Annotated in this window: 54 protein-coding genes and 1 riboswitch (2 of these 55 cut by a window edge); of the genes, 31 read left to right on the top strand and 23 right to left on the bottom strand. The window is 41.9% G+C overall.

Annotated features, from left to right (window positions below; translation table 11 throughout):
- From F8N35_RS11515 to F8N35_RS11500, 4 genes are all read right to left on the bottom strand, one after another.
- Positions 1-2,163 carry the 5' portion of a TonB-dependent receptor gene (locus F8N35_RS11515; RefSeq protein ID WP_293053014.1) on the bottom strand. The gene continues 252 nt to the left of window position 1, outside the view, so 2,163 of the gene's 2,415 nt are visible here — the first part of the coding sequence; it begins with the start codon at positions 2,161-2,163; its stop codon lies beyond the left edge, outside the window.
- A 382-nt stretch (positions 2,164-2,545) separates the two neighbouring features.
- On the bottom strand, positions 2,546-2,875 hold the full coding sequence (locus tag F8N35_RS11510) for a hypothetical protein (RefSeq protein WP_293053011.1): 330 nt from the start codon (positions 2,873-2,875) through the stop codon (positions 2,546-2,548).
- A 154-nt stretch (positions 2,876-3,029) separates the two neighbouring features.
- On the bottom strand, positions 3,030-3,722 hold the full coding sequence (locus F8N35_RS11505; protein ID WP_293053009.1) for a LuxR C-terminal-related transcriptional regulator: 693 nt from the start codon (positions 3,720-3,722) through the stop codon (positions 3,030-3,032).
- A 30-nt stretch (positions 3,723-3,752) separates the two neighbouring features.
- Complete coding sequence (locus F8N35_RS11500; RefSeq protein ID WP_293053007.1) at positions 3,753-4,499, bottom strand: LuxR C-terminal-related transcriptional regulator; 747 nt, start codon at positions 4,497-4,499, stop codon at positions 3,753-3,755.
- Positions 4,500-5,220: 721 nt separating this feature from the next.
- Between F8N35_RS11500 and F8N35_RS11495 the strand changes: the two genes are divergently transcribed.
- The 19 genes from F8N35_RS11495 to F8N35_RS11405 all read left to right on the top strand — a co-directional run bounded on the left by F8N35_RS11495 (position 5,221) and on the right by F8N35_RS11405 (position 23,083).
- Positions 5,221-6,753, top strand: a complete 1,533-nt coding sequence (locus F8N35_RS11495; RefSeq protein WP_293053005.1) for a carbon-nitrogen hydrolase family protein — start codon at positions 5,221-5,223, stop codon at positions 6,751-6,753.
- Positions 6,754-7,055: 302 nt separating this feature from the next.
- The gene (locus tag F8N35_RS11490; protein ID WP_293053002.1) at positions 7,056-7,832 is read left to right on the top strand and encodes a DUF4382 domain-containing protein; all 777 of its coding nucleotides are present in this window, start codon (positions 7,056-7,058) and stop codon (positions 7,830-7,832) included.
- Positions 7,833-8,396: 564 nt separating this feature from the next.
- Entirely contained in the window at positions 8,397-9,158 is a 762-nt protein-coding gene (locus F8N35_RS11485) for an ion transporter (protein ID WP_293053000.1), read from the top strand.
- Between the two features lie 271 nt (positions 9,159-9,429).
- Positions 9,430-9,696: a hypothetical protein gene (locus tag F8N35_RS11480; protein WP_293052998.1), complete on the top strand. Its 267-nt coding sequence runs from the start codon at positions 9,430-9,432 to the stop codon at positions 9,694-9,696.
- 47 nt (positions 9,697-9,743) lie between these two features.
- Positions 9,744-9,965, top strand: coding sequence for a DUF2905 domain-containing protein (locus tag F8N35_RS11475; protein WP_293052996.1), 222 nt, complete (start codon positions 9,744-9,746; stop codon positions 9,963-9,965).
- 135 nt (positions 9,966-10,100) lie between these two features.
- On the top strand, positions 10,101-10,511 hold the full coding sequence (locus F8N35_RS11470) for a hypothetical protein (RefSeq protein WP_293052994.1): 411 nt from the start codon (positions 10,101-10,103) through the stop codon (positions 10,509-10,511).
- A gap of 19 nt (positions 10,512-10,530) precedes the next feature.
- Complete coding sequence (locus F8N35_RS11465; RefSeq protein WP_293052992.1) at positions 10,531-11,715, top strand: hypothetical protein; 1,185 nt, start codon at positions 10,531-10,533, stop codon at positions 11,713-11,715.
- Positions 11,716-12,110: 395 nt separating this feature from the next.
- The gene (locus F8N35_RS11460; RefSeq protein WP_293052989.1) at positions 12,111-12,464 is read left to right on the top strand and encodes a hypothetical protein; all 354 of its coding nucleotides are present in this window, start codon (positions 12,111-12,113) and stop codon (positions 12,462-12,464) included.
- Positions 12,465-12,667: 203 nt separating this feature from the next.
- Positions 12,668-13,108 carry a GNAT family N-acetyltransferase gene (locus F8N35_RS11455; protein WP_293052986.1) on the top strand — a complete coding sequence of 147 codons (441 nt, stop codon included), beginning with the start codon at positions 12,668-12,670 and terminating at the stop codon, positions 13,106-13,108.
- 94 nt (positions 13,109-13,202) lie between these two features.
- A riboswitch (TPP riboswitch) is annotated at positions 13,203-13,298 on the top strand.
- A gap of 53 nt (positions 13,299-13,351) precedes the next feature.
- Complete coding sequence (gene thiC / locus F8N35_RS11450; RefSeq protein ID WP_293052983.1) at positions 13,352-15,049, top strand: phosphomethylpyrimidine synthase ThiC; 1,698 nt, start codon at positions 13,352-13,354, stop codon at positions 15,047-15,049.
- Between the two features lie 11 nt (positions 15,050-15,060).
- Positions 15,061-15,264, top strand: a complete 204-nt coding sequence (thiS, locus tag F8N35_RS11445) for a sulfur carrier protein ThiS (RefSeq protein ID WP_293052980.1) — start codon at positions 15,061-15,063, stop codon at positions 15,262-15,264.
- A 6-nt stretch (positions 15,265-15,270) separates the two neighbouring features.
- Positions 15,271-15,831: a thiamine phosphate synthase gene (locus F8N35_RS11440; protein WP_293052977.1), complete on the top strand. Its 561-nt coding sequence runs from the start codon at positions 15,271-15,273 to the stop codon at positions 15,829-15,831.
- 30 nt (positions 15,832-15,861) lie between these two features.
- Entirely contained in the window at positions 15,862-16,494 is a 633-nt protein-coding gene (locus tag F8N35_RS11435) for a thiamine phosphate synthase (protein ID WP_293052974.1), read from the top strand.
- Positions 16,495-16,538: 44 nt separating this feature from the next.
- Entirely contained in the window at positions 16,539-17,312 is a 774-nt protein-coding gene (locus tag F8N35_RS11430) for a thiazole synthase (RefSeq protein WP_293052971.1), read from the top strand.
- A gap of 11 nt (positions 17,313-17,323) precedes the next feature.
- Entirely contained in the window at positions 17,324-18,442 is a 1,119-nt protein-coding gene (gene thiH / locus F8N35_RS11425; RefSeq protein WP_293052968.1) for a 2-iminoacetate synthase ThiH, read from the top strand.
- A gap of 3 nt (positions 18,443-18,445) precedes the next feature.
- On the top strand, positions 18,446-19,150 hold the full coding sequence (locus F8N35_RS11420; protein ID WP_293052965.1) for a HesA/MoeB/ThiF family protein: 705 nt from the start codon (positions 18,446-18,448) through the stop codon (positions 19,148-19,150).
- A 129-nt stretch (positions 19,151-19,279) separates the two neighbouring features.
- Positions 19,280-20,281, top strand: coding sequence for a thiamine-phosphate kinase (gene thiL, locus F8N35_RS11415; RefSeq protein WP_293052962.1), 1,002 nt, complete (start codon positions 19,280-19,282; stop codon positions 20,279-20,281).
- A gap of 9 nt (positions 20,282-20,290) precedes the next feature.
- Positions 20,291-21,097 carry a bifunctional hydroxymethylpyrimidine kinase/phosphomethylpyrimidine kinase gene (gene thiD, locus F8N35_RS11410; protein WP_293052959.1) on the top strand — a complete coding sequence of 269 codons (807 nt, stop codon included), beginning with the start codon at positions 20,291-20,293 and terminating at the stop codon, positions 21,095-21,097.
- 123 nt (positions 21,098-21,220) lie between these two features.
- Positions 21,221-23,083, top strand: a complete 1,863-nt coding sequence (locus F8N35_RS11405; RefSeq protein ID WP_293052956.1) for a DNA topoisomerase IV subunit B — start codon at positions 21,221-21,223, stop codon at positions 23,081-23,083.
- A gap of 53 nt (positions 23,084-23,136) precedes the next feature.
- Here F8N35_RS11405 and F8N35_RS11400 read toward each other — a convergent pair whose 3' ends face one another.
- The 4 genes from F8N35_RS11400 to namA form a co-directional block, all read right to left on the bottom strand.
- Positions 23,137-24,195 (bottom strand): DUF3089 domain-containing protein, encoded by a 1,059-nt coding sequence (locus F8N35_RS11400; protein WP_293052953.1) that lies wholly within the window; start codon positions 24,193-24,195, stop codon positions 23,137-23,139.
- Between the two features lie 98 nt (positions 24,196-24,293).
- Positions 24,294-24,743, bottom strand: coding sequence for an Hsp20/alpha crystallin family protein (locus F8N35_RS11395; RefSeq protein WP_293052951.1), 450 nt, complete (start codon positions 24,741-24,743; stop codon positions 24,294-24,296).
- Positions 24,744-24,925: 182 nt separating this feature from the next.
- On the bottom strand, positions 24,926-25,411 hold the full coding sequence (locus F8N35_RS11390; protein ID WP_293052949.1) for a DUF5362 family protein: 486 nt from the start codon (positions 25,409-25,411) through the stop codon (positions 24,926-24,928).
- A 294-nt stretch (positions 25,412-25,705) separates the two neighbouring features.
- Positions 25,706-26,779: an NADPH dehydrogenase NamA gene (namA, locus tag F8N35_RS11385; protein ID WP_293052947.1), complete on the bottom strand. Its 1,074-nt coding sequence runs from the start codon at positions 26,777-26,779 to the stop codon at positions 25,706-25,708.
- Positions 26,780-27,235: 456 nt separating this feature from the next.
- On the opposite strand from namA, the gene F8N35_RS11380 reads away from it, so the two are divergent.
- The gene (locus F8N35_RS11380; RefSeq protein WP_293052943.1) at positions 27,236-28,366 is read left to right on the top strand and encodes a TlpA disulfide reductase family protein; all 1,131 of its coding nucleotides are present in this window, start codon (positions 27,236-27,238) and stop codon (positions 28,364-28,366) included.
- 85 nt (positions 28,367-28,451) lie between these two features.
- On the opposite strand, the gene F8N35_RS11375 is transcribed toward F8N35_RS11380, so the two are convergent.
- The 10 genes from F8N35_RS11375 to F8N35_RS11330 form a co-directional block, all read right to left on the bottom strand.
- On the bottom strand, positions 28,452-29,777 hold the full coding sequence (locus tag F8N35_RS11375; protein ID WP_293052940.1) for a DEAD/DEAH box helicase: 1,326 nt from the start codon (positions 29,775-29,777) through the stop codon (positions 28,452-28,454).
- Between the two features lie 296 nt (positions 29,778-30,073).
- Positions 30,074-30,274: a hypothetical protein gene (locus F8N35_RS11370; protein WP_293052937.1), complete on the bottom strand. Its 201-nt coding sequence runs from the start codon at positions 30,272-30,274 to the stop codon at positions 30,074-30,076.
- Positions 30,275-30,279: 5 nt separating this feature from the next.
- Positions 30,280-32,709 (bottom strand): heavy metal translocating P-type ATPase, encoded by a 2,430-nt coding sequence (locus tag F8N35_RS11365; RefSeq protein ID WP_293052934.1) that lies wholly within the window; start codon positions 32,707-32,709, stop codon positions 30,280-30,282.
- A 431-nt stretch (positions 32,710-33,140) separates the two neighbouring features.
- Positions 33,141-33,911, bottom strand: a complete 771-nt coding sequence (locus tag F8N35_RS11360; protein WP_293052931.1) for a hypothetical protein — start codon at positions 33,909-33,911, stop codon at positions 33,141-33,143.
- A 45-nt stretch (positions 33,912-33,956) separates the two neighbouring features.
- On the bottom strand, positions 33,957-36,017 hold the full coding sequence (locus F8N35_RS11355) for a M13 family metallopeptidase (protein WP_293052929.1): 2,061 nt from the start codon (positions 36,015-36,017) through the stop codon (positions 33,957-33,959).
- Positions 36,018-36,067: 50 nt separating this feature from the next.
- Complete coding sequence (locus F8N35_RS11350; protein ID WP_293052925.1) at positions 36,068-36,937, bottom strand: patatin family protein; 870 nt, start codon at positions 36,935-36,937, stop codon at positions 36,068-36,070.
- A 69-nt stretch (positions 36,938-37,006) separates the two neighbouring features.
- Positions 37,007-37,813 carry a PhzF family phenazine biosynthesis protein gene (locus F8N35_RS11345; protein WP_293052922.1) on the bottom strand — a complete coding sequence of 269 codons (807 nt, stop codon included), beginning with the start codon at positions 37,811-37,813 and terminating at the stop codon, positions 37,007-37,009.
- Between the two features lie 228 nt (positions 37,814-38,041).
- Complete coding sequence (locus F8N35_RS11340) at positions 38,042-38,530, bottom strand: GNAT family N-acetyltransferase (RefSeq protein WP_293052919.1); 489 nt, start codon at positions 38,528-38,530, stop codon at positions 38,042-38,044.
- Positions 38,531-38,776: 246 nt separating this feature from the next.
- The gene (locus tag F8N35_RS11335; RefSeq protein ID WP_293052916.1) at positions 38,777-39,232 is read right to left on the bottom strand and encodes a cupin domain-containing protein; all 456 of its coding nucleotides are present in this window, start codon (positions 39,230-39,232) and stop codon (positions 38,777-38,779) included.
- Between the two features lie 39 nt (positions 39,233-39,271).
- Positions 39,272-40,192, bottom strand: coding sequence for a ketopantoate reductase family protein (locus F8N35_RS11330; RefSeq protein ID WP_293052913.1), 921 nt, complete (start codon positions 40,190-40,192; stop codon positions 39,272-39,274).
- A 423-nt stretch (positions 40,193-40,615) separates the two neighbouring features.
- On the opposite strand from F8N35_RS11330, the gene F8N35_RS11325 reads away from it, so the two are divergent.
- The 11 genes from F8N35_RS11325 to F8N35_RS11275 all read left to right on the top strand — a co-directional run bounded on the left by F8N35_RS11325 (position 40,616) and on the right by F8N35_RS11275 (position 50,195).
- On the top strand, positions 40,616-41,632 hold the full coding sequence (locus tag F8N35_RS11325; RefSeq protein WP_293052911.1) for a CPBP family intramembrane glutamic endopeptidase: 1,017 nt from the start codon (positions 40,616-40,618) through the stop codon (positions 41,630-41,632).
- Between the two features lie 343 nt (positions 41,633-41,975).
- The gene (locus tag F8N35_RS11320) at positions 41,976-42,536 is read left to right on the top strand and encodes a hypothetical protein (RefSeq protein ID WP_293052908.1); all 561 of its coding nucleotides are present in this window, start codon (positions 41,976-41,978) and stop codon (positions 42,534-42,536) included.
- A gap of 156 nt (positions 42,537-42,692) precedes the next feature.
- Complete coding sequence (locus tag F8N35_RS11315) at positions 42,693-43,214, top strand: redoxin domain-containing protein (protein WP_293052905.1); 522 nt, start codon at positions 42,693-42,695, stop codon at positions 43,212-43,214.
- A 192-nt stretch (positions 43,215-43,406) separates the two neighbouring features.
- Positions 43,407-44,468 (top strand): hypothetical protein, encoded by a 1,062-nt coding sequence (locus tag F8N35_RS11310; protein WP_293052902.1) that lies wholly within the window; start codon positions 43,407-43,409, stop codon positions 44,466-44,468.
- A gap of 297 nt (positions 44,469-44,765) precedes the next feature.
- Positions 44,766-45,635 carry an MBL fold metallo-hydrolase gene (locus F8N35_RS11305; RefSeq protein WP_293052899.1) on the top strand — a complete coding sequence of 290 codons (870 nt, stop codon included), beginning with the start codon at positions 44,766-44,768 and terminating at the stop codon, positions 45,633-45,635.
- A 21-nt stretch (positions 45,636-45,656) separates the two neighbouring features.
- Positions 45,657-46,109 (top strand): hypothetical protein, encoded by a 453-nt coding sequence (locus F8N35_RS11300; RefSeq protein ID WP_293052896.1) that lies wholly within the window; start codon positions 45,657-45,659, stop codon positions 46,107-46,109.
- Between the two features lie 119 nt (positions 46,110-46,228).
- Positions 46,229-46,813, top strand: coding sequence for an HD domain-containing protein (locus tag F8N35_RS11295; protein WP_293052894.1), 585 nt, complete (start codon positions 46,229-46,231; stop codon positions 46,811-46,813).
- Between the two features lie 96 nt (positions 46,814-46,909).
- A complete protein-coding gene (locus F8N35_RS11290) occupies positions 46,910-47,866 on the top strand; it encodes a glycosyltransferase family 39 protein (protein ID WP_293052891.1) in 957 nt (318 codons plus the stop codon).
- 24 nt (positions 47,867-47,890) lie between these two features.
- On the top strand, positions 47,891-48,454 hold the full coding sequence (locus F8N35_RS11285) for a hypothetical protein (RefSeq protein WP_293052888.1): 564 nt from the start codon (positions 47,891-47,893) through the stop codon (positions 48,452-48,454).
- 92 nt (positions 48,455-48,546) lie between these two features.
- Positions 48,547-49,758: a PLP-dependent aspartate aminotransferase family protein gene (locus F8N35_RS11280; RefSeq protein ID WP_293052885.1), complete on the top strand. Its 1,212-nt coding sequence runs from the start codon at positions 48,547-48,549 to the stop codon at positions 49,756-49,758.
- A gap of 128 nt (positions 49,759-49,886) precedes the next feature.
- Entirely contained in the window at positions 49,887-50,195 is a 309-nt protein-coding gene (locus F8N35_RS11275) for a DUF3467 domain-containing protein (protein ID WP_068705146.1), read from the top strand.
- 169 nt (positions 50,196-50,364) lie between these two features.
- Here F8N35_RS11275 and F8N35_RS11270 read toward each other — a convergent pair whose 3' ends face one another.
- The 5 genes from F8N35_RS11270 to F8N35_RS11250 all read right to left on the bottom strand — a co-directional run.
- Positions 50,365-51,711, bottom strand: coding sequence for an alpha-amylase family glycosyl hydrolase (locus F8N35_RS11270; protein ID WP_293052877.1), 1,347 nt, complete (start codon positions 51,709-51,711; stop codon positions 50,365-50,367).
- A gap of 50 nt (positions 51,712-51,761) precedes the next feature.
- The gene (locus F8N35_RS11265; protein WP_293052874.1) at positions 51,762-52,826 is read right to left on the bottom strand and encodes a glycosyl hydrolase 53 family protein; all 1,065 of its coding nucleotides are present in this window, start codon (positions 52,824-52,826) and stop codon (positions 51,762-51,764) included.
- 11 nt (positions 52,827-52,837) lie between these two features.
- Positions 52,838-54,160 (bottom strand): MFS transporter, encoded by a 1,323-nt coding sequence (locus tag F8N35_RS11260; RefSeq protein WP_293052871.1) that lies wholly within the window; start codon positions 54,158-54,160, stop codon positions 52,838-52,840.
- 24 nt (positions 54,161-54,184) lie between these two features.
- Positions 54,185-56,842, bottom strand: coding sequence for a 4-alpha-glucanotransferase (locus tag F8N35_RS11255; protein ID WP_293052868.1), 2,658 nt, complete (start codon positions 56,840-56,842; stop codon positions 54,185-54,187).
- Between the two features lie 127 nt (positions 56,843-56,969).
- A protein-coding gene (locus tag F8N35_RS11250; RefSeq protein WP_293052865.1) for a LacI family DNA-binding transcriptional regulator crosses the window boundary here: on the bottom strand, positions 56,970-57,671 show its 3' portion. Its footprint extends 312 nt past the window's final position; the window shows 702 of its 1,014 coding nt (coding positions 313-1,014); the start codon falls outside the window, past its right edge; the stop codon is at positions 56,970-56,972.

The raw sequence follows: 57,671 nt of genomic DNA, 5'->3' as shown, positions 1-57,671 counted from the left end.
ATAAAAATGGTTTTGGGCAAAGTAACTCTCTACACCTACATTAATATATCCGTTACGTAACACATTACCATGTCTTAAAATATCAAGTCGCACATCGGTTTTCCATTTTGGAGCCGGAGTCATCGGCAAATAACGTGTGGAATCCGGTTGCTGTAGCTGAATTGAATTGACATACGAAAAACTATTTTCGATATGCAGGCAGTCAAATGGATGAACGTCGAGCATAAATTCACCACCCATAATACGGGCATCTCCCGAAACAAATTTATAAGTCTGGTAACTATTGGTAATTGAATCACCACCTGCCATACTGTTCAGCTTTCTGGAAAAGATATAATTGTTGATCCGGTTGACAAACAGGTCGACTTCCGCAGAAAGATAACGCGATGAATAGCCCAATTGAAAATCGGCTTGCAGACTGGTTTCGGGCTTCAGGCTACTATTGCCTATTTCGTAACGAACAGTTCCATCATGCACTCCATTGGAAGCTAATTCGCCAATATTTGGAGCTCTAAAACCTCTTGACAGATTGAATTTTGCATGAAAATCGTCTGTAATTCTCCAGGCGGCACCCAAACTACCGGTTATTCCTCCGAAATTGTTGGTAAAAGCGGTAAAACGGTGGTAGGCTGTTGGATCTGAAACAGTGGTTTTCTCATCATTTGAATTCAAATAAAGGTCGTCACCGTGTTCGTGACGATTATCAAACCGTATGCCGCCGCTAATATCGAATCGTCCTATAGTTTTACTGGCAATTCCAAAGATACCGGCATCAAACAGATTGTATTCCGGTACCAAAAACTCAGTCCCCTTATTCATGGAATGCTGATACATGCCATTCACTCCAAACGAAGCTGACCATCCGTTTTTTTGTGATAACATATAGTGTACGTCATAGTTTACGGTATTCAGCAAGAAGTAAAGTCCGTACTGATCAGGATTCAGAACATCGCCAAATTCCTGTCTGCGGTTTTGCTGAAATCCAAGTGTTGTTTTCAAACTACCGTCCCCTATAAAAATACTGTTGTTCCACACTGCTTTGTAGTGTTTTACCTGCTGATATGGCATTCCATGACTGTAACTCTTCCCATCAGCATCGTTAACAAGCTCACTACCTTCAACGCCGTTGACTACAACCGGTTTTATAAATTTTCCCGATATTGAATCACGTGCCCCTTCCACGATTCCGGGTGTGAGTTGATAAGTACTAAAGGTTAAGTGAGAATACCCCCACTCTTTGTTGAATCCTATCAAACCGGTCAGTGCTTGCTCTCTGAAACGCGAATTATAGACATAGCCATCGTACTTATTCGTGTAATCGTGAGCCATTTTATCACTGTAGCGCAAATCCCATATAAATCCTTTTTTATTGCCTGCCAAATCAAGAGAATAAGCCATGAGCCCATTATTCGTTTGATAGTTCGCATAGAAATTACCGGCTATTTTGCCTTCGGGAAGAGTTGGAGCTGAAAAGAGGTTAATCACCCCTGCCATGGCATCGGAACCAAACATCAGACTGGCTGGGCCTTTCAAAATTTCGGCTTTATTCACGGCTTGTTCGTCTATTTCTATCCCGTGCTCGTCGCCCCACTGCTGACCTTCCTGACGTATCCCGTCGTTGACCACTACCACCCGGTTGTAACCGAGTCCGCGGATAACAGGTTTTGAAATACCCCCTCCCGTTGTAATTTGTGAAATACCTGGCTGACTGGCCAACGCATCCATCAGGTTGGTAGATGCCTCACGCAAAAGATCGGTATGAGGTACAATGACAATCGGCGTGGGAGTTCTCACCAATTGTGTTGATCCGGCAGTGGCCGTTACCACCACTTCGTCAATTTTGGCCGACGATTCCACAAGCGAAAAATTTTGCGTCACACTGTTTCTCAAATCAACAGGCTCAATAACGGACTGATGTCCTACATAAGTAACTTGTACGGTAAGTGTTGTTTTCGGTAAATTATCAATACGATAAGAGCCTTTATCGTCAGTCACGGATCCTGTTTTCAACTCTGGAATGTATACCGCCACACCAATCAAGGGTTCTCCCGTTAATTTATCGGTCACAATGCCCTTCAGCGACGTTTTAGCTAAAGGTAATGGTTCGGCAAACAATAATGCCGGAATAATATATAAAATGATAAATATCAATCTTTTTTGCATAACGTTTATTTAGATTATAAAGTCGTCTTGACTTGTTTTTGGTTCTGTAATTTATAGTTTATTTTTACTCATCAACCCCTCCCAACCTCCCCTAAATGGGGAGGAACTCGTCCTTAAAACGAATGAATGTTGTGCATTTTGCAAATGTTACAACCCCCATTTTGGGGGTTGGGGGTCAAAAATAAAAAATCAAGACGCCTTCTATGAATAATCACCATTAAGAAATCAAGCATATTTTTCATGCTTTCTGATTCCTTAAGGCTAATGTAAATGCTAGATGTAATGTAATATTATGACTCATCAAAGTAGTCAAATACCATACACCTAAGCCCGTACTAAATCAATAATACGAGTCCTGATTTTAAAAAATAAGATGAGAGGTTTACGCAGTAGGTGGCGCGCGTAACAAAAAGAGATGGGTAGCCTGTTTGACAAGTGCATCAACAAGGCAGTAACTGCGTTCTGAATAAACAAAACGGGTTACGTCTGGCAATACTTTCAGCGAATGAAGTATTACAGGATAGAAATCGAAAGAACAGATAGGACAACTATCCGGTTGGTCGGGAGAAAAGGTTGCCTGACCGTTTACAGCCTCAGTAACCGCATCGTGAGAAATCAACACGCAGTGAACCGACTTCACCATCAGTGTGCCGGTTGTAAGCATCAAAAGGAGTGATGCTATAAAAGTGCGTATCGCATTTCTTCTGTGCATAAACAATTTTAATGATCCTTCAATTTGATGACAAAGATACTTTATCACACCATCGATTCGTACATTTGTGATATTAAAAGAAGTGAACGCATCTCTGCATTGGGTAGTAATTTCTGTATTATAGCATTTGTTTTTTATTACTCAGAATACTTTTTCAGATTAAATTATGTAATGTTGCAATATAAATGGCTTCCGACATATTGGATACGTAGAGCTTCTGGTAGATACATTTCTTGTAATAACGAATCAGATCAATCTTAACATGTAATTCTTTAGTAATTCTTGCTTCATTATAACCACTGGCAATTAGTTTCAGGATATCTTTTTCAATTGCACGAAACTCCAGATGTTCCTTACTGACATATTTCCCCGAAGCATTTGAAAAGTAAAGTCGCTTCTTTTTATCTGGAATACATAGCACAAACCGCTCAAAACCAAATTTTGTTTCGGGTTGGCATATCAATAATCCAAATCTTTTTGACTTAACAGAAATTGTTTCTATCGAGATTATTTTGAGTGACATTGAAAAGCTTTGGTAGTCACCCACAATATTTTTCAATCTTACATTGTAAGTAGCAATGGGCATACACTCATTCATCACTTTCTGTTTCTCGAAATATTTCATCGTGACATCATGTATCCTTGGCAAAATAATAAAATCCTTTGGATGAAGAAATTTTTCATAGAAGTTTATTCCACATAAATGGATATCACGGTTTTGTATTCCGGTCTCCTTTGTAAAAAGTTCCGACACAAAAATTGGCTCAAGGGTTTCTATATTAATGGCGCCTAAACCTTTCTGCCAAAACTGAGACAAGAATTCACAAAAATCTTTTACTGCTTCCATTTTATATTCCTCTATTCTGCCTGCACTATTTCAAATAAACCCCTGCTTGGTAAGTAATGCTATGAGTTGCGCTGTAGACTGAACATTGGCCTGCAACAATATTTTACTTTTCAAATATTTCAGAGTACCGAAACTAATCTTCAGTATTTCTGCTATTTCTGCCTCTACACACCCTTTAGCAACCAGCTGAAAAATGGAAAGTTCGGATTCTTCCAATACAACAAAACTCTCCTTATTGCCTTTCATCAACAACAAGTAATAATATTTTTTCTGATTAGTAAAATCGTGCAGAGTGAGGTTACCTGAACACAAACCATCCGACGGTTCCAGTAAAGAATATGTGAAACTGGGGACTTTATTAGGATAAACATCAATATAAAACAGTGGCATCGCCTTAAACTGTATCATTTGAATAGTTCCTGTATTTGTTTGTAACGCCACATTAAAAGTAAAATGATAAAGGTGGCCTGATAGTGCGCTGTTCTTTCTGTACTCCGACATAATAAGAAGAATTCTCCTATACAATGCGAATTCTTCTTTTGAAAGGTTCTTCCAAAGAAAGCCTTGCCCCATTGGCATGTCCATTTCCTCATCTTCGAATATAGATCTCAACGAGGGATTATGATTACGACAGATAAGACGCTGTGCTTGGTAATCAATAAGAATGACGGTTTGCTTTAAAATATATGACTGTGAGAGTATATTTTCTACAATAGCATCTCTGACAGACTTCTTTTTAGCAGGCTTCAATCCGGATGCTTTATCAACAATGTTCATTTCCTCTCCTCTTTAACCTTCAGATATCTTCTAGTGGCAAAGATAGGTTCATTCGGATAGCTTGCCAATATGCTTATTCAGGTAAATATGTAAAAAAACAAGTCAAAAATCAAAATCTCGAAAAGATAAATTGTTAGTGCAAACGTTTGAATTTAATATTTAATTACACTATAACATTAATATAGTTATTCTCATCAACTCTATTTTATGTCACATTAACAACAAAATGAAGAATAATTTAATTTCATCACATATTTAAATGTAGTATTTTTCTTGATCATTCTCTTTTCCCACAGCACAAACTACTCCTACAGCAGACAATTTTGTAACTTTGCATATGATTATTGAGCTGGATAAACAACTTTAAAATACAATAAGATCATTATAGGAACTATTTATCCCTTAACATGACAGAATGTGTCTGTCATGTTATTTTTCTCTTTAGATTATGGGTAGCAGGTCGATGTGAATCGATCTGCTATTATTTTTACCTTTTCGCAATAACCGTCCAATCCGATACAAATCCCTATCGGAACTGTGCCATAAACACAATATCTTTCATCAATCCCGCCTAGATACACTTGTTACACAACATGAGTATACATACCAGCTTTTCAGAACAAAAGCGACAATTCATTTTCCTAAAAAGCGTTTTTTGTATTTGACATGCAACATATTCCTTTTATATTTGTTTTTCTTAAATTCATAAAATGCGATTCGTATGGATAATATACCTGAAATCAGTAAAGTTTCCATTCGTCCGTTGCACCGAAATGATTACAAGCAACTGGCACAGTCGTTTACACGCACTTACAGCGACGGAAGCGATGTATTTTGGTCGCGAAAACAAATAGACAAGCTTATCACCATCTTTCCGGAAGGTCAAGTGGTTACCGTTGTGGATAAAAAAATCGTGGGTTGCGCGCTTTCAATTATCGTGGACTATGATCTAGTCAAAAACGATCACACCTATGCTTCGGTGACGGGTAACGAATCCTTCGACACTCATAATCCAAACGGCAATATCCTGTACGGAATAGAGGTATTCATTCATCCGCAATACAGAGGACTACGCCTTGCCCGACGCATGTACGATTATCGCAAAGAGCTCTGCGAAACTCTTAATCTGAAAGCCATCATGTTTGGCGGTCGGTTGCCCAATTACCACAAGTATGCCGACGAAATCCGCCCGAAAGAATACATAGAAAAGGTACGCAAAAAAGAGATTTTCGACCCGGTGCTCACCTTTCAGTTATCGAACGATTTTCACGTACGCAAGGTGATAACCAACTACCTTCCCAACGATGAAGAATCGAAACATTTTGCCTGTCTCATGCAATGGGATAATATCTATTATCAGGCACCCACCCCCGACTTTATACCTCCAAAGACCAGTATTCGCGTCGGATTAGTGCAGTGGCAGATGCGCAATTACCAGTCGGTGGACGATCTCTTTGAACAGGTGGAATTTTTTGTGGATGCGGTGTCGGATTACAAAAGCGATTTCGTGCTTTTCCCCGAATATTTCAATGCTCCGCTGATGGCGAAATTCAACCATCTGGGCGAGTCGCAGGCTATTCGCGAACTGGCGCAATATACAGACGAGATACGCAAACGATTTATAAGTCTGGCTATCAGTTACAACACCAATATCATTACCGGAAGCATGCCTCAGTTACGGGGCAACGACCTGCACAATGTCGGTTTTCTTTGTCGCAGAGATGGCACTTACGACACTTACGAGAAAATTCATGTGACACCCGACGAAATTAAAAGCTGGGGGCTTACAGGCGGCAAGGTGATAAAGACTTTCGATACCGATTGCGCCCGTATCGGCGTACTGATTTGTTACGACGTGGAATATCCTGAGCTGCCCCGTATTATGGCCGATCAGGGCATGCAGATATTGTTTGTTCCCTTCCTTACCGATACCCAAAACGGCTATTCGAGGGTACGCATCTGCGCACAGGCACGTGCTATTGAAAACGAGTGCTACGTCGTGATAGCGGGTTGTGTTGGCAATCTTCCTCGCGTTCACAACATGGACATCCAGTATGCTCAGTCGGGAGTATTTTCGCCATGCGATTTCGCTTTCCCTACCGATGGCAAATGTGCCGAGGCTACTCCCAACACCGAAATGATAATGGTGTCGGATGTGGACATCTCATTGCTCACCGAACTTCACACCTATGGTAGCGTACGCAACCTGAAAGACCGGCGTAACGATTTGTATGAACTAAAACTGAAGCGATAAGTTCGTTTCCAACCCATAATATTATATATATCAAAGCTCTACATTCAACTCAAACATCTCATGGGTATGTTTGAATTGAATATAGAGCAAACACAACTAAAAAATACTCTTTTTACCTATTTCTTTTCTTTATATAAACGGTTTAATTTTCTGTCATTTTACAAGTTAAAGATCATTCATACTATTGACTTCCGGGTTACAACACAGTAATTTTACATCGTATTTTACGAAGCACATTACGAACCTCTCTTAAGAAAATATTACTACAAAGTCTGGAATGTACCATCTTTAATTTGAATGTTATGTATCAGAAAATCATTACTATCGTTATCGTGGTCAGCACAATTATTCTGGGTTTGTCGTCCTGCACGACAACTCCGGTGAAAAATGCCACCTTTTCCGTTCGTCTGACAGATGCTCCTGCTAATTTTCAACAAGTTCTTATTGATATTCAAAGCGCCCAAATCAATGTTGCAGCAACGGGCGTAACTGATAACTGGCTATCACTACCTATCAGATCAGGGGTGTACAACCTGCTTGATTTCAGGAATGGCATGGATACTCTTCTGGCCAAAATAGAACTGCCGGCCGGCCAAATCACCCAGATGCGCCTCGTGTTGGGGTCGAACAATCAGGTAAAAATCAATAACCAACTGTACACGCTCGACACACCGTCAGCCATGCAGTCGGGTTTGAAATTCAATATCAACGCCATACTGACCGAAGGTGTGGATTATCAGTTGTGGATTGATTTTGATGCAGCCCGTTCTATCGTGGCAAAAGGAAATGGCGGATTTAACCTGAAACCCGTAATCCGCACATTCACCAAAGCAACAAGTGGCGCAATTAAAGGCATGGTATCTCCAGTGGCAGCAGCACCCTATGTTACGGCAATAGCCGGTGGTGACACTATCGGGACTATAGCCGGTAGTGACGGGAAATTTCTGTTGAGAGGCATTGCCGCCGGAACATACAAGGTTGTATTTCAGCCTATATCGCCTTATATAAACAAAACTATTGATAATGTACTTGTAACATCAGGGCAAGTAACCGATATGGGAACTGTATCCTTTCAGTAAAAGACAAAACGACTCTTTCATTTAGGTTAGCTTGCAAATTCTTTTATTGCGGCAATCTGGATAATAAAAAAGGAGAATAAGGTAAATTCTTTGAGAACAGCGTTTGGTTAGCACCCGCCCATCTCCGCCTCTCTCCTTTTTTGAGCATACCATGTCCTTAGTTATCCTTAACACTATACCTCACCTCCACTTCAATCCAATTATCCGTAACAACATACGGTTAACCGGATTGTTGTTATTTTCTCCACACATATTCTGCAAAGCACATCACTCCCTGTGACAGCCTTAATGATGCCGTCTTTTCTTGGCATAATATCTCCTTTCCAACAACACACTTCTGTCCCTCTTATCACACTGACAATATGAGTAATACATCAGTATTGCAGCCAAAGTTGGTGCTATTCTGCCCTCTCCGTATTTAATCACCAAAACAAAGAAAGAAAAAACAATTCAATTAATTTATTTAGAAATTAAATGTAAATTTGCGAAGGAAATTTAGTTGAAAATGTATAAACTAGCACAAAGCAATAATCCTTAAATAATTTAATCAAAAGCAGTCTCTCAATGAACCAGCAGAAGCTCACTTTTTTGGATATCACGATAATGGTTCTGTCCATTTATGTACTTGTGGCCTTACTGATAGATTCCTTTTTTAAGCTTTCGCCAGAAACGTCACAATTGATTTCATTAATAGATAATATGATCTGCATCATATTTTTATATGACTTCTTTTATCGTTTCTTTAAAGCAAAATCAAAATTGCAGTTTATGCGTTGGGGATGGATTGACTTTGTATCAAGCATTCCGACTTTCACTTTTCTGCAATATGGAAGAACTATCAGATTAATAAGAGTTATCCGGGTAATGCGAGCGTTTCGTTCTGTGCGCTTTTTAATACAACATATTTTCAAATCAAGGATAAACGGGACATTTGCCGCAGTGGCTTTAATTGCTTTTCTGACATTAATATTTGGATCCATAGGAATATTGCAGGTTGAAACAGCCCCAGCCTCCAATATCAAAAGCGCGGAAGATGCTTTATGGTGGGCTTTTACGACTATTACAACAGTGGGATATGGAGATAAATATCCGATTACCACTGAAGGAAGATTGATTGCAACTATTTTAATGACAACCGGCGTTGGGCTCTTTGGTACTTTTACCGGATATGTAGCATCTTGGTTTCTCAATAATTCAGATGCAAAAGATAACAATGATTGGATTACCCAACTTGAAAAACTAAAAGAATTACAGGAAAGAGGCATATTGAGTGAAGACGAATTTAATGAACAGAAAAGTAAAATCCTTATAGAAAGCATGAATTAATTCTTCCAGTTTATGAAAGTCTGTTTTTTGCATTCATACCAAGCTAAACTAATTTTACTGACTAAAAATAGATGTTACATAGAATTAGTTCCTTTAATATCAGCTTTAGGACAACCACAAGGATTGTCCTGGCAAGCTACTTCGAAATGAATTATTCCGGGAACCTCCTAACTAATTATACAGGTGACATCACTAGTGCAGACAACACGTGCAATAGTAAAAAGCTGAATTATAATTAGGCTCAAACGAAACTATCAACTCTTTTTTGCATATGAAAACAAAAGTCACTAAATGGTTATTAGGCTTTCTGGCCTGTGTGTTGGTGCTTGCGTTGCTGGTATTAAAAGAATATCGCTACCAAAGAGCATTAAAACCGGCTGTAGCAGATTCTTCCGCCACAAGAATGGCTTGCGACATCGATACCAATGCGGCTTATCGCACCATGTGGGAAAAACTTTTTCTGACACAGGATCTGGTTCGTCAGGAGTATTATAGCAACCATATTACCGTTGTTACATCAACACCGGTGATAATTTAAGCACTTCATTCTTTCCCGGAAACACTAACCGATAAACCTTACCAATAATGCACCCGATCGGTAAAATCTTAATCATTGCAGGCATTCTCATAGTAATTGCCGGAATTGTGGTTTACTTTGCCGGGGATAAATTATCATGGTTGGGACGATTACCCGGAGATATTCGTATTGAAAAGGAGAATGTCAAATTCTATTTCCCGATAACCACCATGATACTGGCAAGCGTCGTCCTATCTGCCATTATAGCCATCATCAAAAAATTTCTATAATAATGCGAAGAGGCAATCTCTCCGGAGTTAAAGATTCCTCCTCAATATCAACTAAAAGCAGCATTTACGAGGCAATATGCATCTATAGTTTATATCTGTTTTTCTGAAGAATAACAGTAGTAATCTTACCGAATTATGAAAAGATTCATGTTGGCATTAGCATTAATTGTATGCGTTTGGGGTTGCAGTACCATACAAGAAAACTATACGTTTGCTGATGGCACCTATAAAGGCTCTTTCAAAAGAGAGATAATCTGGCAACCGACAGACACTTCAACCGTAACCCTTCGGTTTTCGGGTAACACGTGGTCGGGCTCAAGCAGCAAACCATACTACCCTGCACTTTGCAAAGGCACCTACTCTATTATTGGCGACACTATTATTTTTACGAATGAATGCGCATGGACAGCCAATTTTGACGGATCGCTAATACTTGGCGGGAAATACAAAATCAAAATTAAGAATGACTCGATTGAAATATCAAAAGATTATCGTTCAGCAACATCAGATACGCACATCGACCGCTATAAATTAAAACGCCAATAAAGGCATAAACAACCGGCTTATGAAGAAATTGATTGGTTTCGTCATTGGCATCTTCTTTCTGGGATCATGCACCATTACTGAATATACAACCCGCAAATGCGATTGTTCCCGTTATGCCATGCAGACTGACCCAATAGTTTGTAGTGACCTATTCGGCACCAGCGATACATGCCTGAACTACTTCAATGTCTGGAAACAACTCTTCCTTTCCAGAAACAACATGACGGAAGATTACTTTAACGCTCACATTTCCCCTTGCAGCACAGGCATCGGAAAATGGAACGATGGCATTTCTTTCGGCATTAGCTATAAAGTAAAAATAGACTGGGCTGAAACAATCCTGTATGACTCTTTCCCCGTTTTTCTGAATTCTTCGACAGCCGGTTTATATCCATCTATCTCTGTGCCAAGAACTACGTTACTCACCAAAGACCAGATTAACAGCCTTATTGACGCATCGGCATTCAGTGCTCACATGTTCAACGTAGCATCTGTCAACACACTAAAATACACTTCCCGGCAAGCTGCGCTTAAAGCATTAATTAAAGCGGCCAAGACCGATACACTTTGTACAAGCACTATTCTTTATAAAAATGCCAACAAAATCAATTCCACGAACGGTCATCCGTATCTTCAGGCTTCAGGAGATATTAATTGGGATAAAAACCAATGCATTACCGGCCTGATCGATCTGGTTACCGGAAAAACTACAATTACGCCCGGATACTGCTATATTTCCTTCTGTTTAGAAGGGAACACACAAATTGTACTTCCAGACGGAACTACAAAATCCATCAAAACAGTAAAAACGGGAGATAAAATAGTAACAGTGGACATGAAAACGCTGAAACCCGTAACTGATATTGTTCAAAAGATTGACTCTGTTGCACATGATGATATGGTAAAAATTGCATTTAGCGACCATACCGTAAACATCAATACGGCAGATCATCCGTATTTTGTAAAGGGGAAAGGCTGGTGTTCCTGTAAACCTGCATTGACCCGCAAAAAGTATAACATCCCCACGCAGCAACTTACCCGGGGAGATATTTGCCTCAAATACACACAAAACCGGATAACTGAAATACGGGTTGAATCCATTACTCCAAGATCAGGATCAATAATGACTTACAATCTCAGTCGTTTGTTGAAAAACAACAATTATCTGGCCAACGGAATAGTAGTTTCGACTGAAGATCGATAACACACCATTCCATTTCTCAGAATAGTTTCTCTTTAGCAATACACTTCAGAAAATAAGCCCGCATTGCAAAACTCACACAGGTTAAACAACTTGCGTGCCGCCCCCCTTTGTGTCAATAAAAAAAACGACAATCTTTTTGGTGAAAATAGAGAAAAACAATCTTTTATTCGCACCACCATGAAACAGCACCCACCAAACACGCATATAACACTACATATCAATACATTACAAATGCACATTTACTTATTTTATTATTTAATGCGTTTTATATGTTAATTACTAATGAATATGTGAAATAATGTATTATATTTGAAGAACCAAAATCATTGTGCAACCAAAATCAAAGATTCAAAATGTGACCTTAAAGGTCTTGAATCTTCCAAAATCTAAAGAGAATGAGAACGTCATCCTTTAAATTAGTTACGACTGATTTGCATTCTGTCTTAAACTACCTGAACCATAACATAGAGTTCAGCGATGCAAATTACAGTGATGAAACAGCAGTTCTGACAACTGAATCGCACCGGATGAAACAGAGTAAACAGAACAAAAACATGATTATTCTGAAAAAGCATCAGAACTACATTTTCATCAACATTATTGAAAACGAAACCCCGAGAAGACTTTTCAACTTCTCAAAAGAAAATTTCATCAAAGATGTAACTCTTGTTTTTGAAAATTTCTGCGAAGAATACATTGTTCCTCAAAAGTCTATTTCTTCTGTTACCTATAACACTGGCAGCGCTTAACATAAAACTGACAAACAAGTATCAGTCAGATATTTTTGTTCAAATTCAAGGCTTTATGCACGGTTAATCCGAAGATATTACCCGTCATAAAGCTTTTTTTGTTAGATACCCGACCCTATTGATCCCAAAACAACGACTCTTATCCGGCAAGTCATATCTGATTCATAAAACAAAATTCCTAATTTTGCAGAAAATTATACGATATGTCAATACAGATACGTCCAATTGAAGAAGCTGATTTCACTCAACTTGTTGCTTTGTTCAAAGAGTTTGCCATCTTTGAGAAAGCTCCCGAGCTGATGACCAATACGGTTGAGAAAATGATTGCCGAAAAAGATTACATTAACGGATATGCCGCAGTAAATGAAGAGAATACTATAATTGGCTATGCCACCTGCTTTTTTGCTTATTACACGTGGATTGGCAAATCGTTCTATATGGACGATCTGTACGTCAAACCCGAATATCGCGCACAAGGAATTGGCACAAAACTCATCAACAGCATCATTGATTTGGCAACAAAAGAACATTGCAGCAAGTTACGCTGGCAAGTCTCCGAATGGAATACTCCGGCTATAGGTTTCTATAAAAGTTTAGGTGCCCAAATTAATGAGACAGAACGCAACTGCGACCTTATTCTTTGACTATCTCCATACTTTTGCATTAACACTATTAAGACAAAACATCTAAATTTAGTTAGTCACTGTCTATCCTATCCATTTTTCACTATCTTTGCAGCACACAAAAAAGGGGTGCCTTACTTTACAGGCTGAGATTATACCCTATGAACCTGATGCGGGTAATGCCGACGTAGGAATTTATTCATAGTTTCTCTTCAATTTTTTTAATTGTTTCGTACCCCTTTGTATACGCTTACAAATTAAGGTATGAACAACAACATCAAAATCAGTTATCCTTCTTCGGAAAAGATATTTGTTCCGGGTCGTATCCACGACATACAAGTGGCCATGCGCCGCATTACTCAACTGGACACTGTAGAAATAGCGGGTGGCGAACGCAAGGTAACGACCAATCCTCCGGTAACAGTGTACGACACCAGCGGACCTTGTTCTGATCCCAACGTAGAAGTTGATCTTAAGAAAGGACTTCCACGACTACGCGAAGAATGGACCAAACAACGCGGTGATGTAGAACAACTTGCCGAAATTAGTTCGGAATATGGACGCATGCGTGCCGCCGACTCATCACTCGATCATTTACGTTTTCAGCACATCTGTCTGCCCTACAAAGCAAAACAAGGAAAAGAAATAACCCAGATGTATTATGCTAAACAGGGCATTATCACTCCGGAAATGGAATACGTGGCCATTCGGGAAAATCAGATGATTGAGGAGCTGGGAATCCAAACACACATCACTCCCGAGTTTGTTCGTCAGGAAGTAGCTGCAGGGCGTGCTATTATTCCGGCAAACATCAACCACCCCGAGGCCGAACCGATGATTATCGGCACCAATTTTCTGGTAAAACTCAATACTAACATCGGTAATTCCGCCATGTCGTCCACCATTGAAGAAGAGGTGGAAAAGGCTGTGTGGAGTTGCAAATGGGGAGGCGACACCCTGATGGATCTTTCGACCGGCGCAAACATTCACGAAACCCGCGAATGGATTATCCGTAATTGTCCGGTACCTGTAGGAACAGTTCCTATTTATCAGGCGCTTGAAAAGGTCAACGGCAAAGTGGAAGATCTCAACTGGGAGATTTACCGAGATACATTGATTGAACAATGCGAACAAGGTGTCGATTATTTTACTATTCATGCCGGTGTACTACAAGCTCATGCAGATCTTTTGGCAAACCGTCTTACAGGTATTGTCTCTCGCGGAGGTTCCATCCTTACCAAATGGTGTAAAGTGCATAAAACCGAGAATTTTCTCTACACTCATTTCGACGAAATTTGCGAAATACTCAAAGCTTACGATGTTGCCGTATCATTAGGTGACGGTATGCGCCCCGGGTCTATTCATGACGCCAACGATGCTCTGCAATTTGCAGAATTGGAAGTGCTTGGCGAACTGACTTTGAAAGCATGGAAACACAACGTTCAGGTAATTATTGAAGGTCCGGGACATGTGCCCATGAATAAAATCAAAGAAAACATGGAGTTACAGAAAAAGGCTTGTCACGGAGCTCCTTTCTATACTCTTGGACCATTAACTACCGATATTGCGCCGGGATACGACCACATTACATCTGCCATCGGTGCAGCGCAAATTGCATGGCTGGGAACGGCCATGATCTGCTATGTTACTCCGAAAGAACATCTGGGTTTGCCCAACAAAGAGGATGTTCGCAATGGTGTCATTGCCTATAAAATTGCAGCGCATGCCGCCGATCTTGCCAAAGGACATCCCGGAGCACCGGTACGCGACAATGCTTTGAGCAAAGCCCGCTTCGACTTCCGCTGGAAAGACCAGTTCAACCTTTCTCTCGATCCCGAACGTGCTTTGGAATATTATAAGGAAGGTTCTCACTCCGACGAAGGATATTGTACTATGTGCGGCCCGAATTTTTGCGCCATGAAGCTGACGCGCGAATTGAGCGACTGCATTTCGTCCAACTAAAATACTGAAACATGAACATCTATATCAACGAACAAATACAGGAAATAGCTAGCGATGTGAATGTGCATCGTTTGGTGACCGAAGTACTGCAATTGCAGATAGGTGGCATTGCCGTGGCCATCAACGAAAGTGTAGTGCCCCGCTCGGCATGGAAATCGACGACACTTACCGAGAATGACAAACTGCTGGTGATTAAAGCCTGTTGCGGAGGATAACCGGCCATGATAGCCATCAGTCAACCCGGCTTTTTTGAAGGAGAAGCCACCAGAATCAATGCGCTGTTTGCAGAAGGCTTGCCCTGTTTGCACCTGCGAAAACCCGATGCAACCAAAGTAGAAATGGAAAAACTGCTCAGCAAAATCGAAAACAGGTTTCATTCGCGTATCATGCTGCACAGTCATTTCGAGCTGGCAACCGTATTTTCGGTACGCGGCCTGCATTTCAACGAACGAAACAAAGAGATGATTGGACACTATGTTGACTATTGCGGAACAAAAAGCACTACCGCACACGAGATAGCAGCACTTGACCACATTCCTGCGGGGATAGATTATGTGTTGTTCAGTCCGTTGTTTCCGTCGGTGTCGAAACAGGGTTACAGCCGCGAATGGGATATGGAACTGTTGCGAAAAGCACTACAAAAGCCCCGCAACTTCCAAATAGTGGCACTGGGAGGAATCACTCAGGAACGGATTTCCGAAGTTGAAGCGCTCGGATTCGACGATTATGCCATGCTGGGAAGTGTGTGGCAGGCATTACCCCCGACCACCAAAGGGGAGTAGGTACACAAATATTACAACACTGAATTTGGAATGAAACACGAAATAGGGAAACTGCAATTTATCACCGTGGCGCATGAAAATTTGAGCCACAGCGAGCAAGCCATTCGAGCCATACGAAGCGGTTGCCGATGGGTGCAATTGCGCATGAAAGAAACCAATGACGACACGATCATTGCGGAAGCAAAACGAATTTTACCCGTGGCCGAAGCTCACAATGCGGTACTGATTATCAACGACCGTGCCGACATTGCACTAAAATGCAGAGCACACGGTGTGCACCTTGGCAAATCGGACGTGACAGTGACAGAAGCCCGAAAAATACTGGGTAAAGGAAAAATTATCGGTGCCACGGCCAACACGCTGGACGATATAAAGTCACTGGCTATTCAACAACCTTATTATATCGGACTGGGACCTTTCCGTTTTACCACGACAAAGAAAAATCTGAGTCCGATACTGGGAATGGAAGGCTACAGAACCATTTTGTCGGCAATGAAAAGCCTCGATATCCGGATTCCCGTAGTAGCTATCGGCGGAATTGTGGCAGACGATGTAGCCGATATTCTTTCGACCGGAGTGCATGGCATTGCGCTGGCAGGAGCTATTGTGGCAAATGAAGCCATCGAAGAAAATACCGGTCTCTATCTTGAAAAATTGAAATAAACCCCTAAATCCCCTAAAGGGGACTTTTAAAACAAAAAAAGAATATGGAACCATTAATCATACAGGGACGGGAATTCTCGTCGCGACTGTTTACCGGCTCGGGAAAATTCAGTTCGAATCAGGTGATGGAAGAGGCCGTACTCGCATCGCAATCGGAATTAGTCACCGTGGCTTTGAAGCGCATCGATATGCACAACGAAAACGATGACATGATCGCCCATTTGAAGCATCCGCACCTCCATCTGTTGCCCAACACCTCGGGAGTGCGTACAGCGAAGGAAGCCATTTTCGCGGCACAACTCGCACGGGAGGCGCTAGGCACCAACTGGCTGAAACTGGAGATACATCCCGACCCGAAATACCTGCTGGCCGACGGAGAAGAAACTCTGGCGGCCTGTCGGGAGTTGGCAAAAGACGGTTTTATCGTGTTGCCCTACATTCAGGCCGATCCGGTGCTGTGTAAAAAGCTGGAAGATGCGGGTGCTGCTGCCGTAATGCCACTCGGAGCGCCGATAGGAACGAATATGGGATTGCAAACCCGCGACTTTCTGCGCATCATCATCGAACAAAGTACTGTGCCTGTGGTGGTGGATGCAGGAATTGGTGCACCATCCCATGCAGCCGAAGCAATGGAGTTGGGCGCCGATGCCGTGTTGGTAAACACTGCTATTGCCGTTTCGGAAAATCCGGTTGCCATGGCTCATGCATTCCGATTAGCTGTGGAAGCCGGACGGATAGCCTATGAAGCGCGACTGGCTCCTAGATTAGACAAAGCAGATGCTTCAAGTCCGCTGACATCATTCTTGTACAATCTATAAACAGCTGCGCCATGACATTTTTTGATATATTTCAGCAACATGAATGGGAAACGACACAGGCATCGATTTACGCAAAAACAGCTGCCGATGTGGAACGGACACTTGCGAAACAGGGCAAACGCGACCTCGAAGATTTCAAAGCACTGATTTCGCCGGCAGCGCAACCCTATCTGGAACAAATGGCTGTACTGAGCCGCCAACTGACACAAAAGCGTTTCGGCAAAACATTGCAATTGTACATCCCGCTCTATCTGAGTAATGAATGTACCAATTCCTGTGTATATTGTGGCTTCCGACACGAGAACGAAACAACCCGCATCACGCTCAACGAGGCACAAACGCTACGCGAAGCAACCGTGATTCAGCAAATGGGGTTCGAACACCTGCTGCTTGTCACGGGCGAACATCCGCGCCAAAACGGACCTGACTACCTGAAGAAAATGCTGAAACTCCTGCGCCCGATGTTTGCACAAATATCATTGGAAGTGGCGCCGATGAAAACAGAAGAGTACCAGAGTCTGGTGGATGAAGGAGCGTATGCCGTGTATGTGTATCAGGAAACGTACAATGCCGGACGCTACGCGGGCTATCATCCGCGGGGGAAAAAAGCCAATATGCAATTCCGGTTGGAAACGGGCGACCGATGCGGCGAAGCAGGAATGCGAAAAATAGGACTTGGATGCCTGCTGGGACTGGAAGACTGGCGAACCGATTCTTTCTTCACAGCTCTGCACCTGAACTATCTGGAAAAACGCTGGTGGCAAAGTCGCTTCAGCGTGTCGTTCCCGCGCATTCGTCCGTTCGAAGGTTCGTTTGAACCCAACAGCATTGTGACAGACGCCGATTTATTACAATTGATTTGTGCCTACCGGATATTCAACGAAGAGGTGGAAATAGCCCTGTCGACACGTGAACGCCCTGCTTTCAGAGATAATCTGGTGCAACTGGGAGTAACGACGATGAGTGCCGGCTCGCGCACCGACCCAGGCGGATATACCGAGAACAACAAAGAGCTGGAACAATTTGCCATTTCGGACGACCGCGACCCCGAAACATTTACCACCATGGTACGTTCAAAAGGATACGAAGTGGTGTGGAAAGACTGGGACATGTGCCTGCAAACACGATAAAAAATGGGACTAAACGCATTCGAACAAGAGAAATATGACCGCCACCTGCGGATAAATGGTTTTACGCCCGGCATGCAGGAAAAGCTGAAACGGGCATCCGTGTTGGTCATCGGAGCAGGCGGACTGGGTTGCCCGGTGTTGCAATACCTGACTGCTGCAGGCGTTGGGCGAATCGGGATTGTGGAACCCGATGTGGTGTCTGTTTCCAACCTGCAACGGCAAATATTATATGCACCTTCTGATTTAGGCAAATCGAAAGCGTTGCTTGCTGCCGAACGCTTGCAAACGATGAACCCCGAAGTCCGGATTGAAGTGTATAACGAATGGTTGACCGACGAATCGGCCAATCGCTTGTTTCCCGGCTTCGATGTGGTGGTGGGTGCTACCGACAATTTCAAATCGCGTTTTTTGATTGACTGCAAAAGCCGGAAATTCGGCATTCCGTTCGTTCACGGAGCCATCCGTGAGCTGGAAGGTCAACTCAGTGTGTTCAATTATCGCGGTAGCATGTCGTATAAAGATATGTTTGGGCATGCAGCCGCCGAAGCCACCAGTCCAATAGGTGTGATGGGTGCCATACCCGGCGTTATCGGTAGCATGATGGCATTGGAAGTGCTAAAAATCCTCACCGGATTGGGCGAAGTGATGACCGACAAACTATTGCTATACGACGGAATGCACAACCGGATACATACGGTAAAGAGATAAAATTGCCGTTGCTTCGGCAATAGTTTCGGCCGACAATCCTGAAAATGCTGCCAAGACATTGAAACAAGCCATGAAAGTGCAATCTTTGCAAGCTGAAATCTCACAAAAACAGGTTTAATATTGTTGACCATGCAACTGAAAGAAATAGGCGAATTCGGATTTATCGAACGATTCAAACCCTGGTTTGGCGATCTGCTTGGAAGCGACATTACCGGCATTGGCGACGATTGTGCTATTCTTCCAATGAACGACGAAGAAGAGCTGGTGGTTACTACCGATTTGTTGATGGAGAATATTCATTTCCTTCGCGATGCCATCACACCTAATCAATTGGGATATAAATCACTGGCAGTCAACCTGAGCGACATTGCCGCCATGGGTGCCACTCCCATCAGATCGTTTCTTTCCATAGCCATTCCAAAAGAAATCGAAATAGAATTTCTCGATGCTTTTATGCTGGGTTACCGCAAAATATCAGCAAAATATGCCACTCCTCTACTGGGTGGAGACACTACCAAATCGGCAAAAGATCTGGCTATCAATGTTTGTGTGATCGGAAAATGCAGAAAAGGGACAGCCCGGCGGCGCAGCATGGCGCAAGCAGGTGACATTATTTATGTCACCGGAAATCTCGGAGACTCGGCTGCCGGTCTGGGACTTATACTGAACGCAGCTAATAAGTCGCCTGATGCACAATATTTGATCGACAAACATCACCAACCAGAACCAAGAATAAATGAAGGTCAATTTCTGGCTACACAACACGCTGTCCATGCCATGATGGACATTTCCGATGGCATTGCCTCCGATTTATATCACATACTGAAAGCATCCGGTAAAAGTGCTGAAATCAATCTGGATTTGCTTCCCCATTCCGATGCTTTTACAAAAATTGTTGGCAAATACAACTGGAATGCTTCCGAACTGGCTGTCGCCGGCGGCGAAGATTACGAGCTGCTTTTCACAGTCGACAAAGAGTGTTCGGATCAGCTCAAAAGCGATTTCGAAAAACAATTTGGCAAACCGCTTTTCCCCATCGGCGTTATTGCCGAAGGTACCGGTATAATTACCTGGCAATCGAACGGAAAATCCATTTCGATGGGGAAAGCCGGTTTCAACCATTTTCTATAACAAAAAACAATGCAATACAAAAGAGTATTGACCATAGCAGGAAGCGATCCATGCGGCGGGGCAGGTATTCAGGCGGATATTAAAACCATTTCGGCCTGCGGTTGCTATGCCATGTCGGCCATCACAGCTATTGTCGACCAGAATAGTCAGGGTGTATATGGCATTCACCCGGTACCAACAAATTTTATCAAAGGACAAATCAACTCTGTATTGGAAGATTACGGAGCCGATGCCATTAAGATCGGCATGTTGCACGACAACGAACAGATTATTGCTGCATGTGAAGCTCTTGCAGATTATCCGGTGAGTAATATCGTTATCGATCCGGTGATGGTAGCCACGACTGGAAATCCTCTACTTCAGAAGAATGCCCTGAAAGTGATGAAAAACGATCTTCTTCCGATAGCAAGAATTATCACGCCAAACATTCCGGAAGCTGAAAAATTTACCGGATTTTCCATCGATTCGGCAAAACAGATGCAAGAGGCTGCTCAGGAGTTATCCTTTAACGGAAAAACATCGGTATTGCTTAAAGGCGGGCATCTTAGGGGAAATGAGCTGGTGGATATTTTATTCAATGCCGAAACCAACGAAACGCTCCAATTTCGTTCTCCAAAAATTGACACCGGTAATACCCACGGAACCGGCTGCACGCTCTCTTCGGCCATCGCTTCATTTCTGGCACATGGGATGAATGTAACAGAAGCAGTATGCAAAGCCAAAACCTACATTTCGGAGGCTATTCTTCAGGGAGCTCCCTACTCCATCTCACGCGGACACGGACCCGTTCACCATTTCTATAATTTTTGGAAATAAACATATATAACACAGATATTCAATCTCATATATAATATTTTTCAATTTCCTTCTGTCAAGATATTTTCTTCAATTTTCGTTTCCTGTATTTTTATTATCTTTGCTTGAACAATAGGAAAAAACATGGACGATATCAAACTCAATTCACAATCAAGTAGCTATACAGACGACAATATTATTACGCTTGAAGGGTTGGAGCACGTACGCCGCCGCCCGGGTATGTACATCGGAAAATTAGGCGATGGAACTTATCCCGACGATGGCGTGTATGTGTTGCTCAAAGAAGTCCTCGACAACTCAATCGACGAGTTTCGTATGGGTAACGGGAACACAATTCAGGTAAACGTGAAAGATGGTACCGTTCGCATACGTGACTTTGGACGTGGAATACCATTGGGCAAGATGGTGGATGCTGTCTCGGTGATGAACACCGGTGGTAAATACGACTCAAAAGCCTTTAAAAAGTCCGTAGGTTTGAATGGTGTGGGTACAAAAGCCGTCAATGCACTGTCGTCTCAATTCATGGTGGAAAGTTACCGTGAAGGAGAAATGAAACACGCTGAATTTTCCAAAGGTAAAATCACTTCCGAATCACCGCTTCAGAAGACATCGGAATCCAACGGAACTCTGGTGGAATTTGTTCCGGACAATACTATTTTCACCAATTACAAATACCGTGAAGATTACATCGAAACGATGTTGCGGAACTATGCCTATCTTAATACCGGATTGGCAATCATCTTCAACGGCAAACGTTTTTATTCCAAAAACGGGCTTCTTGACCTGTTAAATGAAAACATTACTTCGGAATGTCTCTATCCTATCATTCACCTGAAGGGAGAAGATATCGAAATTGCTTTTACCCATACCGATCAGTATGGTGAAGAGTATTACTCTTTTGTAAACGGACAGCATACTACACAGGGAGGTACACACCAAAGTGCATTCCGTGAGGCAATTGCCCGAACCATCAAAGAATACTACAACAAAAACATGGAAGTCACCGATATCCGTAACGGATTAGTGGCGGCGGTTTCGATCAGCGTGGAAGAACCAGTTTTCGAATCGCAAACAAAAATCAAACTCGGGTCGAAAGATGTTGGCCCCGAGGGTCCTTCCGTAAGTAAATTTATCGGTGACTTTGTAAAGAAAGAAGTTGACAACTACCTGCATAAGAATCTGGAGAGTTCTGATATTCTGCTAAAGAAAATTCAGGATTCGGAAAAGGAGCGTAAAGCCATTGCCGGTGTTACGAAGCTTGCGCGCGAAAGAGCGAAAAAGGTAAGTCTTCATAACAAGAAACTGCGTGACTGCCGCGTGCACTACAACGATGCCAAAGGCGATCAACGCGAAAATTCCTGCATCTTCATTACCGAGGGTGATTCAGCGAGTGGATCTATCACTAAAAGCCGGGATGTAAACACACAGGCCGTATTTAGTTTGCGTGGTAAACCATTGAACAGCTTCGGACTTACCAAGAAAATTGTTTACGAAAACGAAGAGTTCAACCTGCTGCAGGCTGCTCTGAATATTGAAGAAGGAATTGAAAACCTACGCTATAACAAAGTAATTGTAGCAACCGATGCCGACGTCGACGGAATGCACATACGCCTGCTACTCATTACTTTTTTCCTGCAATTCTTCCCGGATCTTGTCAAAAAAGGACATGTTTATATTCTTCAAACACCACTTTTCAGGGTAAGAAACAAGAAAGAAACTATCTACTGCTATTCCGACGAAGAAAAACAAAATGCTATTAAAAAGCTGGGACCAAATCCTGAAATGACCCGATTCAAAGGGTTAGGTGAAATCTCGCCCGATGAGTTCCGCCATTTCATTGGCAAAGATATCCGCCTCGATCCGGTTACGCTGAAAAGAGAAGATTCGGTTTCCACATTACTTGAGTTCTACATGGGAAATAATACTCCCGAGCGTCAGGAGTTCATTATAGAAAATCTGGTAATCGAAGAAGACTATACAGATTAACAACTTTTACTCAGTATGCAGCAAACACTTGATTGCTGTATACTGAGCACCCCCTATTTCCTCACTTTTTCAAACGCATCAATCCTCGTTCTTACATTTTCGCGGATATTCATCCAGAAAAGATTGTAATCGTAAACATGAAGATTTTTTGTCGATTTGATCTTTTCACCTACATTATCAGGCAATTCCACCCACAGAATATGAGATGAGGGCTCAATCTCTGCTGCCGGCCCCGGGTTTCGTAACAAATTAAACGTCATCAGAGAACCATGATTGAGTTTTGAAGAAGCCGGAGACGTTTCGTCTGTCCATGTCAAAGGATTCACACAAAGAGAATTATCCTTCTCCGCTTTTACTCCTGCCGGAATCTCTCCTTTCTGATAGCTACGCCAGCCCACAACGCATCCCGTCGCATCGGCCGTTTTACCCAAAGGAATCGATTTGAAAGAAGTCTTGGGAATCTGATAACCTATGACATAAGCACACACGAGCTGTTTTTGCAACGGTTTGCCATCAAAAAGCTCCTGCAGCAGACGAATCGCATGAAGGCTTCCCTGACTGTGTGAAGCAATAATAATAGGACGATTGTGATTGAAATGTGTCAGATAATATTCAAAAGCCTGCTTCACATCACTGTAGGCCAAATCAAAAGCCTTTTGTGCAGCAGGTGTGGTGCGAATGAAGAATGCCTTCAGGTTAGCCTGACGATAACGCGGAGCAAATACCCGACAACTACCATTAAAAACGGAAGCCTGATATAAAATGGATCGTGAATCGGTTTGACTGTTCAGGGTTGCATCCGTCAAATCGGCATTCCAGGCTCCCTCTTTCACATCCTGCGAAAACGAAGTCGGATGAATAAAGAAAACATCAGCGCGTTGGTCACGCGGTTCGTTTGCAAGAAAAGACGGAATAGAGTCGCTATTGTCGTGCTTCAACGGCGAAGCTGCCCAAAAGAAGAGATTATTGTAATCGGGAGTCGGACCGGTATTCTCCGCCGACGATGCTTCCAAACGCTTCGCCAGCAATTTTTGCACCAGCTTGCCACGTTGTGCATCGACAGACGGGACAAGCAGTAAACATATAAGTATCGCTATTACATTCTTATTCATAACTGATTTGTTTTGAAATTGGAATACAATTATAGTCATTTTCGGGCAAAAAAACAGCCGGACATTTCTGTCCGGCTTGTTTACTGATTCTCAAACCACTATTCAATCGAAATCTGTCTGACAGGTTTCGGTTTCGCTTCTTCTTTTTTAGGGATTGAAATAGTCAGAATCCCCTTTTCATATTTCGCCCCTATCTTTTCCGTATCTGCACTGCCGGGCAGTGTAAACGAACGACTGAATGATTCATAACAGAATTCCTGTTTGGTATACTTCCCCTTTGGATCTTCTGTCTTTGTTTCACTCTTTTTTTCGGAAGAAATTGTCAGATACCCGTTGTTTACTTCTACCTTGAAATCTTCCTTTTCCATTCCGGGTGCTGCTACTTCAACCTCAAAATTTTCTTCAGTCTCTTTAATGTTAACGGACGGCAAGGTCGTATTCGTATTCGAATAGTGACGATTGGTCCAATCATTCCAATTATTGTTCAAAAAATTATCGAAAAGGTTCGACCAAGAGGGAACCAAATCATTTCTTCTGATGAGTGACATAACTACCTCCATTTTTTAAAGTTGAACATCAATTAAAGAACATTATTTCTGAAATAAAATATTCAAAACCTGTGCCAGATAGAATCAGATTACTTATCTTATTAATAATCAATTAGCATCTTTTCATCCAACAAAAAAACAGAGTCAAAATGACAGGAAAAAATTGCAAAAATGAGACAATTTTACACGTTTTGCGACTGCATTATTCCACTTACAAATCCCATAGTAAATCCGGCAATGGCAAAAGCAACCACAAAAATAATGGAGATAATTACCATTATACCGGTAGCAACGTAATAAAACTTCTGGTATTTCAAGGCTTCTTCCAAATCACTATTATTTTTATCCGCCACTGCTTTTTTCGCATAGTTTGAAAACTTTACGAGAAACAACATGGGGACAAAAGTCAAAACTGCAAATATCAAATAAGCAATACCCAGAATTCCTGCACCGGGAAGTTCTGTTTTTGTGCCGGCAAGCAATAAAACGATTGCACTAAATGCCATCAAACCGGCCATTACAATACAAAATACAGCTATAAATTTTGACCATTTCCGGGTTTCATCCAAATGAAGCAAGGCTGCATCTGTAACTTCCACTTTTTGTTCAACTTCTGCCGGTTTTGGCGTCACAACGGGCTCTTTCTGTTTTTCAAAATAATAGTCCATAATTCAGATACGAAATGATTAGTATTTAGATTAGTTATTAGACATTATACCGGTTAATTCATTTCTTAATTTTCGCATTTGACCTCTCCCCTAGCCCCTCTCCCGAAGAGAGGGGGAAAATCTGCAAAATGAATTGAATTCTAAATATTTCACTGTCTTGCTCCTCCTCCCCTTGGGGGAGGAGGTTGGGTCAGACGATAAATATCTGACTCCGACACGAAGTCGTCGTGAGAGGAGAGGTCAGCTATTGATATTTATATACACTTAATCGATATAATGCTATTGGTTATTGTTTCAATGTGCTTTGGCTCGTTCATACTGAACAGGCCATGCAATATCGTCTTTGAGCTGGGTAGCGGCATGTAACGGGAAATATGGATCGCGTAAAAACTCCCGAGCCAGAATTATAAGATCGGCTAATCCGTTTGTCAAAATTGTTTCTGCCTGCTCTGCTTTCGTAATCAAACCAACGGTTCCTATTTTCATGTCGGTTTCCTTCTTTATTTTTGCCGCAAACGGCACCTGATAACCATAGCCAATTTGCACCTTCGCATCAGGCAACAATCCGCCGGAAGAAATATCCATTAAATCCACGCCTCTGTTTTTCAACAACATGGCCAGTTTTACCGATTGAGTTTCGTCCCAACCTCCATCTACCCAATCCGTTGCGGATATGCGAACAAAAAGAGGCTTGCTGACCGGCCAGACTTGCCTTACAGCATCAACAACTTCGAGCAAAAACCGGACACGATTGTCAAAACTACCTCCATATTTATCGGTACGTTTATTAGTGATCGGGGATAAAAACTGGTGTAGCAAATAACCATGAGCCGCATGAATTTCTACCACATCAAAACCGGCTTCGTTTGATCTCTGGGCTGATTTCCGAAACTCTTCAACTACCCACTCTATCAATTCGACATCCATTTCTAATGGAATCGGCGCCCCGGGTTCAAACGGTATTGAAGACGGAGCCAGCGGTTGCCAGCCTCCTTTATCCGGAAACAGGTAGACATCTCCTTCACGCCACAAACATCCTGTGCTTGCTTTACGGCCGGCATGAGCCAGTTGAATACCTGACAAACTTCCTTGTTGGTGAATGAAATTATTGATTTGTTTCCATTTTTCGACGTGTTCATTTTTCCACATACCCAGATCGTAGGGAGAAATTCTTCCTTCGGGTGAAACGGCTGTGGCTTCGGCAATAATCAATCCGGCACCGCCAACGGCTCGGCTTCCGTAATGCACAAAATGCCAATCATTAGCAAAACCATCTTCTGCCGAATACTGACACATCGGAGAAACAACTATTCTGTTTTTCAGTTCCAGCCCCCTAAGTTGCAGCGGGGATAATAATAATGTTTTCATCTGTAAATGGTTTATTATAAAATGTCACGTGGAATTGAATTTTCAGAGCCTGCTAAGCTAAGATTCTGACATGATTATAATTTTCTTGGGCCATGTCTATGGATATTTGACAAAACGAAGACATTTGCAGCATTCGAAATAACTCTATGACAAAGTTCTCCGCTCGTATTTCGGCACTTTATGCTCTTCATTCTGGCAATCAACACAAAATAATTAGCCTCACGCGCTCTATTCCGAATACAAATATACTATTGCAAGCACGTCATTTTAACATTAAAAGCGTATAAAAAAACTGATAATTTTCGCACAACAAACATAACCAATTGAAAACATGAACTATAGATATTTCAAACAGAAGATGTACATTCCCAACGTTAAAAAAGAAACGCCATAAAATTGTAATCCCGATAGAAACTATTACTTTTGATTCTCATTACAACTAAACTTTCAATTCAAATGAAGAACCCTTTATTATTACTTTTCTGCACGTTGCCTGTGGCAATGTTTGCGCAACAAAGCTATACACTCACCGGTAAAATCGGAGAATTAAATGCTCCTGCCAAAATATACCTGCAACATCAGGTAGACAAAAAGATGGTGATCGACACTGCAAAGCTGGTAAAAGGCTCCTTTACATTCAAAGGTACTGTGGGAGATCCGGAATACGCCCGACTGGTTATTGATCATGAAGGAAAAGGGTTACAAGCCATCCGCCAACCCGATTTAAAGACTATTTTCATCGAAGCCGGCACAATCACATTCCAAAGCAAAGACTCTATTGCCACTGCTTCGATTAATGGATCGAAAACCAACGGAGAATATCAAAGTCTGCTTAAAATGCTTGATCCTGTCATTCGTGCTCAAAAGGCACTTTCTGCCGAATATCAGGCAGCACCTCAATCAAAACGCGATTCGAAAGAATTTATGTCCGATCTTGAAAAACGAGACGAGGCAATAACAGCTGAACAGAATAAAATTCTCACATCATTTATTAAAGCCAATCCGGGTAGTTTTGTGAGCCTTGCAATGTTAAGTAATCTTGCCGGTCCGACTCCCAATCCCAATGAAATGGAACCTATTTTCAACCAATTGTCCGACAACGTCAAAAATTCCAAAACCGGACAAGAATATGCCAAGGGATTGATGCAACTCAAAGCAACGGCAATCGGCTCTATTGCTCCTGATTTCACGATGAACGACCCGAATGGCAAACCTGTAACACTTTCAAGTTTCAGAGGCAAATACCTCTTGCTCGATTTTTGGGCTTCGTGGTGCGGCCCGTGTCGCCGTGAAAACCCGAATGTGGTAGCTGCATATAATCATTTCAAGGATAAAAACTTTACCATTTTAGGCGTTTCGCTCGACAATGAGAACGGAAAAGATGCATGGCTGGCTGCCATAGCTAAAGACGGGCTGACATGGAATCATGTTTCAGACCTGAAATACTGGAACAACGCGGCAGCTCAACTCTATCAAGTACGCTCCATTCCGCAAAATTTCCTGCTTGATCCCAGCGGAAAAATTATTGCTAAAAACCTGAGAGGCGAAGATCTGGAAAAGAAACTGACTGAGCTTTTTGCGAAATAATTCTTTCGCAAAAACAATAAAAAGCGGATAAGCCTTTCGTAAAGAAAGATTTATCCGCTTTTGTTTTATGAACTCGTTTTGTCTTTTATTCTGCAAGTTCTATTTTGGTCTTCATATTCTTTATTTTTTCGTTGGCCACAAGGCGAAGCACTTGTTTTACCTTGCTTGCTTTAACGGCCACAAAGGAATAATAATCCTTGATCTCTACCAGTCCAAGTTCCTGTTTGTCCAGCTGCCCTTTCTTGAACATAAAGCCAACCACATCCATCTTACTCAGCTTGTCTTTCTTTCCTTTTCCAATGTAGATGGTTGCCCAATCGGGTTTCGGAGGGGCCGGAACCAGTTTTGGCAAAGCTAATAACGACGGTTCAACGGAGATAAAGCCGGGCAGTTCTTCGTTGGCAGCCAACATAAGATATGCGCTGCCTTCGGCTTCCATACGCGCCGTACGACCGTTGCGATGCACAAACTCCTCCAATCGCGGCGGAGCGTCGAAATGAACGACATGCTTAATTTCAGGAATATCCAGTCCGCGCGAAGCCAGGTCGGTAGACACAAAAACACTGTAACTGCCGTTCCGAAACTTCGACAGCACCCGTTCCCGTTCAGTTTGTTCCAGTTTACCATGAAAATATTCGCTTGACAAATGCCGGGTCGTTAAGTAAGCATGCACTTTTTCTACCGTTTCGCGTTGATTGCAAAAAACAAGCGTGGAATCGTTTCCAAGATAACAGAGCAAGCGGAAAAGCAGGTCGAATTTATCGTTATTTTCGCCTTTTACGGTAAATATTTCAAGACCTTTAAGTGGAGTATCTTTTTCGGAATAATCAAGTTTCAGCGAATTACGGATGCCGGTAAAAGCCGGTATAGAAACCGCATCTGTGGCCGATGTGAGGATTCGCTTCTGCAATGAAGGAATGCTACTGATAATGGCTTCCATATCTTCAGCAAAGCCCATTTCGAGCGATTTATCGAATTCGTCGAGCACCAATAACTGAATACCGTCAACAGCTACATTTCCGCGTGCTATGTGATCTTTGATGCGCCCGGGCGTTCCGATAAGCAAAGCCGGTGGAACTGCCAGATCGCGCTTTTCACCATTAGAAGGTCGACCGCCAAAGCACGTGTTGACTTTATAGCCGGTACCCATACTGCGCCATACCTGTTCTATTTGTTGTGCCAATTCGCGCGAAGGAGCTACAATAAGAGCCTGAACCTTCTGGCAGTCGGGATTCATGTTCATCAATACCGGCAGCAGATAAGCCAGCGTTTTTCCCGATCCTGTAGGAGACAGTAAAATTACATCTTTACCTGTTTCGTTTGCGTCAAGAGTTGCCAATTGCATGGCATTAAGAGATTCGATACCCATGCTTCTCAGCGTGTTATCGATTTGAGTGGAGTTATTTTTCATTTTGCAAAGATACGCAATTAAAAGGAGATGGCTATCTCGGCCATAAACAGACAAAAAGGATGTCTCAAAAGGGATATTGATTTTATAATAACATACGAATCGAAAATATATCTTTGATTTTATACCCCAAACCCCTGAAGGGGCTATAAATCTACTATTTTTATTGGCGCAAAAGTCCCCTTAAGGGGATTTAGGGGTAGAAAACTGAAATAGTCTTTCAGTTTATAAATTCATCAATAACAACATCGATTTTTGAGACATCCTCTTCGTGTTAGCACATCGACCGAAGTCAACCGTCAGAGCGCCTCAGCATGATAGCCGAGTTTATCCAAACCGGTTTGTATGTCTTCTGCCGAAAGTGTTTCATTTTCTACGGTCAGCACTTTGTCCGGATTCGCAGTATCGACCGACCACTTGCCGGCTCCTGCTGCCTCATCCAAAAAAGGAGTTACTTTGGCGATACATCCGCCACAATTGATATTTGTCTTAAATTGCATAGTTTCTATTTTAATTTACTGATTGTTTTATATTTGAGTCTCAAACTATTGGTTACCACACTTACACTGCTCAAAGCCATGGCAGCTCCGGCAATCATCGGGTTGAGCAAAAATCCTGAAACCGGATACAAAATACCTGCTGCAATAGGTATGCCAATCAAATTGTACACAAATGCCCAGAACAGGTTCTGCCGGATTGTCAACACGGTATGACGCGATAACGACATGGCCTGACCTATTTTTGATAAATCGGACGAAAGAAGAGCGATTTTGGCAACATCTAAAGCGATGTCACTCCCCTTGCCCATCGCAATACTAATATCGGCCTGAGCAAGAGCAGCGCTATCATTGATGCCGTCACCAACCATAGCTACCACCTTGCCTTTACCTTGTAATTCCTTAACGAAGTTGGCTTTTTCAGCCGGAAGAAAATTGGCTTTGTAGCGCGAAATACCCGTTTGAACGGCAATGGCTTTAGCGGCCTGTTCGTTATCGCCCGTCAACATGTAAACGTCTATTCCTCGCTTCTGAAGCTTCTTAATTGCGGGCAGCGAAGACTCTTTTACTGCATCGGCAATAGCGAACGCCGCAAGCAGTTTATGCCGGGAGGCAAAATAGACAACCGTATATGCTTTCAGGTATTGTTCATCAATCCAGATTTTATCCGCTTTGTCAATTTCAATACCTTTTTCAGCAACCATTGCTTCGTTTCCAATGCAATAAACAGCATCGGCAAGAATACCCTCAATACCACGGCCCGCCTGAATTTCAACCTTAACACCGTCGATTAAGTTTGCTGTTTTTTCATGATAACCGGCCATTGCATCGGCAAGCGGATGTTCCGATGATTTTTCTATGGTATACAAAACGTCGTGCAATTCTTTCGATTCGTCGGTAAACCATTTTGCAGCAACTACCTTCGGTTTTCCAACGGTAATAGTGCCTGTTTTGTCCAATACGACAGCGGTAATTTCACGGGCTTTTTCAAGACTTTCGGCATCTTTTATCAGAATACCATTGTGAGCTCCGCGCCCTACTCCCACCATAATTGCCGTAGGAGTTGCCAAACCTAACGCACAGGGACAAGCAATCACCAAAACCGTAACCATTGCCAACAGTCCATGCGTGAAGCCGTTTTCGCCACCCCAGAGCATCCATGCCCCAAAACTCAGCACTGCAATTGCCATCACAACAGGGACGAATACAGCCGCAATTTTATCCACCAGTTTTTGCACCGGTGCTTTACTCCCCTGTGCTTCCTGCACCATTTTAATGATTTGAGCCAGCACCGTTTCTCCTCCAACTTTCTGCGCTTTGAAGCGGAAACTTCCCTTGTGGTTGATTGTACCCGCAAACACGGCATTGCCGGGCTGTTTTTCCACAGGAAGAGGTTCTCCGCTAATCATACTTTCGTCCACAAACGAAGAACCTTCGGTCACCACTCCATCCACCGCAATTTTCTCTCCCGGTTTCACCAACAGAACCATATCCGGTTTAACGCTGGTAACATGCACTTCTACCGAATTACCGTCATTAATAACCGTAACCGTTTTCGGCTGCAAACCAATTAATTGTTTAATTGCCGAAGAGGTATTATTTTTCGCTCTGGCTTCGAGCAGTTTTCCCAACAAAATAAAAGCAATGACCACTGCCGAAGCTTCGAAATAGACATGCGCTTCGAGCCCCCGACTGGTCCAGTAATCAGAAAAGAGAGTGTTGAATACGCTGAAAAGATAGGCGGTTCCGGTACTGAGAGCCACCAGGGTATCCATATTGGACGAACCATGTTTTGCCTGTTTCCAGGCTCCCACAAAGAATTGTCGGCCTAAAACAAACACAACGGGAGTTGCCAGCACCCACAAAATATAGTTGACATAAGGCATCTCCATAAAGAACATGCCCAAAACAACTAACGGCAGCGACAAAGCAATTGCCCAAAGGGTTCGTTTTCGTAGCGACTCGTATTTTTTACGTTGAAGATCTTCAAGGGTATCTCCCTGAGCGGTCTCATCTTCAATCATCAAATCGTAACCTACGGCCTGTAATGCAGCTTTCAGAGCTGCCTCGGAAGTCATTGTAGAGAGATATTCCAGCTGTGCCATACCGTTACCATAATTGACAGAAGCCCCAATCACACCGGGCTGTCGCCCCAAAACCGTTTGGGCACTGCTGGCACAGGAGGCGCACGACATGTTGAGTACCGGAAAGCTCTTTTTCATTACAGGAACATCGTAACCCAGTCCACGCACACTTTTTATTATTACAGGCAACACCTCAGCTCCTTCTGTTGTAACGACTGCCCGACGATTATTAAACTCAACGGCATGATCGATGACGCCCGGGATGTTGTGCAATGTTTTATCCACAATCAGAGCACAATGCTCACTTTCCATACCCGAAACAGGCAAATAGTAAGTCGACTTTGTTGGTTGCATGAGATAACGATTGGTTAGATATATCTGTGAGACGTGCAAAAATCATGCCCGCATTTTTATAGTGCTACAAATATAATATACAACCCTGATAAAACCGAAATATTATTTGAAAATGATTGAATTCCCTTTGGGAACCGTAAGTGTCAAGCCTGTAAAGTCTAAACCTTGGTTTTGAGTCTGCAAACTGAGTGCAACCATTACACATTAAGCAAGAGTAGATAGTTTTTGCAGGGGATAAAACATGAAGTCGTCTCGACTTTTCGTAGATTATAATTTCGCTCCTAACGGAGCTCTTTAGCTCAATTTAATCAATATTTCTACCATAATATCGCTTCTCCGAAGCTAAAAAAAGCTCCGTTAGGAGCGAAATTATGAAAAGTCAAGACGGGTTCTATTACTAAAAAAATGATTCTCATTTTATACACTACAAATTAGTAAATATCTTCAGGAGCAAGTTTAATACCTGTGAGCTGAATTAAATATTGACAAGCCTCATGTAGATCTGGATTACCAACAGACCAAGAATGTATAACATTATAAAAATCAGTATTTTCTCCTTCCAATATCCAGGCAGCTCCATCGCAACCCCATAAATCATGTACATTTTTCTGCTTCCAATAATTCATACCACTAATATATTTATGAAAAACGTTCCATTCTTTCTCCGAAATAAATCTATGTTGATTTACAATAAGCTGTCCTGGATAATAGCCACCTTTACCATTCGTAACTTTCCAAATCAGTTCATATTTTTTATTTTTATCTTTCTCTATTCTAATAATAATTGGATTATGAAATGAACGCAACCACACAAATCGATATACCTCTTTGGATAATAACCGATTAAACAATAAAGGTTCTCTCATAGCATAGAGATATTTGGAATATTCCTTTACATAAACTGTATCAAATTGATGAGGAATAATTCTGGCATAAGATCGTAATGTATCTCCATGATTAGAATAATATGTCGATACTAAAATTGTTGTACTATCTTTATAATGATAGACATATTCCAATTTTGGAAACAAAGAAATGGGAAAATAGAATTGATTACTATCTTTAGGAATGTTATTTGCATCTACTGCAATTCTTGAATCTAGCAATTTCATTCTATTTCCCGAAAAATTCTTATTTTGGCAGGATAATAATATCAAAAAGCAAGGAACAAAAATCACTGCTATTAATAGATTATGTTTCATGTCCATTCTGATTTTTTAGTTTACACTGCCAATCAAATTATTTAATTACCAGATTTTTACCCGCTGATCTTCCGGTATCCACATGGCATCGCCCGGTTTGATATCGAATATTTTATAGAAAGCATCGATATCGGACAACGGGCCATTGATACGGAATTTTGCCGGAGAATGGACATCGCTGCGGATTTGGTTGGCAAGTGCTTCCGGACGGATGTTGACCATCCAGGCCATTCCGTAACCGAGGAAAAAGCGTTTATCCGGATTCAGGCCGCCAATTACCTGATTATTTCTATATTGTGCGGTTTTCTTAAAGGCTTCGTAACCCATGGCAACACCACCCAGGTCGGCAATGTTTTCACCCTGTGTCATTTCACCGTTTACATGCAGACTATCCACTGCAATGTATTTATTGAACTGAGCCACAATCATTTTTGTTTTGCTAAAGAATTTGGTGCTATCCTGGGGAGTCCACCAGTTGGAAAGATTACCGTTAGAATCGTATTTTGCACCCTGATCGTCGAATCCGTGTGTCATTTCGTGGCCGAAGGTAGACCCACCGATAATTGAGTAAAGAATGGCATCATCGGCCATTTTGCGTTCATAACCCGGAACGATGATGTTGCAACCCGGCACCACGATTTCGTTATTAGAAGGATTGTAGTAAGCATTGTAGGTTTGCGGCTGCATATCCCATTCGGTACGATCGACCGGCTTGCCGTATTTGGAAATCATATAATTATAATGCCACTGAGCCACGCGTTTCATATTGGCAGCATACGAACTTTTGTCTATCTGCAGCTTGCTCATATCCTTCCATTTGTCAGGATAGCCTACTTTCATTATCATCACATCCAGTTTGTGTAGCGCTTTGATCTTCGTTTCAGGCGACATCCAGTCGAGGTTTTTGATGCGTTCGGCATACACTTTCTTGATTTCAGTTCCGATCTCCATCAGTTTCTCTTTGGTTCCTTTCGGTAGGTAATCTTTCACATATACCTGACCCACTAAATCACCCAACGATCCGTCCACCTCATCGGTTACACGTTTCCAGCGGGGACGGGGCTCGGTAGTTCCTCTCAATGCTGAACTGTATTCAAATGCGATTTTGAATGTTTTATCGTCCAAATAATCAGAATAAGCACTCATTAAACGCAATTTCAGATAAGATTTCCAGGCCGACAAAGGCATAGTTTTTATATAACCGTTGAGTGCCGTTACAAATTCGGGCTGGCCTACAATAACCGTATCAACTTTGGGCAAGCCCACAATCGCCAATGATTGCTGCAACTCCAGCGAAGGATTTTCAGATGCTACTTTGGCAAAGGTCATTTTATTGTAATTCAACAACGGATCACGGGTATCCTCGCGCTTACGCGAAACCTTAGCCAGAGCCGTTTCCAGTTTCATTACCTCGTCTGCTGCCGATTTTGCCTGTACTTCGCTGTAGCCCATCAAACCGAACATTTTACGGGCATAAGTCAGAAACGCCTCACGCACTTTAGCCGCACGTGCATCGGTGGCAAAATAGTATTCGCGGTCGGGAAGGCTCAACCCGCCCTGACCAATAAATACCGCATGTTTGCTACTTATTTTATCGTCCTGCCCCACGGCAAGACCGTACATGGAACTGGCTCCGATCGTTCGTAAGTAAGCTGCAGTAGTCATCAATTGGTTGATATTGGCTACCTGATTAATCCGTGCCAAATCGGCTTTGAGCGGAGTAATTCCCATACGATTCAATGAGACGGAATCCATTCCGGTTAAAAACAGGTCGCCGATTTTCTGGCGGGCGCTGCCTTTCACACTGTTCTTCATCTTGGCCGATGACACGCAAACGTCGTGTATCTGGGCGTTGATGGTATCCTGAATTATCTGGAAAATACCATTCGATGTTTCACTGGCCGGAATAGGATTCTGTTTGAACCATTTTCCATTGGCATAAAGGAAAAAATCATGACCCGGTGTTTCCGTCAGATCAATATGCGACACCATCGGATCGATAGATTGCGCATTACTCAATGATGATATGCCCAACAAAAAGAGGGGCAATATCGCTGCTTGTTTCAGATTTTTGTTCATATTCAAATAATCATGTCGTTTTGCCATGCACCTTTAGTTGGCAAATTATATCATTTTCAAATTCTCAAATCTTCAAATTAAACACCGATCCACTCTTTCAGACGGTCTATTTCATTATTCATCTGCTCCAGTCCCATGTAGTAGACTTTTTCAAGACGTTTCGGCTTATTTTCCATCCGCGAAACAGGAAGCGTTTCATGGGGCCGGATTACGTAGATACTACCTTCTTTCTCCAGCTTGGCAATCATGTCGAGGGTTTGGTTATATTGGGCTGCGCGGTTGATAATGGCTTCGGCCAAACGCGGATAATAACGATAGTGGTGTTTCCAGAAAGGAAGAAACTTCACCTGATCTTTACGATAAGCAGCATCGCGGGTAAGAATCACCACCAAACGTTTGTGCCCGTCATTAAAAGCCTGCTGCACAGGAATCGAATCGGAGATTCCGCCGTCCATGTAGAATTCATTGTCGATCTTCTTGGGTCTGGCAATAACAGGAAGCGAAGAAGTGACCGAAAGCAATGTTGCAAAACGTTCTTTATCCGTAGCATCCAACGTTTTAAAATCTGCTTTCCCGGTATTACAATCGGTCAGGCCAACTTTCATTGTGACACCGCTTTTCGTGAATGCCTCAAAATCAAACGGGACCAAATGTTCCGGCAAATAGTGGTAAACAAAATGGTCGTTAAAATATTCTCCTTTCGAGAGCAGGTGAAACCAGCTGCAATAGTTGGGATCGGAGACATACTCGTTGACGGCAAGGTTGCGTCCGAACTGTCGCGACACATACGATGCACCGTAATCGGCACCGGCCGACACTCCGATTACATACTTAAAATAGAGTTCCTGTTGAAGAAAAGCGTCCAGCACTCCTGCGGTGTACATTCCTCTGAAGCCACCGCCTTCAAGCACCAGACCGATATCGTTAGGTAAATTATAATTTATCATTCAAATAGAGTAAAGAGTAATGAACAAAGATTAAAGACAGCTTTATCCCCACCCCTTCATTATTAATTGTTAACTATTAATTCTTAATTCAATATTCAACACCGTCACCGCCTGACCTTTGATAATCACGCGGTCTTCCGACAATTCGGTTTTAAGTGTTCCCGTTCTTTTGGAAACCTGTAAAGATGTTAGTTGTTTCTTGCCAAGTTTTTCCGTCCAAAGCGGATTCAGTGCGCAATGTGCCGACCCTGTTACCGGGTCTTCGTCAATCCCCGCCCAAGGCACAAAACAACGCAGTACAAAATCATAGCCCGGAATAGAAGCAGGTGCCGTGATCATCAAATGACCTAAACCGGTTTCGGTAAGCGCGCTGAAAACAGGTGAAGCATTCCGCACGTCCTCTTCACTATTTGCCACTGCAATTACCCAGTTATAACTACTGTCGTACAATTCCACCGGTTCAAACCCAACCAAAGCTGTAAAATCGGGATGCGAAGCTCTTGGAGTCAAAGGATAACGGGGAAAGTTCATTGCCAACCAACCATCCGATTTCGACACCGCCAGATCGGCTCCTTTGGCTTTGAATTGTATTTGTTCGTCAGGAGCTACCCTACCCGTTTCATACAAAATATGCGCGCTGGCAAGTGTGGCATGTCCGCAAAGATCGACCTCCTTAGTCGGCGTAAAATAGCGTATCTGAAACAGATTATCGTGCTGTGGAAAGATAAAAGCCGTCTCGGAGAGATTCATCTCCATGGCAAGCTGTTGCATCCGCTCGGTAGTAATATCGTCCGTTACCACCATTACACCCGCCGGGTTCCCCTTAAACGGTTCTGCCGTAAAGGCATCGACCTGATATAAAAGTTTAGTTTTCAATGTTTAACATTTTAGCATAAGTCCGCGCTCGGGATTATTCATATTATCTCTTCCCCGATTTTCAAAGGGACAAGTGGCTTCCAGCCGCTTGATGGAATAATAAGCAAGCGACTGGGAAGTCGCTTGACCCCTCACAAACTAATCTGTCGTACATACTTATCTGATTTCAAAGTTTCAAAATTCCATCAACAAATGGAATTCTGGAACTTGAAATATTGAATATTGAAATTATACCTCCTTACTCATAAAACAAACATTAAAAGGCAAGTGCGGGTACTCTTTCACAAGGATTTCGCGAAAACCCTGATTCTGGTACCATGCCTTCAGTTTGTCATGTTCGTTAATCAACGCGATACCGATATGTTTAGCGCCGCGTCCTTTTATCAAAGAGGTAGCGAATTTCATCAATTCCACACCCAAACCACGGTTGCGGCATGAGGGGATTACCGATACTTTCTCAATATAAAACGTTTCGGCTTCAGTCTGCGATTCTTCTATGGCAATACAACCCACAGCATTCTCACCTTCGGTCATCAGATAGAGCTCAATGTCCTTTTCCAACTGTCCGCGAAGAGTTTCCGCATCGATAAATGCACTGTTGGTCGGATTGGTTTCCTGGGTAAAACCGAATTGTTGCGCTACCGTTCCATGCGCACTTCTCAGCACTGCCACCGCATCCGACAAATCGGCATCCGGCAAAATACGTTGTAATTGCATAATAACTTAATCTGATTATCGTATCTATCAACTTTATATCATCCCACCCTGAAAAGCATTAAACTACGCCTTGTCCGACCTTGCAGGTCATAAATGGAAGTTTACTTTCACACACAGGTCACAGACCTGCAGTTATGCAAATAAGGCTTTTCAAGCCATCAGGTAAAATCCAATACTCATTCATTTCTTAATGAGACAATTTACCCGCACACTGTGTACTGTGTACTAATTACTGCGTACTAAACTCTATCTCCATTTCGGTTCGGTAGGAATCCGCGTACCGTCGGCAGTGGTATGTTCCTCCAGTGAATTTTCCTTCGATTGAATGGCAATATAAATCATCGGTTCGTCGGAAGTATTGCACATACCACGGTTACCTTGGGGAGCTACACGTACCACGCTTCCCTCTTTGATAGGAAAACAGTCGTCATCCACTTGGTAAAAGCCAGATCCTTTCAGAAAGATATAGGTCTCCTCATTCTTGTTGTGAATATGAAAGTAAGGCACTTCGGTGCGCGGAGGCAACATATTGAACGAGATTTCCGTTCCGGTGGCTCCGGTAGCATCTTTCACAAAAACCTTGCCCTCGATCTCCCGTTTGCTTACCGGATGAATAAGGGAATATTGCAGTATCTCTTCCAGATTACCCAGATCGATGGCTGCATAATTCTGATTTTCAGCTATTTTTTCGATTGACTTCATAAGCTATAGTTTAATAGGGAAATTTGAAACACACGCTCCTTACTGTCTGGCTTTTCGTTCCTGAGGTAAAAGAGCAGAATAAATAAATTTATTGACCGGAACTTCCAGTCCGTATTTTTCGGCCAGACGAACTACTGTTCCGTTCTGGTATTCCAGTTCCGAAGGACGACCTTCCCAAATATCACGGGCAAGCGATGCCGAAGCGTTGTAATCGAAGCTATCGATCACGCCCACCGTCTTCTCTACAAAATCGGGAGCAATATTGACACCCAGCTTTTGCGACAAATCATACACTTCCTGAAAGAGAGCAATCATCATTTCGCGGGTTTCCTTCACTTCGCGAATTCCGCCATACGGTACGCGTGTTACACCCAACAACCCACTGATGCAGATCTGGATAAACTTTTTCCATATATCGGCCTGTATATCGTGCGAAATACGAGCATTGAATTCTGCTTGTTCAAATACTTTCTGCAGTTTCACCACCCGTTCGCTCTTTCCGTTATTCAGTTCGGCAAACACGACGGTAGGATCGACGCCAAAATGGCGGATTACCCCCGGAGCTTCTATCTTGCTGATGATGCGACACAGGCCTCCAAGTACATGATGGACCGGAATAACCGACTGCAACTCTTCGGCTGCCATCACTCCGTTTTGAAGCGGCAGCACCACGGTCTCCTCTTTCAGTAACGGCATCAGCTCTTTTGCCATGTCCTTTACCAACCACGATTTAACGCAAAGCAATATCAAATCCACCTTACCGATAGAAGTAATAGAGTCTGTAGCCTGCACGGGCTGAATGGTAAAATTCTCTTTGATACTCTGCACAATAAGGCCATGGCTCATCATGGCTTCCAGATGTTTTCCTCTGGCAAGAAATGTCACATCATTACCGGCTTTTGCCAGTCGCCCGCCGAAGTATCCACCTACTCCGCCCGTACCAATGATTGCTATTTTCATATCCGTATGACTTTATAAGGTATCTTTTGCAAATGTACTTTATTTTTAGAGTGCTTCCCAAAAAGAGCCGCTAAAATTGTTAATTAGACACTTTCTTCCACTTTTTCTTTCTACTAAAATTTCAATATAGATGCTTGCTCATTAAACGAATTATTATAATCTTTGTAAAAATATCAATTAAAAAAATTCCAAATGAATATCAGATTAGTATACAACAATTTTTTCAAATACCTCAAGCATCCAAATGATGAAGAATGCATATCAACGAATATTCACAAACTAAAGGTTTGTAGTTATTTATACCTGCTCAACCTGGTAGTAATTGTTCTTTTAGTAAGTATCTTACACTTATTGGAATCAACTCATTTATTGGAACCACGCCAACATCAAGTAGCAGATCTATTAACACATAAAAGTTTGCTTATGTCTTTTATTATTGTTGGCATTGTTGACCCCGTAATTGAAGAACTAATTTTCAGATTGCCTCTTCGTTATCAATACAATTATATATTCAAGGCTATTTTTTCTCTTGTTGCTGATTTGGATCGTCTTACACCGGAACAGGAGGAGAGTATAATTACCAATTTCAGACAGAAGTATTTCGGATGGTTTTTTTATCCTATGGCTATACTTTTCGGGTGTATTCATATCTCAAATTTCCAGGGATATAACGAATTGCTTTTATGGATGCCTCTACTTACATCCATTCAGTTTATAGCTGGGTTATTTCTGGGTTATATCCGCATAAAGTACGGATTGATATGGAGCATTTTTTACCATGCTTTCAACAACATGGCTTTTATCTCCATTGCCATTTGCTCTATGCATTCATTCAAAGGCTACCAATCGTCAACTAATACTTATTTTGTATCGATACAACCAACCGCAAGCTCTTCTTCAAACAATATTAATGCTTATCTAAGCAGAATTACACCGGACACTATTTCAGTCCACAACATCCCGGCAAACGATATCATTTGTACACTTAGCCGAACCAGTAGTAAATATGTCAAAAGCTACTCCATGATGCCAATTGACATCGACTTTTACATGAAACACAAGCAACAAAACGCTGATCTTGCCCGAAAATTACTGTTACAGGAAATTCAACGGGCTTTGAAAATTTCCATTACCCACCTTAAAAAGAATGTCAATGTTCAGGAAGCATATATAAGCGATCCTGTCAGGTACAACAAAGCAAAAATGTTAGCCGACGAATGTAATTTATTTACTTTGAATCAAATATGCCGTTTAATGGACAATAGACATTCTCAATACTTTATCACAAGCTCAGACACTATTCATAAAATAGCTTTCTGTCCGAATTCGACAGAATCTTTCGCCAACTTAAAAAAGCGGTTATATGACGAATACGGAATCAGTTTCCGAAATGTAAACAAGAACCTTGAATTTCTCATTATTGATAAAGAATCACTATAACCGACAGATAGTATATCTGCGTTTATTTGACGAAGTGAGAAATACTTCCGCATCCAATAGTGTCCCCTTTTGGCAAAGGGGACGAGCGAAGCGGAGGGGTTAGCATTTATCTCTCATAAATACCAAAATATACCATTATACACATGATATTCAATAACTTACATTACAGGAGATAGAAAAATATCTGCACTAAAATTTGATCTTGAATGAGCTGCAGCATCTCTAACCCATCCCCCTGCGGGGACTTCCCTTTGTCAAAAGGGAAGACTAAATCTGCAATAGCAAGTATTATTTGAAATAGACGACAACTATTTAGAAGACAATTTAAAAAACAAACTATTCCATGCTTGAAGACGGTATTAATTACGAAAAAACGGTTGAGAACCACCGACTGGTTTACAAAGGTCAAACATATGACGTTGTGATGAGTCGTCTTTTCGCGCTGATAGTGATTGTCACTGGTCTCGGAATATCTTACAGTATTGCCAAAGATCAGATAGCAGGACAACCGTCTGTCGATGACTATATAATTGCCATCATCGGTCCGGTTGTAATTCTCATTGGAACTTTTTGGGCTTGTAAAGAACTTCTAATCAGAGACCAGTTAAAAGAGTTGGAAATACATATCAGCACAGAGAAAGCAAAACACAAATTACAGGAAGCAGCTCTGAATCTTCATTGGGATCCTCTGCATGTCACCGACAATTATATGATGTTCTCTACCCGGGGAGTTGGTTCCCGAAAATCTAACTATCAAACAATTACGTTGATTATATTTCTTGATAGTAGAATCTATTTCAACAGTGTCAATACGTCTCTTTCCGATAAACGGTTTCAACACTTCGGTTTTGATGCGAACTACAAACTTATTCAGGAAGAGTATCTTAGAATAGAAAAGGAGTAAAATCATCCTACTTAATCACTTCCAGCCAACGCTCTTTTTCAAATGCCCGGTGTTTCTTACCCCCTCTTTTTTGTTAAAAAATAAAGCGGCAATTATTTGGAAGTTAAAAGGATAATTAGGAACTTTGGTGCTTTAACGAGTAAAATACCGGAATCCATGCATAGTCGCCGTTCTCTTATCTTTTTGCTTTGTTTTTTGTGTATCAGTCTGTTTGCAGAGGCAAAAGACAAACCGAATACCCAATCAAAAATCTTCACCGAAGATCTCTTTGTGAAGGATTTCAGAGGAAACTCAGTTAACTTAAAGAATCTGGCTATCCGTAAAGATACTGTGGTGGTGTTTGCCTGGCGTAAAACCTGCGGGGCGTGTATACGTGACCTCAACTATCTGAAAAGCAAAAACTATCAGCTTATTGCAATTGCCATTACCGAAAACGATGCTATTGAAGCGGAGAAAAAAATAGCCAATAGGTTTCAGTGGAATTTCGATCTCTTTTACGACAGCAAAAGTCGTCTGGTAAACTTCCTCTACAAAAAGGATAATTTCAACAAACGGTATCTCCACAACAACAAAATAGCTTTTGGAGGATTTCCGAATATCTATCTGTTTATCAACGGAGTTCTCGTAAAGCAGAATGCAGACAAATACATTAATCCGGCAGTGAACAAACTCAAATAGTCACTTTGAGCGATTAGCTTCACTGAACGTTGTTTGTTGTGGTTACAAACAACGTCCGGTTTAGGCTCAAGTTATGATATTGCCTAAACTTACACAAAGAAAAGTTATAATTTTTCCGGTTTATACATAACAAAGCTCTGTAAGATAATAAGCTATCAAATATTATCAGAAACATAACAATGAGGATAAATCATGTCTGAACATAAATTAAAAACTGGAATAAGTATTATTGATGGGATAAAAACTATCGGGTTGATTATGGGATACCATGTTCAATTAGAACAACCTGTCAATATGAAAAAACAAAATTCACCAGCTGTTGATTTAGCATGGTTTAAAGAAGAAAATCATAAATTTCCATTATTTATATTCGAGGTTGAAAGCTCGGCAAGTAATGGGATGGTATATAATCCTATGAAAGTATTCTCAAAGAAGAATGAAAAATTTGAAAAACCACTATTCTTTTTTCAATTAGTATTAAGTAGTAGTCATGATTCTTCTCGCATCAATGATTTAAAAGAGACTTATGGTACTTATAATTATAGAATTTATCGTATTAAAACTGAAGAAAGTCAACATTTTTTACTTGATATTCTTGAACAGCATCGAAGAATTTCCCAAAATTTAGATGTAACTCAATTGATCAAATTTTTATTGATGTCTAAATGGATAGAATTTGATTTACCCACATTAACAAACCACATAGAATCATTAGATTTTGAAAAAGAAAGCGGAACTCTATTAAGCTCTTATATTCTTTTAGCGAGCCAATTCCAAGAGTTAATTCCAATTGCATCTGAATATCTTAAGAAAATCCATGTTGATTTTTACTCGAATATTAATAAGGTTCTATACAATAATTATATGGGAAGCAACTGGTGTTTTCCTATTCACCTCGGTATTATTTATGCATCCAATGATGATTTAGATGCTAAGCATAAAGCGATTCTGCAATTAAAATATTGGCAAAATAATGATTCGCATATGACAATGATAGGCCCTCACTTTGGTCTTTCGCAAGATTATGATGAATTTATAGTATGGGGAGCTGGAGGATTATTTGGAATTTTATCTTCTTTGTTTTATGATAATCTTGATATGCGCTTTTATTTTGCCAACCAACTAAAAATAATTATAGATCAGACACATCCTAAATATAAAATTCCCAATTTGCTCTGGCTTCTCCACATTATTCCTCCAATAAAAAAAGTGAAATATTTTTCAATTATGCAATCAAAGTTCTTAAAGATATAAATCATTTTTCTTTAGAATTATTTTGGAGCCCCCCGTTCCTTAATCATGATGAAGATTTTATAGAATCATTTTTAGAACAATCTGATAGCATATTTGGATTTCAAGACTACATTAATTTATTAAAGAATAAACAAAAACATAAAAGTATCTCAACAATACAAGTCGCCTGTAAACTATTGACAAATGATTCTTATGATGATAATATGAGCAAAGTAATCATATCAACATTTTGATACTTTAGACATAATAAATTCTAGTATCCACAACGAACAATTTTTACAAATATAATCTCTCTCCATGCTTCCTATACCCCGTTTCCTGCTTCCGTTCCTGCTGCTGGCTTTGGTCTGTTTCAATGCGGCAGGGCAATCGAAAAGCCTCAACGTTACCTATATTGCCAACGAAGGTTTTTTGTTGCGGTCGGATCATCACAAGGTATTGATCGACGCGCTGTTTGATGAAAGCTACGGTGCCTTTGCCGTGCCAGATAAAGCGGTTTTACAAAACATCCAGCAGTCGGTAGCACCTTTCGACAGCATCGATGCGCTGTTTCTCACCCATTATCACAAGGATCACTGCAATCCGGTATTGATCAATCAGTATCTAGACAAACATCCGGCTACTCCCTTGGTCACCAGCAAGCCATCGCTGGTGTTTATCGACGGAGATTGTTTCGGATTCGTCACCAAACAGACGCAATTCCGTGAGATGACACCGGCAGCTAACCAGTCGGTAAACAAAACCGTGGCAGGAATGCAGGTTACCGCCTACGGGTTAAAACACCTCACCTACCTGCGCAATGGCATCGATCTGGAACAATACATGTTCAACATCAGCTTCCTGATCGACATGGACGGGGTAAAGATCTTTCATTCGGGTGACATCATGCCCGAGGCTTTTAGCCGTTATCTGGCACTGCATAAAGGCTGGAACCTGCATACCGATGTGGCTTTTCTCTATTATAAGATGCTGGAGGCCGATCCCAAAGAGTTGAAACAGGTTTTGGATGTACTCCGGCCACGTTATATTGTCCCCATGCACATTCCACCCACCGAAATTGCGCAATGGCAGGCAAAACTGTCCGAACTCAAAAAGCAATTTCCAGGCATCATCTTTTTCGCTCAGCCGATGGAAAAAGAGACTCTTACAATACCATCCAACAAATAATGTTTATTTAAATTTTCCACTATGCAACCTCAAATTTTCCGTCAGTCCGGTAAATGGATGATTTTCATCCTGATGATTGCCTCTTTGGTTTGTCTTGATGCAATTATTAATACATTGGCCGACAACAGATTCGGTTTATCAATCCTGATTGGCGTGCTGATTGTGCTTCAGGTATGTATGGCGCTGTTTTACCAGCTCACCATCACTGTCACTGAAGAAACAGTCTCTTTCCGCATGGGTATCGGGCTGATAGGGAAAAGCTACCGCATCAGTGACATAGAATCGTGCAACGCGGTACAAAACAATTTGTTGCTGGGGCTTGGCATACACTACTTCATGGGAGGAGTACTCTACAATGTATCGGGGAGAAAAGCCATTGAACTTCACTTTAAGAATCACCGCAAGGTGGTACGCATCGGCACCGACCGTCCCGAAGAGATAGCAAAACTCATTAATTTGCTGATTAACCGATAGAATTTTCTCTTTGCTGATTTGAATTGCGAGAAGTTATCTTCCGGAAAGTTTTAGCAACCTGCTTTGGTTAATTTCAACGATACATCCTACCTTTGCATCCTACTTACCAACCCGCAACAATGGAACGACTTCTCAAACAAATCGAATTTATCAAAGAGATCGACAAAATCAAGTTTATTTTTCGCAAAACCAGGTTAATCAGCAGTAACCGCAACGAAAACGACGCAGAACACAGCTGGCATCTGGCGATGATGGCGATGGTACTGGCTGAACATGCCAACGAGCCCGTCGATCTGCTAAAGGTGATGAAAATGGTGCTGATTCACGACATCGTAGAAATAGATGCCGGCGACATTTTCATATACGACTCAACCAAAAACCACACCAATACCGAAGAAGAACTGAAAGCTGCCAAACGAATTTTCGGTCTTTTGCCAGAAGAGCAGGCTCAGGAGTTGACTGCCCTCTGGGAAGAGTTTGAAGCAGGAGAAACAACCGATGCCCGTTTTGCCAAAGCTATGGATCGTCTGGAACCTCTGTTGCAAAACTCATCAAATAATGGCGGTACATGGAACGAATTCGGAGTGAATTATCAAAAGGTGTACGACAAAAAGAAGCTGATCAAAAACGGCTCCGAAACTATTTGGGAGTACACGGAAAAACTGATCAATGATTGCGTGGAACAGGGCATTCTGAAAAGATAATAATCTCACGATCATCCTCAGATAACACTTCTTTAGACGTTATGAAACCGGTATTCGCTCGTCATATAAAAGATACATACCCAGAAATAGCACTACATGCAAAATAAATTTATCTCTTTTCTAAAAGCTTACTGGATTCTAATACTGTTAGTTGTGACTAAAATTGCATTGCAATTTTCTCTTGTTCACCCCTGTTATGAACTGCACCGTGATGAATTTTTGCATCTCGACCAGGCCAATCATCTTGCATTCGGATATATTTCAGTTCCGCCATTCACATCTCTACTCTCAAAACTTATTATGCTGTTGGGTGGAGGAATCTTTTGGATTCGTTTTTTTCCGGCTATGTTTGGTGCACTTACTATTGTTGTAGTGTGGCTAATGGTAGAATCACTTGGTGGCAAATTGTGGGCAAAGTTGCTGGCATCAATCGCTATTCTTTTTTCCGTAATTGCCCGTATCAATATTCTTTATCAGCCAAACTCATTTGAAATTCTGGACTGGACGCTAATATTCTGGGCTCTGATTCAATACACAACAACCCACAAAAATCAGTGGTTATATACAATGGCAGTGTTTGTGACGCTTGGATTTTACAACAAATACAATCTGATATTTTTGCTATTCGGACTTATTAGTGGTTACACGTTAAGCCGTGAACGTAAAATATTCATAACCAAATCACTTTGGTGGGCCATTTTATTAATCACGGTTTTTATTGTGCCCAATATTATCTGGCAGATCATGCACGATTTTCCTGTCATCAAACATCTGCATGCACTTCAATCCAAACAATTGGATCATAATTCGGGTTTCGGGTTTCTTTCTGATCAACTGAAATTCTTTGCAAGTTCTATTTTAATTATTCTGGCTGGGTTATTTTGTCTATTATTTTACAAACCCTTCCGCTCTTATCGGTTTGTTGGTATATGTTTTATTTCCACCATTACCATATTTACTCTCTTAAAAGCGAAAAATTATTATGCTTTGGGACTTTATCCAGTAATTATTGCTTTTGGGAGCTTGTATACCGAAACTATTTTTAAAAAATAGAACAAACTGGTAATATCTCTTCTAATGCTAATAATCATTGCCAGCTTCGGTCTCACTTACAACATAATATATCCTGTGATGTCTCCCGAACAAATAAGCGCTCATCCTGATGCATTTGAAAAGTTCGGAATGTTACGCTGGGAAGATGGAAAAAACCATCAACTCCCTCAGGATTTTGCAGATATGGTCGGGTGGCAGGATATGGCAAACAAAGCACTCATGGCTTATAAAACAATTCCCGTCAACGAACAGGAGAGCACACTAATCTTTTGCGACAACTACGGTCAGGCCGGAGCTCTGAATTATTACAACCGAGGTAAAATGAAAGAAGCTTATTCATTCAATACCGATTATATTTTCTGGCTTCCTAAAATGAAGAATATTAAAAATATCATTTTGATAGGCAATTTACCAAATAAAGATGTTCTGTCGCAGTTTGAAACGGTGCAACAGACCGGCACTATTGAGAATCAGTATGCTCGAGAAAAAGGGACATGTGTGTTTATCCTCAGAAATGGGAAGCCCGAATGGACCTCCATGTTTTATAAACTGGCTAAAAACCGTATATTGGCCAATGATATTTTCTGAAATTATACCACACTTTTGGTAGAAAAATAGCCTGTTTGAGTTATTGATAGGCATTTCTGAGGAGACTACTTTTGCAATAAAAAAGTATCTCTATGTCAGAACATATTCAATTCCCCGTAGGCGACCAAACGCTCGCCATCCATGCCGGTGAAGCGCCCGATCCGGTAACTCATGCATCTTCGCCCAATCTGGTAATGTCTACCACTTATATTGTCGATACCGACACCAAGTTCTCGGTTGAAGGACTTCAGGAAAACGATCCCTGGATTTATACCCGTTGGGGTAATCCCACGGTGCATCAACTGGAACAAAAACTTGCCGCACTCGAAGAGGCCGAAACTGCCGTCGCTTTTGCCAGCGGTATGGGAGCTATCACTACCCTGCTCTTCCATCTGCTACGCCCGGGCGACCACGCAGTGGCGAGCGATGTAGCCTACGCTGCACTATCGGAAATTACCAACGACATGATTCCTGAGTACGGGATTGAAATCACCAAGGTGAACACATCCGACGATGAAGCCGTTAAGAATGCCATTCGGCCCAACACCAAGTTGGTTTATATCGAAACACCGTGCAATCCGTTGCTTCGCCTGACAGACATCAAAGCTGTTGCAGCGCTCGCTCATGCAGCAGGTGCAAAACTGGCAGTAGATTCTACTTTTGCAACACCCTTAGCCACCAAACCGTTGCAACTGGGTGCCGACTTCGTGATTCACTCTCTCACCAAATACATCGGAGGACATGGCGATGCTCTGGGAGGCGCTATTCTGGGAAGTAAAGCCGATTTGACACCACTGCGTAAAAAGACGGCAATACGCTTCGGAGGAACTCTCAGCCCATTCAATGCATGGTTGATTCTTAGAGGAGCAGCTACTTTTCCGTTACGGATGCGCGCACATCAGGAGAATGCCCTGAAAGTAGCACAGTATCTGGAAAGCCATCCCAAAGTGGAACGGGTCATTTATCCCGGTTTGCCATCGCATCCTCAATATGAATTAGCCAAACGGCAAATGAAGAATTTTTCGGGCATGTTGACTTTCCGTGTAAAAGACGGGGCTGCACAGGCAAAAATATTCGCGGAAAAATTGCAAGTAATTCACTATGCCGTTTCGCTCGGGCATCACCGTTCGCTTATTTTTTACCTGAATGGCAACGACTTGCTGCAAACTTCTTTCAAATTCAGTACGCCAGAGCAATTGGCTTCATGGAAAGAATTTGCAGGTGACGGGCTGTTTCGCGTTTCCATTGGATTGGAAGATGCCGATGACCTGATAAAGGATTTGGAGCAAGCGCTCGGAAAATAATACTTAATGAGTAAAGGTACGGTAGTGAGTAATCGTACTTACTTGGTTCTTCCTGATTTCAGACTATTGGTTCTATGAAACAGAATGATTACATTTGTTTCACAATAACAATTACACTCCCAAATACAATGGAAAATCAGGAAAACCAAATCAACATCGAACTTTCGGCAGAAGTGGCTGAAGGTACTTATTCCAATCTGGCTATCATCTCACATTCATCATCTGAATTTGTGGTTGACTTTATACGTATTATGCCCGGCACACCAAAAGCAAACGTGAAATCGCGTATCATTCTGACTCCCGAACATGCAAAACGCCTGCTCTTTGCGCTGGAAGAAAATGTAGCAAAATACGAATCTGTTTTCGGCAAAATCAAAACAGCCGATGGCGCTTTCAATCCTCCCATGCCACTGAATTTCAACGGCGGAGAAGCTTAATGAATTGACAGTTGACAATTGATAATTGACAATTCGATAATAAACTCCTGTCTATATTACCTTCTCCATAACATGCTGAGGGTCTAAAAAAAAAAACACCTCCCTGATTCATTGCGAAACAGGGAGGTTTTAGGTTTAAAACTACACAGATGCGGTTTTTGCCGCTTTTTTATTTTTTAGCACTGACATAGACCTTATACTGCCAGGGCAATAACGTTGCTCCCTGAAGGCGGGAAGCATCCGTTTTCATATTTTGGAAATAGTCGGAAAACTCTCCTGAAGGCTTAGCTTTCGTAAAGTTCACTAGCTGGTTCTGGCTACTCAGATTCAGGACTGTCAGCACAGAATTCCCTTTTACTTTGCGTTCAAAAATGTATACGGACGGACTGGTAGTCGCATAACGTATAAACTGCCCTTTCTCCTTGCCGACAGCCAAAGCAGGTTGTGTATGTTTCAACTCATTCAGTTTTTTATAGAAGTTGAACACGGTAGGATTATTCCAGTTGGGCACTGTGTCTTTTTCAAAGAACGAGAGACGCTTTTTCAGACCAATTTCCTGTCCGGTATAAATTAATGGCATACCGGGATAGGTATAGGTAAGTACAACAAACGCATTAGCACCGTCTCCCATCCGTTCATATTCCGTACCATTCCATGAATTTTCATCATGATTGGTCACAAAGTTCATTTTGAACGAAACCGGATTATATATCGAATCATGATGCGCCAAAACCTTATCAATATCGGTTGCCTGTTTCTTACCTTTTGCAATATCGTTCATCGTACTCAGCAAAGGCCAGTTATAATCGGCATGGAAAGCTTTTTGGGCAAGCTCGGCTTTATCGGCTTCGGCCAGCATAAATACAGGCTTGATTTTATCAAGTTTTGCACGGGTGTCATTCCAGAAATCGGTCGGCACTTCACCAGCCACATCGCAACGGAAGCCATCCACGTCAAATTCTTTCACCCAATAGGCCATTGCATCCTGCATGGCTGCCCGCATCGCGGTATTTTTATAATCGAGTTTTGCCACATCGGTCCAGTCGAACGGCGACAAAATATGGCCTACGCTATCTTTCACAAACCAGTCGGGGTGCTGTTTTACCCACACGTTATCACGCCCGGTATGATTTGCCACCCAGTCAAGTATTACTTTAAATCCCATTTCGTGAGCCTTCTGTACCAGAGCTTTGAAGTCTTCTGCCTTTCCAAATTCAGGGTTGATTCCTTTATAATCTTTAACGGCATAATAACTACCGAGAGTACCTTTCCGGGCTTCCTGCGAAATCGGATAAATGGGCATAAACCAAAGAACGTCGACCCCAAGTTCTTTCAATTGCGGCAAATGATTGGCAAAAGCATTGAAAGTGCCTTCAACAGTGTACTGACGGACATTGACCTCATAAATGACCGCATTTTTACTCCATTCTTCGGGAGATTGGGCTTTCTTTTCAGTATTGCAGGAAGCCAGCAACACACTGATAAATAAAAATAAAAACAGATTTCTGACTTTCATAGTTATTAAGATTATTAATAGGTTGCAAAAGAACAAATTAGTCTCATACATTATTTTCCGCTATAGACATTGAGTACAGGCAAAGCTTTATTGCTGAAATCGTAAAACGCCTGATTTTCCCAGTTAGAGCCATTTGTAGCTGTAGCACCTTTCCATGCAATAAATTCCCCACCCCAGTAACAAAAGCCAAGCCCTCCGGTAAACGAACAGGAAATTTCCTTGATTTTGGCCAGAAAGTCATGCTGCCCGGTTGGAGTAGCAGGATAACCATTCACCAATTGGTCTGCGGTGCCAACAATATTATTCGTCCAGTCGTTCCATTCCAGTGTAAACGGATAAGCAGTTTCTGCAATGACTACACTCTTCCCAAATGTAGATGCCAGACTCTTCAAGGAAGACTTTAGTGCATCAAGATCTTTGCCGTGAAATACAGGATAATATGAAATCCCAATCACGTCGTAATCCAAGGATGTAAACTGCGAAAAAAGCCAGTTGGCATTAGTTGTTCCGGCACAATGCAAAATAATTTTGGTTGCGGTATTTGTTGCTCGCACAGCCTTAATTCCTTTATCGAGCAATGCCGTGAACTGACTCATATTATCGTATTTACCTATCGGCCACAAGAAACCGCTGTTTATTTCATTTCCAATCTGAATGTAATCTGGTTGCATTTGGCTCATTATGCGTTGAGTGTAAGCATAAACGCTGTCTTTCAAGGAAGCAAATGGACAAGCTGACCAAGCTGCAGGCAAACTCTGAGCCCCAGGATCGGCCCATGTATCGGAATAATGCACCGTCAACCAGACTTTTAATCCTAATGCTTTCGCACGTTGCACCATCGTTTTTACTTCAGAAAAGCCAGAATGTCCGTCAGCCGGTGCATACCACAATCGAAGACGAATGGTATTACAACCAGCGTTCTTCAACGTTGTGAGCATGTCTTCTGCCTGTCCCAACTGATTATACAGAATGACTTTTGCAGCCTCAATCTGAGGAAGAAACGACACGTCAGCCGCCTGAACCGGACAACCTACGGGAATAGTGACTTGCTCTGTTTCCGTTTTTCCGCACGAAATAAACAGTACGATAAGCAACAGAGACCATACATATTTCAATATCCCGGGCATTAGTGCTTGTCCCTGACAAAGACCACAGAACCGGATGCAATCAACAAACAGATACCGGCTATCAGCAATGCGTAAGTGGCATCAGAATGAAACATATGTTTCAAAATAGGGCCAGCCGACAAACTGCAAATAATCTGTGGAATGGTGATGAAGAAATTAAAGATACCCATATAAACTCCCATCTTTCGTGGAGGAATGGAGCCTGCCAAAATAGCATAAGGCATTGCTAAAATGCTTGCCCACGCAATACCGACTCCCACCATCGACAAGATAAGCCAATACTGGTTCGTAATGAAAAAGATGGAAATAAGTCCTAATGCACCACAAATCAAAGAGATGGAATGTGTAATTTTCCGATTGGTTTTGGCGGCAATCCAGGGAAGTGCCAATGCGAATACCATGGCAACCAAATTATAAACACCAAAGAGCACGTTTACCCAATCGGCAGCAACCTGATAATTAGGCGATTTGGCATCTACCGCGCCATATACATGCGCAGCTACAGCCGGAGTGGTATACACCCACATAGCAAACAGCGCAAACCATGAAAAGAACTGCACAATACCCAATTGTTTCATAGTTAGAGGCATCCGCGCAACATCCTTGAAAATATCGAGCAGACTTTCTTTTGATTTTTCTTCTGACGGTTCATCCTTTTGAAACTGACGATACTCTTCCGGAGGATATTCTTTCGTTTTTACTATAGTCCAGATAATTGTACCCAACATCACGGCTGCACCGACATAGAATGCAATGATAACATTCACGGGAATTTCTCCCTGCGGAGTGCTTTTTCCGATACCCATCCATTCCGACATCACATAAGGCAACCATGAACCGATAACAGCACCAATACCAATCAAAAATGTTTGAATGGAGAATCCTGTAGTCCGCTGTTCATCAGGCAATATATCGGCCACCAAAGCACGGAAAGGTTCCATGGCTACATTGAATGAGGCATTCATAATTGTCAACATTCCTGCCCCGATAATCAATGGTGAAATCACGGCAGACAAAGCACCTGAATTAGGCATAAAAATAAGGGCCAAAGCAGCAAGGATGGCACCCGCCAAAAAATACGGTTTACGCCGCCCTAATTTACACCACGTACGATCGGAATAATGACCGATAATCGGCTGAATGATAATTCCGGTAAGCGGAGCAACTACCCAAAACCAGGAAAGCGATTGTACGTCTGCTCCAAAAGTTTGAAGAATGCGACTGGCATTGCCATTTTGTAGAGCAAAGCCAAATTGAATACCCAAAAATCCGAAATTCATATTCAGGATTTGGGCTGTAGATAGTCTGGGTTTAGTCTTCATGTTATTGTTAAGGTTCAATATGATTTATCTTCCTGTTTCTTTTATCAGCGACCTCACTTTTTGGTTGAAGTCATCACTCGTAAGTAATTGCTCCAATGTGATATGCATTCTGTATCTCCAGTAATGACGCGGGTTTGCCGGAACATTGATACGTTCGTCGTGCGGATTTACCCTGCGAATTTCTCCATCGATAGACAGCCAGTCCTGCAGAGGTAAAATCGTCAGAATGGATGGCGCCCACAAGTGATTTCGTACAATATTGCTACAAATCCATGGTTCGGCATACATAGGTGCTTCCCCCCATTTTCCCAACACCTGATTGTAGTATTGCTGACGCAATTCACCATCCTCTTCCCACCATCCGCGGAGCGTGCTCATGTCGTGTGTGGATGTGGTGGCAACCGACAGGTAGGGATAATAGTTCGTGTTGGCAAATTTCTTGGTCGGATCTTTCGGCATACGCTGAATTTCAAGACTTAGCATGTGCAACTGTTTCATCACATAAGGAACACAAGCCGGTATCATCCCTAAATCCTCGGCACATACCAGCATTTCAGTAGAGGTGATAAGATCCGGAAGTTTTTGCATTGCCTGTTCCGACCAAAAGTAGTTGTGGCGTTGATAATAAAAGTGATCGTACAAGCGGTCGAATGTATATTTATCACTATCCGACAATGCTTTATAGCTGTAAGTATACTGCGCTGTAATACGTGGATGAAACTTTTGCGGATCACGCGGATCTCTCACGAATAATACCTCCGCAACCAAAGCATACAGCCCGTCGCGCACATTCGTATCTTCTCCTGTAGCCACAAAATAAGCCTCAATCTTACGTTGCGTACTGAATTCTTCTTTGAGTCTGAAAGCCCCCGATCCATTTTCAACAAGGTACTTTGCAATGACTTCGTCAGTTGCATTACCAAACATTTCATTCAGCTGGTAGTAACGGATATACGGTTTCAAATGTCTCTCTTCGTCAATCCAGAAACCGTTTGCCTGTAACTCTTGTCTACTCATAGGAAGCGCCGGACTAAAATGCCCCAACAAACCCTGAACAGCATCCATCGGAATTTCCCAGATACGGAAAAAGCCGAGCAAATGGTCAATACGGTAAGCATCAAAATAGTCGGCCATTTTGGTAAATCGTCTGCGCCACCATCTAAAGCCGTCCTGCTTCATCCGCTCCCAGTTGTATGTCGGAAAGCCCCAGTTTTGACCTGTAATGGAAAAATCATCTGGAGGAGCTCCCGTTTGAGCATCAAGATTAAACAAGTGAGGTTCCGTCCACGCTTCCACGCTGCACGGACTTACTCCGATAGGTATATCCCCCTTCAGGATAACTCCCTTAGAACGGGCATAATCCGAAGCTTCTTTCAACTGACAATGTAAGTGATATTGTAAAAAGCAGTGAATGGCTATTTCATCATAATCTTTCGAATTTTTGTCGCACAACTCCGCAATTACTTCAGGACTGAAAGTGGCATATTGTTTCCACTGACGAAAATCAACTGTCTTAAACTTGTCCCTCAGATAACAAAAAGCAGAATAAGGATACAGCCATTCTTGGTTTTGTTCCGCAAATTCCTGATAAGCGGCTGTTTTCATGACTTTTGCAGACTGCTCTTTGTATGCTGTCCTATAGATTTTCCATTTAGCTTCCGATACAGCCTCATAGTCAACTTCCGGCAATGCGTTCAGCTCCTTCTGCGTTGACGATGCAAATTTCATCACCTCCTTATCTTTGAGCTTGCCAAACACTGAAATACTCAGGTAGAGCGGGTGCAATGCAAAGATTGTATTGGCATTATAAGGATAGGAATCCGTCCAGGTATGAGTCATGGTGGTGTCATTCACCGGCAATAACTGAACAACACGCTGACCTGTATTAGCAGCCCAGTCTACCATTTTTTTCAGGTCTGCAAAATCACCAATACCGAAACTTGTTTCCGAGCGCAAAGAGAATACCGGAATCGCAACTCCTGCACATTTCCAGGTCGGATTAATTCCCCGGTAAACACCACATGTAACGATGATTTCCTCTCCTTTCGGAGGCAATGTATTCAACGTACGGTTCGTTCCGTTTTCCCATTCTTCCACTGACAAGGCTTCCGGATCTGCTATTGCGAACTTGTATTCAAACGGAGCTTTCAGCTTCGAGCGATCAAGCGTTATAGACCATTCCGGAAAGTTCTCGTTGCTCATCAGGAGTGGTTTCTTAACCTGCCAGTTTCCCAAGACCGCATTGTTACCAACAAGAGCCAAACATTTACCATCACGAATCTCAGGTGCAAAAACCCTGAAAGTAATTGATGATACTGCTTTTGAAGGTGCTGGTTTGGTCTTCTTGCCGGGAGCAAAAAAAGCTTTGGTAAACGCAGATGAAAAGAACGGGCTATTATAGGGAATACCCATCCACTGATCTTTGAGGTGATACACTGCAATGCTTTCCTTAGGCGCGAAAACACGTGGCCTCCCCCACTCTCTTATAATAGCTCCTTCCTGATCTTTAACATAATAAGAATATGTAAACGAGGGAACATCAGACGGGATGTCGAGCGTGAGTTGCCATAGATGGTTTTCAGAAAATGACATTTCTGCGGATTGTAACTCCGGTATTGATCCCTCTACGTAAACTGTTTGTCCCCACGAAGTAAAATAATCTACCGAAAAAATTAGTTTCATACGCCTCAAAATATTCGACAATCTATTCATAATCGATTGTCCATTAATGTTTCAACAAAGGTTTTTCCTGTAAAAAATCCTCTTAGAAACACAACACTTTTATATTTCAATCTCTCAAGTCGTTATATTATCGTGTTGTTTCTCTTACTATTAATTTTGTTTTTATGATTTTATTCTTTATCAAAGGCTGATCCCCTTTGTGTCTTATTTTTTCTACTAATAATTCCATAGCACTGCGACCTACATCCTGCCCGCTTTGTCCCACAGTAGTAAGCTGCGGATCGGACGCTATAGCGGCAAAACCGTCCGTAAATCCGCAAATTGAAACTTCTTCCGGTATTTTGAAATGCAAGTGCTTGGTAGCATGCAAAATACCTAAAGCGGTTTCGTCATTCACCGCAAAGAAAGCATCCGGCCGATTTTCCGATTGTAGCATTTCTGTTGCCACCGGAATTGCTTCGTCATAATTGTCGCAAATCTTAATCAGATCTTTATCAACAGGAATACCATGTTTACTTAAAGCATCCAGATAACCTCCTCGTCGATTCTTGGAAATTTCCAGATTTAGTGGCGAACAGAAAAATGCTATTCGATGACAACCTGTTTTGATCAGGTATTCGGTTGCAGCCAATGCCCCTGCATAATCATCAATTACCACGCGGTTCGAAGGAATATCAACACAAATACGATCAAAAAAAACTACAGGAATATTATTGTCCACCAGCTCTTGAAAATGCTCATAATGAGTTGTTTCCTTAGCGATAGAAGTCAGGACACCACACACCTGAGAAGAAATCAGCTGCTGTACGCTGTGCTGCTCTTTCTCAAA

The sequence above is a fragment of the Paludibacter sp. genome, from assembly GCF_009712605.1.
Lineage (GTDB): Bacteria > Bacteroidota > Bacteroidia > Bacteroidales > Paludibacteraceae > Microbacter.
Note: the sequence above shows the minus strand (reverse complement) of the source record. Positions and strands in the feature narration are given on the sequence as shown.

Bases quoted from the DNA above. Each gene is read 5' to 3' on its own strand.
- F8N35_RS11360 (WP_293052931.1), bottom strand. From the start codon at position 33,911: ATGAAACATAATCTATTAATAGCAGTGATTTTTGTTCCTTGCTTTTTG.
- F8N35_RS11390 (WP_293052949.1), bottom strand. From the start codon at position 25,411: ATGGACTATTATTTTGAAAAACAGAAAGAGCCCGTTGTGACGCCAAAA.
- F8N35_RS11320 (WP_293052908.1), top strand. From the start codon at position 41,976: ATGCTTGAAGACGGTATTAATTACGAAAAAACGGTTGAGAACCACCGA.
- F8N35_RS11270 (WP_293052877.1), bottom strand. From the start codon at position 51,711: ATGAAAGTCAGAAATCTGTTTTTATTTTTATTTATCAGTGTGTTGCTG.
- F8N35_RS11300 (WP_293052896.1), top strand. From the start codon at position 45,657: ATGCAACCTCAAATTTTCCGTCAGTCCGGTAAATGGATGATTTTCATC.
- F8N35_RS11310 (WP_293052902.1), top strand. From the start codon at position 43,407: ATGTCTGAACATAAATTAAAAACTGGAATAAGTATTATTGATGGGATA.
- F8N35_RS11380 (WP_293052943.1), top strand. From the start codon at position 27,236: ATGAAGAACCCTTTATTATTACTTTTCTGCACGTTGCCTGTGGCAATG.
- F8N35_RS11305 (WP_293052899.1), top strand. From the start codon at position 44,766: ATGCTTCCTATACCCCGTTTCCTGCTTCCGTTCCTGCTGCTGGCTTTG.
- F8N35_RS11315 (WP_293052905.1), top strand. From the start codon at position 42,693: ATGCATAGTCGCCGTTCTCTTATCTTTTTGCTTTGTTTTTTGTGTATC.
- F8N35_RS11455 (WP_293052986.1), top strand. From the start codon at position 12,668: ATGTCAATACAGATACGTCCAATTGAAGAAGCTGATTTCACTCAACTT.
- thiS (WP_293052980.1), top strand. From the start codon at position 15,061: ATGAACATCTATATCAACGAACAAATACAGGAAATAGCTAGCGATGTG.
- namA (WP_293052947.1), bottom strand. From the start codon at position 26,779: ATGAAAACATTATTATTATCCCCGCTGCAACTTAGGGGGCTGGAACTG.
- F8N35_RS11465 (WP_293052992.1), top strand. From the start codon at position 10,531: ATGAAGAAATTGATTGGTTTCGTCATTGGCATCTTCTTTCTGGGATCA.
- F8N35_RS11260 (WP_293052871.1), bottom strand. From the start codon at position 54,160: ATGAAGACTAAACCCAGACTATCTACAGCCCAAATCCTGAATATGAAT.
- F8N35_RS11495 (WP_293053005.1), top strand. From the start codon at position 5,221: ATGGATAATATACCTGAAATCAGTAAAGTTTCCATTCGTCCGTTGCAC.
- F8N35_RS11395 (WP_293052951.1), bottom strand. From the start codon at position 24,743: ATGTCACTCATCAGAAGAAATGATTTGGTTCCCTCTTGGTCGAACCTT.
- thiH (WP_293052968.1), top strand. From the start codon at position 17,324: ATGACATTTTTTGATATATTTCAGCAACATGAATGGGAAACGACACAG.
- F8N35_RS11365 (WP_293052934.1), bottom strand. From the start codon at position 32,709: ATGCAACCAACAAAGTCGACTTACTATTTGCCTGTTTCGGGTATGGAA.
- F8N35_RS11430 (WP_293052971.1), top strand. From the start codon at position 16,539: ATGGAACCATTAATCATACAGGGACGGGAATTCTCGTCGCGACTGTTT.
- F8N35_RS11285 (WP_293052888.1), top strand. From the start codon at position 47,891: ATGCTAATAATCATTGCCAGCTTCGGTCTCACTTACAACATAATATAT.
- F8N35_RS11405 (WP_293052956.1), top strand. From the start codon at position 21,221: ATGGACGATATCAAACTCAATTCACAATCAAGTAGCTATACAGACGAC.
- F8N35_RS11290 (WP_293052891.1), top strand. From the start codon at position 46,910: ATGCAAAATAAATTTATCTCTTTTCTAAAAGCTTACTGGATTCTAATA.
- F8N35_RS11510 (WP_293053011.1), bottom strand. From the start codon at position 2,875: ATGCACAGAAGAAATGCGATACGCACTTTTATAGCATCACTCCTTTTG.
- F8N35_RS11470 (WP_293052994.1), top strand. From the start codon at position 10,101: ATGAAAAGATTCATGTTGGCATTAGCATTAATTGTATGCGTTTGGGGT.
- F8N35_RS11330 (WP_293052913.1), bottom strand. From the start codon at position 40,192: ATGAAAATAGCAATCATTGGTACGGGCGGAGTAGGTGGATACTTCGGC.
- F8N35_RS11350 (WP_293052925.1), bottom strand. From the start codon at position 36,937: ATGATAAATTATAATTTACCTAACGATATCGGTCTGGTGCTTGAAGGC.
- F8N35_RS11370 (WP_293052937.1), bottom strand. From the start codon at position 30,274: ATGCAATTTAAGACAAATATCAATTGTGGCGGATGTATCGCCAAAGTA.
- F8N35_RS11475 (WP_293052996.1), top strand. From the start codon at position 9,744: ATGCACCCGATCGGTAAAATCTTAATCATTGCAGGCATTCTCATAGTA.
- F8N35_RS11435 (WP_293052974.1), top strand. From the start codon at position 15,862: ATGAAACACGAAATAGGGAAACTGCAATTTATCACCGTGGCGCATGAA.
- F8N35_RS11295 (WP_293052894.1), top strand. From the start codon at position 46,229: ATGGAACGACTTCTCAAACAAATCGAATTTATCAAAGAGATCGACAAA.
- F8N35_RS11375 (WP_293052940.1), bottom strand. From the start codon at position 29,777: ATGAAAAATAACTCCACTCAAATCGATAACACGCTGAGAAGCATGGGT.
- F8N35_RS11280 (WP_293052885.1), top strand. From the start codon at position 48,547: ATGTCAGAACATATTCAATTCCCCGTAGGCGACCAAACGCTCGCCATC.
- F8N35_RS11485 (WP_293053000.1), top strand. From the start codon at position 8,397: ATGAACCAGCAGAAGCTCACTTTTTTGGATATCACGATAATGGTTCTG.
- F8N35_RS11255 (WP_293052868.1), bottom strand. From the start codon at position 56,842: ATGAAACTAATTTTTTCGGTAGATTATTTTACTTCGTGGGGACAAACA.
- thiD (WP_293052959.1), top strand. From the start codon at position 20,291: ATGCAATACAAAAGAGTATTGACCATAGCAGGAAGCGATCCATGCGGC.
- F8N35_RS11325 (WP_293052911.1), top strand. From the start codon at position 40,616: ATGTCTTTTATTATTGTTGGCATTGTTGACCCCGTAATTGAAGAACTA.
- F8N35_RS11355 (WP_293052929.1), bottom strand. From the start codon at position 36,017: ATGGCAAAACGACATGATTATTTGAATATGAACAAAAATCTGAAACAA.
- F8N35_RS11505 (WP_293053009.1), bottom strand. From the start codon at position 3,722: ATGGAAGCAGTAAAAGATTTTTGTGAATTCTTGTCTCAGTTTTGGCAG.
- thiL (WP_293052962.1), top strand. From the start codon at position 19,280: ATGCAACTGAAAGAAATAGGCGAATTCGGATTTATCGAACGATTCAAA.
- F8N35_RS11400 (WP_293052953.1), bottom strand. From the start codon at position 24,195: ATGAATAAGAATGTAATAGCGATACTTATATGTTTACTGCTTGTCCCG.
- F8N35_RS11500 (WP_293053007.1), bottom strand. From the start codon at position 4,499: ATGAACATTGTTGATAAAGCATCCGGATTGAAGCCTGCTAAAAAGAAG.
- thiC (WP_293052983.1), top strand. From the start codon at position 13,352: ATGAACAACAACATCAAAATCAGTTATCCTTCTTCGGAAAAGATATTT.
- F8N35_RS11480 (WP_293052998.1), top strand. From the start codon at position 9,430: ATGAAAACAAAAGTCACTAAATGGTTATTAGGCTTTCTGGCCTGTGTG.
- F8N35_RS11420 (WP_293052965.1), top strand. From the start codon at position 18,446: ATGGGACTAAACGCATTCGAACAAGAGAAATATGACCGCCACCTGCGG.
- F8N35_RS11275 (WP_068705146.1), top strand. From the start codon at position 49,887: ATGGAAAATCAGGAAAACCAAATCAACATCGAACTTTCGGCAGAAGTG.
- F8N35_RS11340 (WP_293052919.1), bottom strand. From the start codon at position 38,530: ATGCAATTACAACGTATTTTGCCGGATGCCGATTTGTCGGATGCGGTG.
- F8N35_RS11460 (WP_293052989.1), top strand. From the start codon at position 12,111: ATGAGAACGTCATCCTTTAAATTAGTTACGACTGATTTGCATTCTGTC.
- F8N35_RS11335 (WP_293052916.1), bottom strand. From the start codon at position 39,232: ATGAAGTCAATCGAAAAAATAGCTGAAAATCAGAATTATGCAGCCATC.
- F8N35_RS11490 (WP_293053002.1), top strand. From the start codon at position 7,056: ATGTATCAGAAAATCATTACTATCGTTATCGTGGTCAGCACAATTATT.
- F8N35_RS11440 (WP_293052977.1), top strand. From the start codon at position 15,271: ATGATAGCCATCAGTCAACCCGGCTTTTTTGAAGGAGAAGCCACCAGA.